Origin of the sequence: Aphanizomenon sp. UHCC 0183 (assembly GCF_009712065.1) — a bacterium.
In the GTDB taxonomy this organism is placed as follows: Bacteria; Cyanobacteriota; Cyanobacteriia; order Cyanobacteriales; family Nostocaceae; genus Dolichospermum; species Dolichospermum heterosporum.
In genome coordinates, this window is the sequence record NZ_VILC01000032.1 from 1 (window position 1) to 42,855 (window position 42,855).

Below are 42,855 nucleotides of genomic sequence, written 5' to 3' on the forward strand. Positions count from 1 at the left end.
ACTCAAAACGGCTAGAACTTGGACTTTTTTATAATACAACGAATAGGCTTAAAGCCTCTCCCCGTTGCGGGGAGAGGTTTACAAGAGGGGTTTCATATTTGGTTAAACTATAAACCGTTTGCAGTATATTTGAATATTATTTGATTGTGACAGAATTAAGGATTATAAGGATTATGATGATGAGTGAAAAAGAATATTTTGTAAATGCCTAAAATAAACAACATTCTCTAAACACTATAATACCGAAAATTCATAGATTAATTCAACAATAACATCCTGTGCATCCTTTAATCGGTGGACATTATCTCGACTTCGCTCGATAACCACCTGATTCTGACAAAATTTATTTCTGATTAAATTTACATTTAACGGTAATTTTGATATTACTGCTGGTTTCTCCTGTAACAATATAAGGGATTCCTGTCATTCCTCCGACATTAACACCAAATTCTAAAGTAACTTCAGCAACTTCGGCTAGAGCTAAATCTTTGAAGGATTGAATAATATGTTTTGAATAGGATTGAATAGTTTTTTGGAGTTTGTCTCCCTGTTCTTTAATATTCAGTTTTTCGTTCAGTTTTTCTAAGCCAAAACTGCGGTCTGCTTGTTCAGGGGTGGGAATTAGAAAATCTAGGTTCTCATTTTCTGGAGGTTGGGGAATAGATACAGCAATATTTTCTGATGCTTCAATATAAATAATTGTTCCGTCTTCTAGTTGAATCGGCGTTAGTTGTGACATAAAGGTAAATTATTTTTTACAATGTAACCGTCATCTGATGCCACGACCAAAGCGCGACTCAATACCAGCATACAGTTATCATATTACCACTCGTTGCAACAACCGTGAATTTTAATTAACTCGTCACGAATGCCGTCAGGTGTTTCTCTATACTCAGATATATTTACGCTAACCCAAAAGCGGCGGAAATGCAAAAAGGCTTTTTGAATAACGAATAGTCACCTATTCAAGCAGTAGCAAATTCTGTTAAACTGCGTTTACTGGGATGCTGGAAACCTAAAATAATATCGCTTTGAGGTATTCCTGTTGATAGCAAATCATCAACAACACATAAATTAGTTGCATCTTCTTCTACCCAAACTTTACCGTTTTTGATGCAAAGATAGATGATAATATGCTGTATTTGTTTTTTGTCATCCCAGCCAAATCGAAACCAAATATATTGATCTCTTTTTTCATCAAAGGCTAAACGTTCACTAGCCTCCATTCTGCCATTTTCAACATTTTGAGGATTACTCATTTCGTAATATTCTGTCAATATCTTTTTGATAGCATGACGATATTGTTCTAGTTTATCCATTGTTCAATTTCCTCCTTTTCTGTATTCACAACTATTAATAAAAGTTGATTTTCTTGGATGACTGCTTGTACAGACTTACGTTGAAAAAACTTTTCATACACAACATCATCAATAGCTAAATAAAGTTTATATTCTGGTGCAGTAAGTTGAATAAGTTTCCGATAAACTATGTATTGTCCCAAGGCATTATGAAAATCATACATCTGCGACTTACCCACAAAACTCTTGATTTCTACCACAATTTTCTGTCCCTGACGTTCTGCTGCTATAGGTTTTTCTGCTGCTAGGTCTGCGTAAAGTTCAGCATCTTCATATTTAATAAAGTAAGGGTCATCTGTGATAGTCCAACCGTCTTTTATTAAAGCCGTTTTGACTTCATATCTAATGCCACGACAAAAGCGCGACTTAGAGGATGTTTGAAAAGTATCAGAATTAATCGAGATCCCCCCAACCCCCCTTACAAAGGGGGGCTAAATTCCTCAAAGTCCCCCTTGAAAAGGGGGATTTAGGGGGATCTGCGGGTGTCAGATCCCACACGAAAAAGTTTTCAAACAACCTCTTAATACCAGGATACAGTTATCATATTACCACTCGCTGCAATAACCGTGAATTTTAATTAACTCGTCAGACGGTTGTGCCAGGTATTTCTCTATACTCTCAAAAAGGCATTGGCTAAATTCCAATTTAAGCTTTATGCCGTCTGTGGGTATTAAATACGCTTATATATATTTACTCTAACTCAAAAGCGGCGGGAATGCAAGAAGGCTTTTTGAATAACGGGAAGCTTTCGACTGGGAGATTGTGCTATAATTTGCCAATGATTAAATTGTCAGAGATTTTATGATAACGTTGCAAGAAATTATTAATTCACTGGCCAGTTTATCAAAAGAAGATCAAGATTTTCTATTTGAAATACTCCGCAAAAGAAGAGAAGAGGAAACTAAGCAAGTTATAATTCATTCATTACGAGGGAAGTATTCTAATCTGGCGACAAGTAGCGATGATTTTGCAAGTAAGAAACAGATAGAGATTGCTTTGGAAAATTAGCAAGATGAATATTAATTTTAGATGCTTGTGCTTTAATTGCTTTTTTCAGAAATGAGTTAAGGGCAGAAATTGTAGAAAACTACTTGTCTGATAATCAATATATTTGCATGATTCATGGCTTATATATTACAATCTACAAGTCTCTGCCAGGAAGAAGGGTAGTTCACGCCAAAACTCCACCTTGGTAACGTACCCCTCCTCACACTATCTAAATTATTATTATTTTCTATAATACCCCAAACGGGTAGTTCTTCCCATGCTATCCAATTTCCCCCTTCCTCTTTGCCCTTCTTCCATCCCACCTTTTCGCCAAAACTATTATACCCATCTTCGCTCCATTTTGTAAATGTTCCCCTTTTCGAGTCAAAATCTAAAGTGCCTGTTTTTATAAATATTTTTTTCTGAACGCTAAAACCGAATTTTCCGTTTGAGTTTGTAACCCATAAATTATCTACTTTTTTTAAATCCTGACATTGAAGGTTTTTAAAACTTAATTCACCTTTAGCGAAAAATGAAACAAACTCCGAATTTTTTAAATCTGCATCTTTCCATCTATTTTGCTTCATTAAATAGTCTAATTCATCTAATAAATGTGCTTTTAAAGATTCATAATAAACTGTATTTGAGCTATCTAAATCATTAAGCTGACGATAAAGATTAGCGACAATATCAGCATTACCATTGTAGAGAATATTCAGGTCTAACTCTAACTTAAATAAATTATTATTATAAGATTTTAATTGAGATTTGAGAATATCATATTTAGCTAATGCTATTTTGTAATTATCTAATGATTTTCCTAATTTACCTTTTACATAATAAATATAAACTAAAGTTTCTAAATAACTAGAATCATTTTTATCAATATTATTTTCTTTTGGTAATTTTTCAAAACTTTTATTGAAATCTTCTTTAGCTTTGTTATATTTTGGATCTAATTGTGGATTTTTATCCTTTTCTGTTTTTAAAGATTCATATCCTAAAACTAAAGAACTATCTAATAAAGCTTCTTTAAGTTCTGGATTTTTGATTTCTTCTTGTAAAACTAAACCGGCAATACTTAAAAGCTGATTACCTTCATTTACTTGGTTATTTTTTAGTTGTCGAGAAGCTACTTCTGATAGTTTTCGGATTTTATAAATATTTTGTTCCATTTTCGTAGTATTTTGTTTTGCTATAAATGCGGTTATGCCAAAAAATACAGCAAAAACTACACTAATAGATAAAACTAATCCTCCTGTTTTCTTAGCTTTCTCTAATTGTTTTTCTGCTTTTTTTCTAGCTTCTTCTTCAATAATTCTCGCTCTTTCTGCCGCTTCTTTCTCCTTTCTTTCCCTTTCTAATTCAGCTTCCTTTTCCCTTTCAATAATTTCTTCTTCAATTTCCTGCTGACGAGAAGCCGCTAAAAATTGTTTATCCTGAAAACTTACATTCTTAGATTCTGCCCATGCTTCTGCTGTTTTTAAAGCATTTCCTCGTAATAACCAAGAATTATCTTTACGACCTGAACCATACCACGCCCTAAACGCTTCAGAATAGGGACGTAATGCAGCTAATTGATTATCAATCCATTGTTGATTAAAAACTTCTCGATAAATGGGATTGTAAATCTGTAAGTGATTATTTCTTTTCACCACTAAACCCGATAACTGTAACTTTCCTTCCTCTCCAGTATTCTGACTAACTACTTCTCCCTGTTGATAAATATTTTGATAAATATCTAATAATTCACCTGCCATTTGTTCATCAATTAAAATCCGTCTTTCAATGGTGCGTAAATGTTCCGGGTCATCTTTTGCTTGCCAATTTTCAATAATATTAGTTCTAATTAAATTCTCTAACCATTCTGCATACTCCCCACTTTCCAAGGGGGGTTGGTGGGGATCATTTAAAACTAAATTACAGACCTTTTGAGTTAAAAAAGGTTGTCCTCCAGTCCAATTTAAAATTAATTCTAATAACTTTTCCGGTTGATTGGTTTTAACACTTAATCCCTTTGCTAATGCTTGAGATTCTGGAAATGTAAAACCTGTTAATTCCACCCCATAACCAATATTAAAAGGAGTCCGCGTTTTATCTTGAATTAAATCACTGGGAGTAGCTACACCTAATAGTACAAAACTGAGACGATTATATTCAGTATTATCAACTCGACGATTATAAAAAGAGCGAATTAAAGCGAAAAAATCATCAACATTAAACTGTAAACTGATGATACTATCAATTTCATCTATAAAAATAACGATATTTGAATCAACATATTTTAAAAGAATATCTCGGAGAAAATTACCAAAGAAATTCACCGCAGACAAAGATTCTTGATCATATTTATCCCACCAACTATCTATATCACATTTTTCATTTAATTCAAAGGTATTAATTAATTCATTAATAATTCCTGCATACCATTGTAAAGGAGTAATATTGGCTGAACCAATATCAGTTAAATCAATAGCAGCACAAGCAAATCCATCTACTTCTTTAAGCCGTTTCATTGTTTGAACTCTTAAAGAAGATTTACCCATTTGTCGGGAGTTTAAAACATAACAAAATTCTCCCTTTTTTATCGCTTGATATAGTTCATTATCGGCTTTTCTGGTAACATAAGTAGGCGCAGAAGCTGGGAGCGAACCACCTACTTGATATTCATAATTAACTGAGTTTAAATTTTCCATTTCACTTGTTGAATACTAATAAATTAGCGTAGCTCCTATGCTATAGCGGTTCTCGGTTGAGTGAGATATAAGAACCCCACCCCCAACCCCCTCCCCGCAAGCGAGGAGGGGGCTTATGATGTATCTCATTCAAGTGCATATCGTTATATTATAATCTTCAGTAATTGGACAAAAATATTGACAGTCATTGCGAGGGAAGGCAAGCAGTCACAACCCTTGGAATTGCTTCATTTCACTTCGTTCCATATGGCTATACTGCAAACGGTTCATAGTTTAACCAAATATGAAACCCCTCTGGTAAACCTCTCCTTTGCACCCCTCCCTGACCCTCCCCTACAAGGGAGGGAAAAGGAGCAGCTTTTATAATTGGAGAGGCTTTGAAGCTTGTTCTTTGTATGATAAAAAAGTCCAGTTTCTAGCCGTTTTGAGTATAACGCAACGCTTACGCAATGACATTGTGTAATTAATTCTGTCTCACTACTTATTATTGAAGAATTTCGGTAACAATATCTTCTGGAGGTATTCCTGCTTGAATTAAAGCATTTGTTAATCCTTGCTCAAAATTATCATCTTCAATAACAATTTTATCATTTAGTAATCTAGCATGGAATAAAATAGTATCAGTCCAAGTTTGTTTTTCCCAACCTGTCATAATAATCAAAAATTGTCCTGATTCTTGATCACAAACTGAACTAAGTTTAAGTTTTTGTAATCGAGGTTGAATAGCAGATTCTTTTCTTAAAACTTGGGTTAAAATCTGAGTATACTTTAGTGATTTATCCATTGTAAAATTACCTCATTTTCAGGATCAAAAACAATTAGATTAATTTTATTACGTTTAATAACCAATTGAAAAATAGGTTTTTGAAAGTGTTTTGAATAAATAGCTTGACTAATTCCTAAAAAAAGTTTTCGTTCTGGTTCTTGTTCTTCTAAAGCCCATTGATAAAGTTGAAGTTGTCCTATGGTTTTTTCTAGTTCACTGATTACAGAAGGAGCATCAAAATCTTTAATTTCGATGGCAATTTTTTGGTCTTCTTTATCAGCACTGAAAAATTTTTCTGCCCCTAGATCGGCTTTGAGTAATGTTTTTTTTAGTGCTAAAATTAAGGGATCATCGGTAATTTGCCAACCATCCTTTTCTAAGGTATGACGTAATGATAAGTGTAAATTATCTCTCCTAGACATTTTTTTTGTTAACTGTTGGTTATTTAGATTCCATATCTACTTTCATCGCACTTTGATAAGTAAGATAATACGGCTCTTGCGTCTCTTTTATGGTGATTGAGGATCGATGATAACAAAACCCTTACGGGACAAGAGTTATAAACAATTATTTCCATATTTTCAATGAAATGCCTACACAATAGCGCTTTCAATGATTTTGAACCAGGCTTTCCATAAAAATAACCAAAGAACCGATAATACTTGCATTATATACCATGACAGGACTTTGACAACTATTCTATCAAACATCATGTAACAAAACTTTACTATTACCTAAATTTTGCTTTTTAAATGACATCAATTAATCTTGCAAGCGATCGCCAAAATAAAGCCGATATAAATTACATAGTGGAATCACCTTATTACCTTTTGATTCTGCTAATCCCATGCTTTTTAATTTAAAAGCATAAATTGGTTCTAAGGTAACGGCATCATCACTATTAACCAATTTTAACATAGCTGATTTTAGTTCTTGATTTTCTTCCAAAATCAAAAGATGACGATACAAATGATCTTCATATAGTCCTTCTTCAGTGGGAGCAATTTCTAAAAATTGCTTTAAAGTTAAGTCGTTAGTGGCAATATGATATAATGCCGTTCTCACCAAATAAGGATGACCGTCAATCATCCCCATTAATTGATTAATTTCTGTATCTGACCATTGTAATCCATGTCGTTTAACTAAATCCTGAACCTGTGCTAAACTAAACTTATTTAAATCAATTGGTAAACCCACATTAAAAGGAGATTTATTCACATCCAAAGAAATATAAACTTCCTGAGAATGGGAAAGAACTAATCTCAGTTTTTGCCAAGTTTCATTATTTTTGCCTTTTTCATGCCATGAACGTAACATAGTGAAAAATTCATCAGCAATTTCACTATATTGAAAGATTCTATCTACCTCATCTAATCCTAGAATTACAGGCTGTTTCAATTCTTTTAAAAGATAGGATTGGAAGTAATTTGTACAATTAGTTTGACTGCTATAACGTTGAGGTTTCCAATATTGATCTATCTTTTCTTCAATCCCTAATTCTAAACTGACATTTGCACAAAAAGACTCTAAAAAACTATCCAGATTTTTAAATAATTCTCGACTCCATAAATTAATAAATCCTGTTTGATAACCTTGCTTTTCTCCTTGACCTAAAATCCTACTCATTAATGAAGTTTTCCCCATTTGTCGAGGTGCTTTAATCCTAATTAATGCCCCAGGTTTTACAATAGCAGTGTAACAGGTAGCTTCAATGGGAGGACGTTCAACATAGAAAGGAGAATTTAGGGGGACTTGACCATCTAAATTTTCAAAAGGAATATTAATATCTCTTGGTTGAATAGGTTCAGATTTCGACTCAGGTACACCCTGAATAATAGCTTTTTTAGTCGTTGCATCTTTTGTCCTCAAAATCGGAGTTAAATGCTCTGGAATATGTTCCATTTCAATCGCATTACATCCTAAATCAAAAGCACTTTTAATTGATTGTCCTGCAAATAAAGTATCGTAGAAACCAATAGCAAATTGTTTAGCGGCTTGATCACCAATTTTTTGATTCATCCCGACGACATAATTAACATAAGGATAAATACTTTCTGCTTGTACATCTGAATAACAAGCATTGAGAAAAACACAATCAATAAAAAAGATTTCTTGTAATGCTTTAAACAATTTGGCTAAAGGAGCAACTTTGACTAAAAAGGCTTCTCCATTATCTGTCATTAAAGCTAAACCCTGTTCTCCTCCACCATGTCCTGAAAAATGCACAATATCTGGCTTATGACCTAATAGGGTACGACGAAGTTCTTGAGGACGGACTGCCTCTTCTACAATAATTGTAAATTGTTCACGGTTGAGCGATCGCTCCCAAGCACTTTTGATTTCCCTCACTTCCTCACTTACACGCAACGGTTTTGTGTTAGTAGGGTTAGCGGTCAAAATAAGAATTCTTTTCATCACCGTCGTTTTGTGAAGATATTACCAATACTGTGTATATGAAGTATTGTATCCTTTATAGTTACCAAAACCGTAACGGTGATCCAATCTCAGGTTACTGAGGACTTTTCTGGTAGATACTCTCAACAACAAGATCCCCGACTTCTCAAAGAAGTCGGGGATCTGAGTGGCTCTTGTTATACATATAAGCCTTTAAACACTGGGATAAAAGATACTTATTCCAAAAACTGTAAATATTGTTATGATTTCAGAAATTAGTAACTGATGTATCTCATCAGTGAAAACATTCTTTCAGGAGGAAATTCCTTTGTCTCGACGCTATTTATTTACTTCCGAGTCAGTTACAGAAGGTCATCCCGATAAAATTTGTGATCAAATTTCGGATACCATTATTGACGCGCTATTAGCAGAAGACCCTAATAGCCGTGTGGCAGCAGAAGTTGTAGTTAATACTGGTTTGGTGCTAATTACTGGAGAAATTACCACTAAAGCTCATGTTAATTACGTCAATCTTGCCCGTAAAAAGATTGCGGAAATTGGCTATACTGACGCTGATAATGGCTTTTCTGCGGATAGTGCCAGTGTTCTAATTGCCTTGGATGAACAATCAGCGGATATTGCTCAAGGTGTGAATATTGCCAAAGAAGCCAGAACTGAGGATAGTGAAGAGCTATTCGATAAAATTGGTGCTGGTGATCAAGGTATCATGTTTGGTTTCGCTTGTAACGAAACACCAGAACTTATGCCTTTACCTATCAGTTTAGCGCACCGCATTGCGCGAAGATTGGCAGGAGTTCGTAAGGCTGGTATTCTTCCTTATTTGCGTCCTGACGGTAAAACCCAAGTTACTGTGGTTTATGAAGATGGCAAACCTGTGGGTATTGACACCATCTTAATTTCCACCCAACATACAGCTACCATTGGGGATATTAGCGATGATGCTGGGGTACAGGCTAAGATTAAGGCTGACCTGTGGGCAGAAGTAGTAGAACCTATATTTGGTGATATTACTGTTAAACCCAGTCAGGAAACAAAGTTTCTGGTCAACCCCACCGGTAAGTTTGTGATTGGTGGACCACAAGGAGATTCCGGTTTAACAGGTCGGAAAATTATTGTTGATACCTACGGTGGTTATTCTCGACATGGTGGCGGGGCTTTTTCTGGAAAAGACCCCACTAAGGTAGACCGCTCTGCGGCTTATGCGGCTCGTTATGCAGCAAAAAATATTGTTGCGGCTGGGTTAGCAGAAAAATGTGAAGTGCAGCTAAGTTACGCCATTGGTGTAGCGCGTCCTGTGAGTATCTTTGTTGATACTTTTGGTACAGGTAAGGTTGATGATGAAATTCTGTTGAACTTGGTCAAGGATAACTTTGAACTCCGGCCAGCGGGAATTATCCATGTGTTCAATTTACGTAACTTACCAAGTGAAAGAGGCGGACGTTTTTATCAGGACGTTGCAGCTTACGGTCATTTGGGAAGAACGGATTTGGATTTACCCTGGGAACACACTGATAAGGTAGACGTTTTAAAGAAAGCGGCGTTTGCTTAATCAGTTAGTTTAATACCCAGACTTAATTTGAGGTTATAGACAGTTTAAATATCTATAGCCTCTTTTTTTTGGAGTTTCCTAAGTTAATAGGACTTACGCATTGACAACTTTTACTAAAGATGGATTGCGGTTTTTCGTCTCTTGTAGGGTGCGTCAGACCCGATAATTTAACCACATTAGCCATATTTTTCCATCTGACGCACCCTACGCATAAAACATATCATGTCTAATTTGTATAGTGCGTAAGTCCTAGTTAATCTACTTAATCCCAGTCAGGAAAGTTAGCTCCATCTTCGCCACCAATACCGATTCCTGTGTTATATATACCAGCATCAGTAATGTTAAGATTGTCCATTGATGCTTGATAGACGTTGGAATCATTGACTGTGGCGCGGGTAAGATTTGCGCCGTTTAAGTTAGCTTTTTTCAAATTGACGTTGGTAACAAAGGCTGATGTTAAATTAGCACCTGCTAAGTTTGCCCCAGTTAAGTCAGCACCTTCTAAGTTAGCATTTGTTAGGTTAGCACCCTGAAGATCTGCGCCTCGTAAGTCTGCACCAATTAAATGAGTACCACTGAGGTTGAGTCCTGATAGGTTACATTGGACACATTCTCTAGTTGACAAAAGTTTCTGTAAATCTTTTTGGCTGCCAGCTTGAACTGAATTAGCTAGAAACAGGGGAGTTATCAAGGCCATAACGGCTAATAGTTGAAGTTTCATAAAATTTCCCCCTCTCACAATATAGTTATGTCCGTTCTTTGCCTCACGAATTCATTATCTCACTAATTAGCTAAAAAATGTTGATTTAAACTACAAGCTTGATATTTATTTTTATAAATCAGTAATTGGGAATAAGTAGGTGAACACAATAAAACCAAACTGTGTAAAGAAATGTAAAATCGCCCAAACCCTCTTCACTCTTGCCTCTTGCATGAGTGCCTTTTGCCTTGCCATAACGACAATTTTCAACACCAACCTACTTAGACCATTGGTAAACTGCGTCAATTCCTAAGTCCTAGTTTTTTATAGTGGTTTTTGTTAAGATTGATGAAATTTTCCTGGTGAAATACCACTATGGCTTTATACGCAGAATTACATCGGCATTTAGGTGGTTCAGTTGTACCTCGTGTACTATGGCGGTATTTCCAGCGTCATAATGCTGAGTTAATTTCTCGCTTTGGTGAATATGCAGAGTTTGAAGATTTTTATACTCGTCCTCGTAATACTTTGGATGAATATCTAGAATTGCATACCCTTGTGGAAAGTGTGCAAACGGTGGAAACTTTACCTTACTTCATTTACCGTTTATTACGTGGTGCTTATATTTTTGAGAATTTGGCTTATTTGGAATTACGCTATACTCCCTATTTGCGAACTCCTGAACATTTGAGTCAAGGTGAAAGAATTGATAAAATGGCGGAAATTGTGGATATTGTGGGTAAATCTAGTTATGTACCCGACTATCCGATTGTTACTAGTCAAATTCTTTGTATGCACTCCCGTTTATCTTTTGAGGTAAATAAGGCAATTATTGATTTGGCAGCGCAAAATAGAAAGTATGTTTGTGCGATAGATGTGGCTGGTGGCGATCGCTATTATGATGAACGCATGGAAGAATGGATTAGTTTATATAATTATGCCCATTCACTGGGTATTAACACCACAGGGCATCTTTATGAAACTAAGGATGGTTGTTATCCAGAATTGTTACCCTATTTAATGCGAATTGGTCACGGAATCCAAGTTCCGCTTTTGTATCCTGAGTTACTGCCAGAAATTGCCAGAAGAGGACAATGTTTAGAGGTTTGTCCAACAACTTATTTAAAAACAGGGACTTTACAGGATATTCGGCAACTCAAGTTGGTTTTTGACCGATGTTTTGAAGCTGGGGTGGATATCGCTATTTGTACGGATAATGCGGGTTTACATAATGTGCGTCTTCCCTTTGAATATGAAAATCTTTTGACTTACGACATTATCAATTTTCAACAGTTACAAGCTTGTCAAGAGGCAGCTTTCCGTCATGCTTTCGCTTGGCCTCATAGTCAACGTCCAGCATCTTTGTTAACTGGGTTGTTGAGGTAGGTGACAGGGGAGTTGGGGGAGTTGGGGGAGTTGGGGGAGTCGGGGGAGTTGGGGGAGTCGGGGGAGTTGGGGAGTTGGGGAGTCGGGGGAGTCGGGGGAGTTGGGGGAGTTGGGGGAGACAAGATTCTTTTATCCCCTACCGCCCCTACCGCCCCTACCGCCCCTACCTCCCCTACCGCCCCTACCGCCCCTACCGCCCCTACCGCCCCTACCTCCCCAACCTCCCCAACCTCCCCAACCTCCCCAACCTCCCCTACCTCCCCTACCTCCCCAACCTCCCCAACCTCCCCTACCTCCCCTACCTCCCCAACCTCCCCTACCTCCCTAACCTCCCATACCTCCCCAACTCCCCCTACTCCTTTCAACCCTCTACCCCTTCTGTCGCACCGTTGATGGATTTCCAGGCTGGTAAGCCACCGCCCAGTTCAGCTACGGCTGTAAAACCGAGGAATTGTAGGGTTCTTACAGCTTGGGCTGATTGGCTGTCATTTTCGCCGTAAATGTAGATTTGGCGTTCTCTGTATAGGGAGGTTTGAGCGCGAGATTCCAAGTCATTGAGGGGGATGGAAATTGCTCCGGTGATGCGGCTATAATTGTACTTTGAGCGATCGCGCACATCAATAATTGTAAAAGCAGGTTGACCCCATAGAAGACTGTTCTTTAAGTCGTTAACATCAGCAACTAAATTAATACTCATAAGCTTTTCTCTGCTTCTAATCTAATCAGAAATTTACCAAATATCCCTTATTAATTCGTATTTCTTTAGAATGACAGCAGATTTGAGAAATTAATATTTTGCAGTCATAATATTGTAAGCTAATTATCTAACCGTAAAGACAATTTTTAATTTTTAATTAGTAATTTTTAATGATAATGGCATCTACAATTCAAGCTTTACCAACAGAGGTTGTATATCTAATTACGGCAGGAGAAGTAATTGACTCTTGGGTAGCTGTTGTCAGGGAGTTGGTGGAAAATTCCCTAGATGCTGGAGCAACACGCATTGTCGTTTCTTTATGGCCGCAAATGTGGCGAGTTCGTGTGGCTGATAATGGTTGTGGCATGAATTTGGATGATTTACAACAAGCCGCAACTGCCCACAGTACCAGTAAGATTCATTCTAGTGCAGATTTATGGAAAATTAGCAGTTTGGGGTTTCGTGGTGAGGCGCTACATAGTTTAACGACTTTGGCAGATTTAGAAGTTTTAAGTCGTCCTTTGGGGGGAAGTGAAGGTTGGCGAGTTGCTTATAATAATGAAGGAGAAGTATCACAAGTAGAAGTGGTAGCGATCGCACCGGGTACAGTAGTAACAGTTAATAATTTATTTGCTAATTATGAAGCTCGTCGTCAGGGTTTACCGGCGACAAATCAGCAATTAAAGGCTGTACAAAATGTCATTCAACAGATAGCTTTGTGTCATCCTCATGTTAATTATCAAATTTGGCAAAATGACAAAGAATGGTTTACGATTTGTCCCGCACCAACTGTGGGAAAACTGATTCCCCAAATTCTCCCCCAGGTGCGACAAGGTGATTTACATGAGGTGAATTTACAAATACCAAATCTGGAAAATTCGTCTTTGCATTTGGTGATAGGATTACCCGATAGATGCCATCGTCATCGTCCTGATTGGGTAAAAGTGGCAATTAATGGCAGAATGATTAAAACGCCAGAACTAGAACAGACAATATTTTCAGCCTTTCATAAGATATTACCACGCGATCGCTATCCCGTTTGTTTTCTACACTTAACTATTTCCCCAGAACAAATTAACTGGAATCGTAACCCAGCCAAAACAGAAATTTATCTCAATGAACTAACTTTTTGGCAAGAACAAATTACTGAAGCTATTCACAAATCTCTGCGGATTTCGGAAACCAATATAAAAGAATCCATTCACACAACCAGAGTTAGTAATTTATTGAAAGTCGCAGAATCAAAAGGTGAATATAACTTCAACTCTCAAAAATCCCAAAGTAGTGAAAATCAAACCTATTTAAAAGCCATTGCCCAACTGAGTAATACTTATATTGTTGCTGAACATTCTGGAGGAATGTGGTTAGTAGAACAACATATAGCCCATGAACGAGTATTATATGAACAATTATGTGATAGTTGGCAATTAGTAGCTGTAGAAACCCCAATTATTATTTATCAATTATCACAAGCCCAGGTTTCCCAATTACAATGCATTGGTTTAGATATAGAACCATTTGGTGATAACCTTTGGGCAGTGCGTAACATTCCTATGATGTTAAAACAACGAGAAGATTGTGCAGAAGCAATTTTAGAATTAAGTTGGGGAGGGGACTTACAAACTGCTCAAGTTGCTGTTGCTTGTCGGAGTGCAATTCGCAATGGCACAAAAATGAGTTTACCAGAAATGCAGACCTTATTAGATAATTGGCAACGTACCCGCAACCCGCGCACCTGTCCTCATGGTAGACCGATTTATTTATCTTTGGAAGAATCAGCACTAGCACGGTTTTTCCGACGTAATTGGGTAATTGGCAAAAGTCATGGAATTTGAAATATTTGGCGTTGCTGAATTGAGGTATGAAATTGAAAAATCAAAAAAATGAAACTCTTACTCTCTGCGACTGGAGCGCCTCTGCGTGTTCGCGCAGCGTGCCGTAGGCATAATAAAATCATACTCTTAATCAGCAACGCCAGATATTTTATTGAACTATACTCAAAACGGCTTGATTGTTTGATTCTAAACGTAGGGGTAAGTAGGTGAACACAATAAAACCAATCTGTGTAAAGAAAAGTAAAATCGCCCAAACCCTCTTCACTCTTGCCTCTTGCCTTTTGCCTCTTGCCTTGCCATAACGACGATTTTCAAGGCTAACCTACTTAAAGCAAAAGCTTCATAGGTGTCAACTTAACGAGTGGCGGATGAATAACTGGGTTTAAGACCCCCACCAAATCGTAGATTTGGTGGTCTTTAATCAGTCGCAGGTTTGAATCCTCGACTGATTGATTCTGACTCCTGGCTACTGACTCCTGACTCCTTCTTCAACATACTAACCCTGGTATTGTTTTATGCTAATTTATAAGTTTCACCCCTACTAACTAAGACTTCTGCTGTTAATAAATCCTTCACAGTTACTAATAGAGTCCGTCGAGAATCAACCTCGAACAACACCGATATTCTATCCATTCCTGCTTCACCTGGAGGGTTAAGTTTTGCCACACAAACCTGTTGATTTTGATTATCTAAGGAACGGTAACTTTCTTGATGTTGAAGAGTGCTAGAAGTCATTCTTCCCGAAGCATCAAAAGCAATTTCAGTTAGTGACATATCAGCTAATTCACCAATATCTAAACGAATTTCTTTTTGTCCATTACTAGCAACTTGCAGATTTAACCATTCTTGACGTTGACAAGGATATTTTTCACCTTTGGTAAATAAGCGATGATAAATATAACTTTTGCTATAACTTTCCCATAATCTAATTGCGTAACTATGACGCAAAAAATCATCTATTTCGGTAATTTGTGTAATTGCTAATGCACCATGACAGACAGCATCAAAAGGTTTATTTAGTTTTACCTTAGCTTTACCAAAGTAGGAAATAATTAATTGTTGAACTGCGGGAATTAAACAACTTCCTCCCACTAATAAAACTTGTTCAATATCATTTTTACTAATACCCTTTCGCAAAGCAGAAGCTAAAACTTCATCTAAGGTATCTCGTAACTGTTGTAAAAACTGTCTATATTCTAAAATCTCCTCTAATTTTTCACGATTAATTTTTAATTCATAAGACATAAAAGATTCATCATCAAACCAACTTTCAGCTACAGATTGATTTTTTGATAATTGAATTTTTAACCTTTCGGCAATTTCTAATAAATTCTGATAACCAATCTTTCCAACTTGTTCTGGTGTTAAATTTTGAGAATGTAAATAATCATCAACTATCCAAACATCAATATCTTCACCACCTACGTAGGCTTCCGATTTAGCTAAAACCTCAGCGCGTAAACTGTTATTTTCATCAGAATTAGTCACAGTTTTAACTAAACTTAAATCGAGAGTTCCCCCACCAAAATCTACTACCAAAATCAATTTACCGGGACTTTTAACAGCATAACCTAAAGCCGCTGCTGTAGATTCATCAACAATGGAAACTTGAGGAACATTTAATTTTTGACCTAAATCTCGAAACCAATCTAAATAACGTTCAAATGCACCCACAGGAACAGTAAAAATTAAATGACTAGGTTGGATATTTTGCTTTTGTATTTCTGTCCAAATAGTTTGGATAAATAACTCACAAACAGAGACAGAATTATAATTTATGCCATCAATTTGGATTGCTGGTGGTTGATAATCTCCAGCTAAATCACGTTTAAACTTTTTAAATAACCGTTCAGGAGGATAACTTTGAGAAAGTCCTAATCTTTGACTACGAACACCTTCACCTAATATAATATTATTACCTAATTTAATAAACATTAAACTAGGAATAACCGGATATTCTACTCTTTCACCTTGAGAAGTGACACCCACAAATACACGGGATAAATTAGGAAAACGTAAACTTTTAGGTAGTTGAGTATCAGCCTCTAAAATACTAATTACAGTATTACTTGTACCAAAATCAATTGCGATAGTTGTCATAATTTAAGTAGTAGGTTGGGTTAAGCGAAGCGCAACCCAACAAAAATGATAGATAATTGATATCTTGATGTTGGGTTAAGACAGAATAAATATATTATCTAAAAAATTGTAAGCAGTAAATGTTGGGTTTCGTTCCTCAACCCAACCTACAAATTCATGAGTTTAAGTATTATTGAATCCTGGTGGAAGAGTGCGACTAACTTTTGCAGGATAGAGAACTTTATCACCATCTTTATAACCAATAAAACGAATATATACTAATTCTCCTTCTTGAATATCATCACTATCAGCTTGATGTAATTGGGGATTATAATTAACCTGTTCCCAAGTTTCACCAATAGCATTATAACCCCAATTAGTAATTAAATTATCTAAAGATGTAAATAGAGAAACTAAGTTTTTAGCAGGTAAGTCAGGTTTAGCTAAAGCCATTTTTTTGACTGTGGGATAATTGCTGAGTAAAGTTTGTAATTGGGTAAAAGTTTCATGTTGAAAATCACTTTGTAATTGTTGAGATTGTTGTTTTAATTCTTCTCGTAGTCGTTGACATTGAATTTCTAACTCTTTAATCTTATGTTCTGTGTCTAGAGAAGTTACGGGTTGATTATTAATAGGTATATCTTGATTATTTGCTGGGAATAAAAACCGGAGAATAATATAAACAATGATTACGAGAATTACAGCAAAAGCAATATCATTAATTTGTTCTAGCATATTATTTGTTTATGTAGTTGGTGTTCAGATCCCCGACTTCTTTAAGAAGTCGGGGATCTAGTTTATTCTAGTTTATTGTTGTTGTAAAGATTGATTTTCGGAAGTGGTAATTAACTCATCATCTTGATAATATTCCGGTAACAATTCCTGAGATTCTATTTCTCCCAAGGACTTTTCTAACCCTTTTGTTGTTTCCACACAACTAGAACCGATTGCATTTAAAACCCGTTCCACAATTTTACCATCTTTACCAATGCGATATTCAACTTTTTGATATTCAGCCATAATGATTTTTCCTTTTGTCCTCAGATCCCCGACTTCTTACCTTATTTAATCATTTATTGATAAAATCTTAAAAAGAAGTCGGGGATCTTATTTAAACCCATCTACCAACTAAAACCCGCACAGTACCATCTGCTAAAACTTCCTCTTCCTCCACATTAAAACCCTTAGTTTGTATGGTTTCCATCAAAGTTTTATGGGCGTACTTTTGACTAATATTATTAATAAACTCCTGCTGATTAATTTTCGCACCCCAAAAATCAGCAACTAATTCATAACCTTCTCCATTTTTACGAAAACCCAAATCATAACCATTAGATTGCTTAATCACATATTCAGCATTAGTTTTATCACCCATATAACCCCGAACCTGAGTATTTTGTTCAACTTGATAACCTAACTCTTGCAAAACGTCAAGCAAAACTTCACCCTGTTTAATTTGCACCTTAATAGTTGTAAAATGAGACATAAAAAATCAACTCCTATAAAAATCTCTCCAAAACCTCTTCCCTCCGCGTCCTCCGCGCCTCTGCGGTTCGTTTTCTTTTATTATTTAATCCACCTCCAAAGGACCCAAACCCTGCTGCTGAGAATAAACCTTCAACTCCTCAATTAACAGCGTATCAATAAAAGCCGTTCTTGCGCCAGCTTCCGCAGCCCAGCGTTTTAAACTAGTAATTTGTTCCTTAGCAATAGCCGCCAAAGGAACAGTTTCCGATACCGCCGCTAAAATATCTTCAGTGTTAAAATCCCTCCTATTACCATCAATTAAACTACCAAAAGCGCGGTGCATACCATCAATAATTACCTGTTGAATTTCCGCACCGCTAAAATTTTCGCTATGACTTGCAAGTTTCTGTAAATCAAAATCTCGCAGTCGGGAAGGACGGATTTTTTGCAAGTGGACTTTAAAAATATCATGGCGTTCTTTTTCCGTAGGTAAATTTAAAAAGAAAATTTCATCAAATCGCCCTTTCCTTAATAACTCCGCTGGTAATATTTGCACATTATTAGCAGTAGCCACCATAAACACCGGACTAGTTTTTTCTTGCATCCAGGTAATGAGTGTACCAAATACCCGGCGCGATGTTCCAGAGTCACCATCTGTACCACTATTAATATTACCAAAAGCCTTATCTACTTCATCCATCCATAATACACAGGGTGATATTGCTTCTGCTAATTGTATCATTTGCCGAATGCGACTTTCACTTTCTCCCACTATACCCCCAAATAATCTCCCCACGTCCAAACGTAACAATGGTAAACGCCATTCATGGGCGATAGTTTTGGCTGATAATGATTTACCTGTTCCTTGGATTCCTACTAATAAAATGCCTTTGGGGTTGGGGATTCCATAACGTCGTGCTTCTTCGGTAAAAGCATCTTGACGCATTCGCACCCACTGTTTAAGATTTTCCAATCCACCGACGTTTTTTAATGATTCATTGGCGGTGTAAAATTCTAAGATTCCGGTTTGGCGAACTGCTTGTTTTTTCTCTTCTAAAACTCTATCAATATCTGTTTCGTTGACTTGTCCTTTTGCTGCTAAAGCGGCAGCTAAAACTCTTCTAATTCTGGCGCGACTTAATCCTTGACAGGCTTTGATTAATTGTTCTTTTCCTAGTCCATTTAAGTTAAGTTTTTCGGGGACTATTAATTGCTGAATTAAATAATCTATTTCTTGGATGTTGGGTAAGGGAAAATCAATAACTGTAATTTCTTCTTGTAGTTCTGGGGGAATGGTTAATATATGACTGGTGAGGATGAGGGTTTGGCGTGTGCGTTTGAGTTGACGGGTGAGGTTTTTGATAGCCCGAATTACGGGAGCATTTTTTTCTGTTTCGGGGTTTTTGAGGATAAAATGGATGTCTCGCAATACAAAAATTATGGTTGTATTTTCTGGGGTTTTGGTAATTCTTGATAATGCACCCATGACAGAACCTTTATCAGTTCCGTTGTCATCCCAACCGGTGACGATATCCCATAATAATAGTTGTCGTGGTGTCTGGGATAGTTGGGTGAGTTGTTGGAGGACTTGTTCTATTGGTTCTTCTTCGACTCCGACTATATATAGTAGGGGATAGCGGGCGCGAAGCATGAGGTCTATTTGTTGGAGTAATTGTTGATGGGGGTTATTCATTATGTATGAATAGGGGGATAGTTGGATAGTTGTTAGTTTATTAGGTTTTTGATTTCGCGCAAAGTCGCAAAGAATAAGATAAATGTCTGAATCAGGATTTCCAGGATTTAAGGATTTTCAGGATTATTAATTGTGAGAGTCAGGATTTTGTTAAAAGTTAATTTATGTTAAAACTAATATTTTGTCTGAATCAGGATTTTCAGGATTATTAATTATGAGAGTCAGGATTTTATTCAAAGTTCCTTTATGTTAAAACTAATATTTTGTCTGAATCAGGATTTCCAGGATTTAAGGATTTTCAGGATTATTAATTGTGAGAGTCTGGAATTTATTCAAAAGGGAATAAATTCCCAGTCTAATAGCAAAAGTTGTCTTTTGATGACTAAACATTAGGAAAATTTATTAGTCCATTCTAACAGACTTGAGCTATGAGACAGGGAATTTATTCCCTGGCGGGTGTGGAAGCCAAACAAATAAGCCATCTGTAGCCTAAGTTGACACCTACTCCCTTCCCACTAAAAAATAGGCATATAAAACCAAGAAATAGGGCTTCGCCCCGCACTGCTATTTCTTGGCTGGGAGTATCATTGAGATATCGAAATTTTTGTTTTGCCATCTATAATTGCTCGGATCTTTGTACCAACAGGAATGACTGCATTATGACCTTTAATAAAAAAACCAAGTGGACTGACAAGGGCGAATACAGCGATACTGACTCCTACGTTTCCACCACCTTCGCTATTTCGCCCTGCCAGCAATGATATCTTCGTGCCGTCTACTGCTGAGGTTGACAAAATTTTGAGAGAAAGTTTTCCTTTTCGACCAAATAATCCTGATTTTTGTGCTTCAGCAATTTCAGCACGAGCTCGCGTTCCTGCTGTTATTACTGCTTTACCTTCTACAATTACATCTTCATCAACCCGCAAGTTAACTAAATCTCCTGTTCTTGCTGTTTTGCTAGAAAGCTCATCAAGTGTGGAAAGGATAATCTCGGTTCCGTCAGGAATAGTAACTTCAACGGGATTTGGTGTTACTGATGGGGAAGGATTGTACGTTGGTACTGGACTAGGCACAGGTTTCACAGTCTGAGCTTGCACCCAAGGTTGATATGGAGTGATAATATTTGAGGTCAAAGCCACAGCAGTTAAAGTTGCAAAAAATGTAGTCCTCATTTTCAAAGTCATGTTTTCTCTCCTATTGTGGTATTCATGGTTTTGATTAATTATTAGTGTTAAAGTGATGTATGTCATATCTATGACGACATCATTAAGTAACACGAATATAATTGTTACACAAATGCCTACAAGTGTCAACATTAGTGCGATCGCCGATCTTGTAGGTTGGGTTGACAATAGAAAACCCAACATTTGTAGGGATATAATAATATTCATTGGTGTCAACTTGAGTTAGAAATGGCTTATCTGTTTGCTTCCACACTCTACTTTTGCTAAATGCTCACTATCCTATTTCTTTGACTTGCCACTGGTTAGCATCTAATAGTTCTAAGATGAGATGGTGATATTTAAAAAGGGTAGGACGATGGCCAACACTGATAAAGGTTGTCTGTGTACCTAACAAATGCTGATAGAGGTTTTCTTCATTTTTGATATCTAAAGCACTGGTGGCTTCATCTAGGATGACATACTTGGGTTTATAGATTAAGAGTCTAGCAAAGGCAACACGCTGTTGTTCTCCTAAAGAGAGGACATCACCCCAATCTTTTTCCTATAAAGTGAGATGGAAGAATAAATATATGAATCTCATCTATCAATCATCAAATTACAATCCTGTAAATCCTATAATCCTGGTTATCCTGATTCAGACAAAAAATTTTCTCGTTTCATGTATGCTGTATTGAAAATAGGATGTGATTGTTTGATTATTCGTTAGTTGTTGATGATTGGTATAGAGAAAAGTGAATATCTATGAAGTGAGATGGAAGAATAAACATATGAATCTCATCTATCAATCATCAAATTACAATCCTGTAAATCCTATAATCGGTGGATATCCTGATTCAGACAAAAAATTTTCTCGTTTCATGTATGCTGTATTGAAAATAGGATGTGATTGTTTGATTATTCGTTAGTTGTTGATAATTGGTATAGAGAAAAGTGAGTATCTATGAAGTGAGATGGAAGAATAAATATATGAATCTCATCTATCAATCATCAAATTACAATCCTGTCAATCCTTTAATCCTGGATATCCTGATTCAGACAATAAAAATTTTCTCGCTATGCGAGAGAGATAAGACAAGAAAAGAGCAAGAGAGCAAAAGTGCATAGTGCTACTAAGTCCTCGCCGCACCACTACATACAACCCGAAAACTGACACGGCTGAAGTTGGTGCCGGACTCCCAGCCGCGATAAGCAGAACGGCAATAATGAGGACGGTCGCGCCAGAAGCCACCGCGCACCGATTTACCACTATTTGGTGCATTATCTAGCCATGCGCTCCCATCTGTAGGCGCACCTTCATAGTTCCTATGCCAATTATCTTGACACCATTCCCATACATTGCCGTGCATATCATATAACCCAAAATTGTTAGCTACTCCAAAGCTACCTAATTTTGTTTTTGCATTTCTGTAAATTCCTTTAACCCCATTACCATAAGTGAAGTTACCATTATAGTTAGCTAAATCCGTTGTAATCGTCTCTCCAAAGTGAAATGGTGTGGTAGTTCCCGCTCTACAAGCATATTCCCATTCGGCTTCACTTGGTAATCTATAGTTTTTTCCTGTCCTTCGACTTAACTTTTCACAGAATGCCACTGTATTATTCCAATTCAATGTTTCAACAGAGCGATTATTACTTTTGAAACTAGGATGCCGAATTCCTCCTATAATAGCTTGATATTGTGCCATTGTTACCGGATATTTTGCCATAAAAAAACTAGGAACAGTAACTTGGTGTTGGGGACTTTCAGAATAACTTCTTTCTAATTCATTTTCTGGTGAACCCATCATAAAACTACCACCAGGAATTGCAGCCATTTCCAATGTCACACCATCACCCAAATCTTCTATAAAATATCTGGCTATACGTTGCTGACGTTGAATAATTTCTCCAAATTTATTGACTGTTACTACCTCAATTTTTTCTAGTTTTAAACCTTCTTTATGAGGTTTTTGTAATATTTGCTTAATTCTTGTTTCTGATCTAGAATTTAATATTAAATAAGCCAGATTTTGAATATCCCAAGATTTATCTTTTAAACCTGCAATTACTAAATCTAAACCCTGTTCTCCATAATTCACAGCTTGCTCAAGTGCAGCAATTCTCACCTTTGAATCTGGATTTTTCAACCGTAATTTTACCCCTTCAATACCACCTAAAACGGCAGCACCTTCTAGTGATGGACTATTACCACCAAGCACAGCATCGTATTCTCGCGGTTGTTGTGGATTATTCATGATTGGTTAATGGTTGGTTTCATGTATGCTGTATATAAAATAGCATATTATTGTCTGATAGCGTAGCGTGGCGTTAGCCATATCAGGATGTCCAGGATTTAAGGATGTACAGGATGTGATTGGATGATTTTTTGTTGTGTGGTGAATGTTGTGGTTGTCTGAATCAGGATGTCCAGGATTTAAGGATGTACAGGATGTGATTGTTTAATTATTGGTTATGTGTTGATGATTAGTATGGAAAAAGGTTAATTTTTATGAAATTACTGTAATAATTAATACATCATTCACGTCTAGTAGTCATCAAATAATCATCCTGTAAATCCTCTAATCCTGGTTATCCTGATTCAGACAAAGATTCATATTACTAAACCATCTTTTCTAATATTACGAAAAAAACCACTATCATGATGTTCTAATTGTTCAGAATTAGCAAAAGCACAACTAATTAAAACATTATATTCTAGGCACAAATCAGCGATTAATTGACTAATTTTTTCACTTTCTTGAGAATAGTTAAAAACATCTTTTAACACAATTAAAATATCAATATCTGAATCTGGTTGTGCTGTTCCTCTAGCTTGTGAACCATATAAAATTAGTTTTTCTAACTGTTCTCCATAAAGTTGTTTTAAGTTTTGCTGTACTTGGGTTAAAACAGTGGAAATAGGTTGATTTAGCATAATTTTTAATCAACAATTACTCTGAGTTAATAGTTAGTTTAATGTATCCTATATTAAAAATAGCATATTATTGTCTGAATCAGGACACCCTTCGGGAAGTCAAAAGTCAAAAGTCAAAAGTCAAAATTTTACATTTGTCAGAATCAGGACACCCTTCGGGAAGTCAAAAGTCAAAAGTCAAAAGTCAAAATTTTACATTTGTCAGAATCAGGTGGTTATCGAGCGACTTGTACTGAGCTTGTCGAAGTAAGTCGAGATAATGTCTAGGATTTAAGGATGTACAGGATGTGATTGTTTGATTATTGGTTGGTTGTTGATGATTAGTATGGAGAAAGGTTAATTTTTATGAAATTACCGTAATAATCAATACATCATTCACGTCTAGTAATCATCAAATAACAATCCTGTAAATCCTATAATCCTGGTTATCCTGATTCAGACAAAATATTATAAACTGAGTCATTAACCATCGAATAACAATCCTGTAAATCCTATAATCCTGGTTATCCTGATTCAGATAAATGTAAAATTTTGACTTTTGACTTTTGACTTCCCGAAGGGTGTCCTGATTCAGACAAATAGAAACTTGACGAAGTTGAAAATATAGCCTAATATAAAAATATAGGATGCAGCAGACATGATTTAGGCGTTGAAAGATAGTCTAAACATGATATCCCGTTACCTGCATGGTCGAGGAATTCCGGTAAAGACGTTCTGAATACCAAAAATTGATTTTTGGCGAAGACTCCTCAAAGAGTCTTTGTTATTTAAGGGCTGGGTAATTTTTTATTATTTAATAAGGTTTTAGCTATCACAAAAAAGCGAACTTTTTTGATTTTACCTATACCATCATATTTAGGGTAGGCGCTTTCTACGTGCAACCTCAGCTTTTTACTTTCCCGAAATACTGTAAAAACAACAAAATAATCAACTTCAATACCATTAGAATATACAATTTTAACGGTTGCAAAGTTTCCATATCCAGCATGACATACTAATGTGTATAAAAATCACAATGTCAAGTATTTAAAGTTTACAGGATGTGATTGTTTGATTATTGGTTGGTTGTTGATGATTAGTATGGAGAAAGTAAATATTTATGAAGAGAGATGTAAAAATAAATACATAAATAACAGCCATTAACCATCAAATAACCATCCTGAAAATCCTTTCATCCTGGGTATCCTGATTCTGATAAATTCATCATAATAGGTTCTTTATTAGGAAGTTTGATAATAATTTCCATAGTTCCTCCTAAAGCATTAACAACATGACGCAATGTATTTAATTCTAAACTTTGTCCACTTTCTAAATCAGATATTTCGCTTTGCGATAACTCGAAACTAGCAGCTAATTCTGATTGTGATAAACCCAACTTTTTACCTAATTGTTGAAGCGTAATTTCTTCTAACCTTATTTCAGAAGTTCTTACAGCAATAATTTCTTTTCTTTCTTGAGAAAGTTGATTTAATTCTTCAGATAAAGTTGTATATTTTTTCATGATTTTTCTTCCTTGATTGTCTCCAAATATCCTCTATATCGTTTATCTGCTATGGGAATATTTTCTTTATACCATTTTTTATTACCAGCTTTATTACCTCCAACTAATAAAATCGCTTGTCTTTTAGGATCAAATGCAAATAAAATCCGCCAAGGTTATCCTTGATGTTGAATACGCAGTTCTTTCATATTGCTGAAATCAGAACCTTCTAAAGTATCAACTCTTGGTCTTCCTAAACCGGGTCTAAATTCTGCTAAAATACCTAATACAGCAAATACTTCATTTTGAAATCCCTGTTCTTGTTGATAAAACCAAATTCTAAAATCTGGATCAAATATTATATTCCATTCCATAAATTCATTTAACTTATTCTATTTTATCTCAATCAGTAGTACATTGTGCTGAATCAATTTTTGTTTGATATATCCTCTATTAAATATACCATATTTGGGTAATTTTGCTAGGTTTTTAGATAAATTTAATATTGTCAGAATCAGGATGTCCAGGATTTAAGGATGTACAGGATCTGATTGGATGATTTTTTGTTGTGTGGTGAATGTTGTGGTTGTCAGAATCAGGATGTCCAGGATTTAAGGATGTACAGGATGTTCTTGTTTAATTATTGGTTGGTTGTTGATGATTAGTATGGAGAAAGGTTTATTTTTATGAAATTACTTTAATAATCAATACATCATTCACGTCTAGTAATCATCAAATAATCATCCTGTAAATCCTATAATCCTGGTTATCCTGATTCAGACAAAAGGTTAATTTTTATGAAATTACTTTAATAATCAATACATCATTCACGTTTAGTAATCATCAAATAATCATCCCGTAAATCCTATAATCCTGGATATCCTGATTCAGACAAAAGGTTAATTTTTATGAAATTACTTTAATAATCAATACATCATTCACGTCTAGTAATCATCAAATAATCATCCTGTGAATCCTCTAATCCTGGTTATCCTGATTCAGACAAAATTTTAAATAAATATTCATAAAGTCAGATGGAAGAATAAATACATAAACAACAGCCATTAACCATCAAATAACAATCCTGTAAATCCTATAGTCCTGAATATCCTGATTCTGACAGTTGACAGATTATAATTAAAATACAGTACAATATTGCCTATAACCTAGTAAATGACATAAATAATTATGAATGTACAACTTGTTGACTCCCTTGTAGAAATTGTTTTAAAATTAACTCCTGAAGAAAAACAACTTTTCCAAGAAAGGCTGAGTTATCAGGATTTCAACGTACAAAGTAACAAGCCTTTAACACCAGAAGAAAGATTAAAACTTTGGCAAGAGTGGATAGAAAAAGCTCCTCAAAGTTCTGTTAATCTTCCTGATGAAGCACTGCGTCGAGAAAACATTTATGATGATAGAGGAACATGAGTAATTACTTATTAGATACCAATATTCTGTTACGTTCAAGAGATATCACATCTCCTGATTTTCATCTAGTTGATAAAACAATTAAATATTTAATATCTAATAATCATCAATGTTTTATTACCTCTCAAGTAATTATTGAATTTTGGGTTGTTGCTACTCGTCCTGTTAATGTTAATGGCTTAGGATGGACTGTAGAACAAACAACTCAAGCAGTACAAATGCTAATAAATCAATTTGATTTACTAGAAGAAACACCAGATGTATTTTCTATTTGGTTGAACTTAGTAACAACATATAATATTTCTGGTAAACGAACTCATGATATACACATATTAGCAGTGATGCTTGCTCATAATATCAGCCATATTTTAACTTTAAACCCCAAAGATTTTATAGCTGTTCCAGAAATTACGATTATTCATCCTCAAAGTATTAATAGCTAAGACCATATTTGGGTAATTTTACTAAGTTTTTAGATAGATTTAATGTTGTCAGAATCAAGATGTCCAGGATTTAAGGATGTACAGGATGTGATTGTTTAATTATTGGTTAGGTGTTGATGATTAGTATGGAGAAAGGTTAATTTTCATGAAATTACTTTAATAATCAATACATGATTCACGTCTAGTAATCATCAAATAATCATCCTGAAAATCCTATAATCCTGGGTATCCTGATATGGCTAACGCCACGCTTCGCTATCAGACAATATGTTACAATCGGAATAGAGGTAAAATCAGAAATTCCGTAATTAAATTGATCAGAAAAGACAATGCAACAAATTAATTTTGATGCTCGTGTAGATGAAAATGGTTGTTTATATCTAAAACTTCCCCCAAATTTTGCCGGGATGGAAATAACAGGAAAACTTTTATATCAAGCTCATTCTATTTCCTTACCAAATCGCAAAGAGAACAAAATTGATATTAATCTTGTTCGGAGTATTTGTCATCAGATTAGAAATTTACCAGTTCTTGATAGCAGAACTCCTGATGAAATTATTGGTTATAACGAGTTTGGAATCCCAGAATAATGGTTATTGATACTTCTGCTATTATGGCAATTATTTATGCTGAACCTGAAGAATTGATATTTATTGAACTTATTAACGAAAGTGCAGATTGTTTACTTTCTTCTCCAGGTTATGTAGAAGCATCCATTGTTTTAGGTACTAAACATGGTCAGCAAGGTGTAGAAAATTTGAATTTATTAATTGCAGCATTGTCTATAACTGTTGTACATTTTACTATAGAACAGGCACAATTAGCAAGTGCAGCATTTTTAAGATTTGGTAAAGGCCGTCATCCCGCAAAACTGAATATGGGAGATTGCTTTTCTTATGCTTTAGCAAAATCTACAAATCAACCTTTATTATTCAAAGGTAATGATTTTATTCACACCGATATTGATCAAGTTAATTATTAATTGATGCTATATTTGATGTAGACAATAACCATCCTGAAAATCCTATAATTCTGGGTATCCTGATTCTGACAATTTTATAATATCTGACATTATGTTACAATCTGAATTGAGAGAAACAGGAGCATAAAACTATGCCATTAATCAAAATACCAAGACATTATCTTGTATCTCAAGATGAAGATTCAATTACAGTAGATGTACCAGAATCAATGCTATCACATTGGAAAAAAAACTATGAAAAAATTATTCAAGCCAAAGGAATTTTAAAGCATAAAAAAGCAGCAATGTTAGCTCATTTAGATACTCTGCGTCAGGAATGGGAAGAATAAAATATCTTTATGATACCAATATTTTTATTTACTTTCTAGCCGATGATATAACAGTTAATTCATGGTTTACAGAAGAGTTTTTGAATTTGCACGAAATTCTAGTTTCACCGATTATCCGCATTGAATTACTGAGTTTTGTCGGCTTATCAAAAGAGGAGGAACAGTCTATTGAAGATTTACTATCCCAGTTTAACACAGTTCAATTGTTACGAGAAATTGAAAATCAGACAATCCAAATCAAACGACAATATAAAATTAAACTTCCTGATGCAATTATCGCCGCTACAGCAGTAAATCAAGACGCATTTTTAGTAACAAGAAATATCGGTGATTTTAAAGGAATTACTGGACTAAAGATTGAGAATCCTTTTGTTAATTGATAATGGAGGAAGGTATGACTTTTATTAAGTTCTGCTGCTTGTAATCTCCTCTCAGCTTTTTCTAACAATCTTTGTTGTTCAGGATTCATATTACTAAACCATCTTTTCTAAGATTACGAAAAAAACCACTATCATGATTTTCTAGTTGTTCAGAATTAGCAAAAGCAAAACTGATTAAAAATAGCATATTATTGTCAGAATCAGGACACTCTTAGGGAAGTCAAAAATTTACATTTGTCTGAATCAGGATGTCCAGGATTTGAGGATGTACAGGATGTGATTGTTTAGAGACTTCCAAGAAATAAATTATCCTAAGAAACGAACCACAGAGGCACAGAGTACACAGAGAGAGAATTTCTGCATCAGTTTTGGGACATTTTTTTATTTGGAAGTCTCTTAATTATTGGTTGGTTGTTGATGATTAGTATGAAGAAAGGTTCATTTTTATCAAATTATTGTAATAATCAATACATCATTCACGTCTAGTAATTATCAAATAATCATCCTGTTAATCCTATAATCCTGGTTATCCTGATTCTGACAAAATATTATAAACTGAGTCATTAAGGAACGCAAATTTAATAACCTGCAATTCTGACTTAACCTGAAATGGTGCGTTACGCTGTCGCTAACACACCCTACTTTTGCACTTTATTTAATTCATATTCCTAACCATCAAATTACAATCCTGTAAATCCTCTAATCCTAATCAGTGTTATGGAGGGTATTAAAAATATATATTAAAAACGATACATTAATTAAGTATATTCAACACTTGCGTTAATCTCAATCTATGCTATATCATTCGAGGTTTATTTGAACTGGAGGTAAAAACACAAAGAACGAAAATAAGCGTTAGACTGAATAAATCATCTTAATATGGTTCTATATGACCTGTAATAGTGCCAGGTATGGCTTTAAAGAACTTGACTACGAAGGAATTTAAGCTAGGCTAATAAGGTCTAAATTTTATTAGGTACAGTTCCGACAGAGCAATAAAGCCAAAATGTAAATTTTAGTAATTGAGCCTGCTATAACTACCTGATGAATTGAATAGCCTGATACTTATTCAAGAATCGTTATCTACTAACCTAGACAAGTTAACTAATTAACGCACTCATGCAACACTAAAAATTGTAAAATCTATTTTACAACACCGATTCATGAGAAAATCTAAAGAAAATATAAAATAAACTCAAATGACTGTGGTGTCTGGAGGGACAAGTGTTTTTAAGACTAGCAAACGAGCATAGACAATTTGTTCAAGATTTAGTAATGAATTTGCAAGCTCTAGCAGTTGTACTAGAGAGGTATGGTTATCCGGCTTCTTGTTATACTTGCGGCGACCAAATGAACAGTGCATCTTTTATGGTAAGCTTAGGCGATAATCACTTAATTCGCTTTTTAGTATCCGATTATGGGATTACTTGGACAGAAATGCGTGATGATAGAGAGTTAATGAAGTTAGAGGGTGCAGAAGCAATTAATCAGTTAGAAGAATTAGCAACTCTTGTTAAAGAGGCGATGCAAACCTCTAGAGATATTGAGTATTCATCCCCGAAGAGTAAACGGATGTTACAGAATACAGCGGGAAGTGTGAAAACTCACCGATAATCTCCTGATAATATATTGGTATTTCAGGTTGCTAATAATCTCTCTGGAGAATTGCACATTGTAGGGGCAAGACCCTTTCGGACGCAAGCTAGATAAATTGCCCCTATACCCCATATACTAATACAACCGGGCTTCACACGGACTTGGTGAAAACCTGAGTTCGACATAAGATAATTTGTGGAAAACTGCCCCAAGTATGAGTCTCAAACCCTTAGGAATGTGAATTAAATAAGGTGCAAAAGTAGGGTGTGTTAGCGACAGCGTAACGCACCATTCCAGGTTACATCAGAATTGCAGGTTATTAAATTTGCGTTCCTTATGATCTCGTTGAAGAAATCATAACTCCGTTCGCGTAGCGTCTCCGAAGGAGAAACTCCGAACTCCGAACTCAGGTGGTGAAAACAGGACTGTCCGTTGATTTAGTAATTTTTGGTATATTAATATTAACTTCTAAAAAATCATTATCTTTGAGAATTTGATAGAGATTCACATCCTTCTCTAATAAACAGGCATGACCGCTATATGGTAGGATAAATGTTTGGGTATTTGGTAAAATACCTGCCAATCGAGTAATTTCACTTACAGAGGGTAATAAGCGATCGCTACCACTGCCAATGAGTAAAATTGGTTGTGTTAGCTGTTGTAGCTCTTTGCTATCAACCTGGAAATCTCGCAGTAAGGATAAGCGCCAATTTACAGTTTCTGATGGTAGGGAACGCATAGCTGTAAGTAGTGTATGGCGATCGCTTGGAGAAATCCGTTCTAATGATGCTAAAAACGGCAACAAACCCAATGCACCAATATCAAATAGGAATGATGGTACAAATTGAGTAGCCTGAGATATCCAATTAAACCAAGATTGCTGCTGCAAAGCCGAAGCAGGATTAATTAAGATAATACGCTTAAATAACTGCGGCGACTGGATAGCTACTTGTATTGCTAAACAACCACCAAAAGATTCACCACATAGATATATTGTCCGTTGACAGCTTTTTTCTAACTCAGCGTGAACCAAGTCCAAAACATTCTTCGCTAAAACATCCCAAGTGGCCAGACAGTTTTTGGGTATGGACAAGCAACGAATATCTAAACCAGAGGCTAATTCTGGGATTTGAGATTGCAATAACTCACCAGTCCCATCCATACCTGGTAAATAGATAAATAAAGGAGAATCTGATTCTACTGGATTTGGCGTTAAAAAACAAGGTTTAGGATCAACTGCTGGCATTTTACTTATTTTTATTCGTCTACTCTATCTTTAACTTTACCCTCTTCTGTATCCAGATAGGGATTGTGATGAAATTTTTATCTTTTCTCATCTGTCTAAAATCAACCTTTCCAGATAAAAAATCATCCACTCTGAAACCATAATTACAGAATTTATAGCAATTTGTATTCATGATATATAAGTATGTGAGTCAGCATTCAGCCGCTAGACATTAGCTAAATGCTGCGAGTAAATTTTTAATAGTTAGTTCAATGATTAATGAATTAAAAATTCCCAAACAAGGCTCGCTAAATTAGGAATTTCTAGAACAACAACCTAGTACATTACTCAAAATTACAACTAACAGTTTAGTCAATTATTACTGGGAACATCTAATATGCAAAATCATATCCACACAATTAGTTATATCGCTAGATTTTCAGTTAGTGTATTCTCTGTAACTACTAAGGACAGAAACAGGTTTTACCATGATTATTAGTAAATACTTTCTCTGATTTAGTTAAAAATCAGGTGGATTTATAGAAGTAATTAAACAATTCTTCAGTCCATAAACTTGTTATCCATCGCCAGGAGTTTGAAAAAAAAGTAGCAATGTTATATAATTACGTAGTTTTGTCTAAATCATCTAGATTATTAATAGAGAAAACTGATTAATAATTTGCTTTTATATTCCATGAATCTTGTGAATAAAACAGAAAAGACTTTTGCACTGACCACACCACTATACTATGTCAACGATGTTCCGCATATTGGCAGTGCTTATACAACTATAGCAGCGGATGTAGTAGCCAGATTTAATCGCTTACAGGGACATCAAGTGCTACTAATTACAGGTACAGATGAACACGGGCAAAAAATTCAGCGTTCAGCAGCAAATTTAGGAAAACCACCACAAGATTTTTGTGATGAAATCGTTCCTAGTTTTCTTAACTTGTGGGATTTACTCGACATTCAATATGATCGCTTTAGTCGGACTACAGCACCCCGTCACCAAGCGATAGTGAAAGAGTTTTTTCAGCGAGTTTGGGAAAATGGCGACATTTACCAAGGAGAACAAAAAGGTTGGTACTGCGTTTCCTGTGAAGAATTCAAGGAAGAACGGGATTTACTTGCAGACAAACACTGTCCCACCCATACTAACAAACAAGTAGAGTGGCGAGACGAGCAGAACTATTTTTTTCGCTTGTCTAAATATCAAACCCAGTTAGAGGAGTTTTACCAGTCCCACCCAGATTTTATCCAACCTGTCAGCAGACGGAATGAAGTTTTCAATTTTGTCGCTCAAGGTTTACAGGACTTTTCAATTTCCCGGGTAAATCTGGATTGGGGTTTTCCTGTACCTGTGAATTCTCAACATACATTATATGTGTGGTTTGATGCTTTGCTGGGTTATGTTACGGCATTGTTAGAACCAGATGCAGAACCAACTTTAGCTAATGCTTTACAAACATGGTGGCCGATTAACCTGCACCTGATTGGTAAAGATATTTTACGCTTTCATGCTGTGTACTGGCCAGCAATGTTGATGTCAGCAGGTTTACCTTTACCAGACAGGGTATTTGGACATGGTTTTTTAACTAAAGATGGTCAAAAAATGGGGAAGACTTTAGGTAATACCCTTGATCCTATTACTTTAGTGGAAAATTATGGTAGTGATGCCGTTCGTTATTACTTCCTTAAGGAAATCGAATTTGGTAAAGATGGCGATTTTAATGAAATAAGGTTCATTAATGTTTTGAATGCAGATTTGGCGAATGATTTAGGTAATTTGTTAAATCGGACTTTAAACATGGTGAAGAAATACTGTGCTAGTCAAGTACCGTCCATTAGCCAATCAGCTATTCCCATTGACAATCCTTTGAAAACAATGGGTTTGCAGTTAGGAGAAAAGGTGAAACAAGCATACACAGCATTAGCTTTCAATGAAGCCTGTCACTATGTTTTATCTCTGGTACAAGCCAGTAATAAGTTTATTGATGATCAAGCTCCTTGGTCATTATATAAACAAGGTAAGCAGGGGGAAGTGGAAGTGGTGCTATATGCGGTGCTGGAATCTGTAAGACTAGCAGCTTATCTTCTCTCCCCAATTATTCCTAATATCAGCAGTGATATTTATCAGCAATTAGGCTGGGGAATAAATTTTAATGAACAAAAAGAAAGTGCAATTTTAGCTCCTTTTTGTACCCACTCAACATGGGGAATATTATCCGATAAACAAATATTGGGAACACCAAAACCAGTTTTTAAACGGATAGAAACATCAAAATAAAAGATTAATTTTGGGAACTGCGAATTTCTTAAAAAACCAAAGAATTCGGGGAACAGGGAACAGGGAACAGGGAACAGGGAACAGGGAACAGGGAATAAAGAACAATATTGATCTTTACTCTTGCCTCTTGCCTCTTGCCTCTTGCCTTCTGAACTCCTGAATTCTTATCATAAGCAACTCTAACAAGTAGATAGTTAGAAATTTCTATCATAACAGGGATAACAACACAAGGTATGACAACAATGTTGAACAATTTTGAAAACGACTCAATATTTACCCCAGAACAGGTTTTGGAAAATCGGGGTCGGGTGGCTATCTTTATTGATGGCTCAAACTTATTTTATGCGGCACTACAACTAGGAATCGAAATTGATTACACTAAGTTATTGTGCCGATTGACTGGCGGATCAAGGCTATTACGGGCTTTTTTCTATACAGGAGTGGATCGGACAAATGAGAAACAACAAGGCTTTTTGTTGTGGATGCGTCGTAACGGTTATCGGGTGATTGCTAAGGATTTGGTGCAATTACCAGATGGCTCTAAAAAAGCTAACTTAGATGTGGAAATAGCTGTTGATATGATGGCATTGTGCGATTCCTATGATACCGCAGTTTTAGTCAGCGGTGACGGCGATTTGGCTTATGCTGTCAATTCTGTCAGCTATCGTGGGGTGAGGGTAGAGGTGGTGAGTTTGCGTTCTATGACTAGTGATAGTTTAATTAATGTGAGCGATCGCTATATTGATTTAGAAGCCATCAAAGAAGATATCCAAAAAACTCCCCGCCAAAGTTATCCATATCGGCCATTGTCTAGTATGGGCTTTTTAGACGATCCTAGAGATAGTAATAGACATCTAGAAGTTCCAGAATAATGCAAGATTCACAAGCGAGGGAGAATGGAAAACATCAGAGGGGAATTAAAAATCATTCTCCCCACTTCTGTTCATTTTTGGGGTTAACATCACTAACTAATTGGTTTTACCTGCCTTTGATATTATGTTTAGGCTTATGCTTATCGAGTTGCGGTAATCTATTACCTACCCAATCAAAAACTGATCCTTCATCTCCAAAAGATGATGATACTAAGGTAACTTTTTTTAGGATTGTTTTTGAACAATTTGATGAGGTAGGTAGACCAATTTGGAAAGTTAAAGCTAAAGAGGCAAAGTACACTACAGATAAACAAGTAGGTCAGGCGGAAAATCCTGAAGGGGAACTTTACCAAGATGGAAAAGTTGTCTACCAAATTAAAGCAGAAAAAGCTGACATTAAGCAAGATGGTAAGCAACTATTTCTTCAAGGTAAAATTGTCGCTACTGATACCCGTAATGGGATTGTTTTCAAGGGTAATGAGCTAGAATGGCGGCCTCAAGAAGATTTATTAATTGTTCGCAATCAGTTAAATGGTAGTCATAAACAATTACAGGCTGTAGCTCAAGAGGCAAAGATTAAAACTCGTGAACAACGGGTAGAATTTTCACAAGGAGTAGTTGCTAAATCCACAGATCCACAGTTGCAAATGCAGACTGAGCATTTAATATGGCATATTAAGGAGGAGAAATTATTTAGCGATCGCCCAATTCAAATAGAAAGATATAAAGATAACAAAATTACTGCACGTGGTCAGGGTAACGCCGCAGAAATTAATTTAAAAACTCAAATTGCGACTCTCAAACCACAGGCAAAATTAGAGTTAATAGATCCACCAATGCAAATTACTAGTAACTCTATAACCTGGAATATTAACAAAGAAAATATTACCACAAATTCTCCTATTCGCATATTTCAAGCTGCTGAGAATGTCACTGTCACCGCTAATCAGGGAAAAATGAAAATACCAGAAAACACGGTGTATCTCACTGGTAATGTTAATGCGGTTGGAAAACGTAGTCAGTCTTTAAAATCAAATCAACTGACTTGGTATTTAGATAAAAAATTGTTAGAAGCTCAAGGAAATATAATTTATCGTCAAATTGAACCAAAATTAACTTTTCAAGGGGAAACAGCCGTCGGTAATTTAGAAACAGAAAATATTGTTGTTAAAGGTGGTAATTCGTCCAAAAGCAGAGTAGTCACAGAAATTATCCCCCAGGAAGGTAGGTAGGGGGTAGGGGAGTTGGGGGAGTTGGGGGAGTGGGGGGAGTAGGGGGAGTGGGGGGAGTGGGGGGAGTAGGGGGAGTGGGGGGAGTAGGGGGAGTAGGGGGAGTAGGGGAGAAATTTCATTCTTCATTCTTCATTCTTCATTCTTCATTCTTCATTCTTCATTCTTCATTCTTCTGACTCCTTCCCCCCTATGATTGGTTGTATAAAACTTTATTGCGATTATCTGCACCAAGATTTGGTAAAGAATTATCTAATCGAGGTGTGACAGTATCGGGAATGTCAGTAGATACTTCTAATTCTTTTTCTAAAGTCTGGAGAAGTTTATCTTGTTGAACCCGAAAAGCTGATACATTGCCACCACGGTTAATGATTGTAAACCAGACCAAACCGCGATCGCGTGTGGGGACAACTCCAGCTAAAGCACTAACATCATTGAGAGTACCAGTTTTGATTACCGTTGCTTTGGGCATATGTCGAGAATGGATCGTGCCTCTATGATCTAGTCCAGAGGTAGGAAATAAATCAGCTAAATTTAACTGATAAAAACTAGCTTCCCGTTGTAATGCCATAAACATAGCACAAACCCCCCTGGGAGAAATTCGATTTTCCTTCCCTAAACCAGAACCATTAATCAAGAGAATTTCTGACTTTGGGAATCTAGCCAGTTGGGATGCTGTGGTGCTAACTACATCCGCACCTCCCACAGAATTGGCTAACATTTCCGCAATATCGTTATTACTAAAAACATTCATTTCCTTAATGATTTTTTGCAAAGGCAAGGAAAAATGACGGATTAGTAAAGTCTGGCCAACTCTCGGTTGAGGATCTGCTTGAATATTACCAGCAATAATCACTTGGGGTTTGGGTGTTCCCTTGGGCATAACTGAGTGTTGGAAAACCACAGAACGAGACCAAGTTTGATGATTTAGCGCTTGTTTGAGTAATTGACCGGCGAGTAAGGGATGACGTTGGAAATTCATCGCAAAAGCCCCAGTAATTACCAAATTGCCCTTAACTTGCTTAATACCCATTTTATTCAGAGTATTTCCCAGGGCGATCGCTTCCTCCCCCACAAACATAGGATCACCACTACCAGTAATCACTAAATCACCCTGCACCACCCCATTTACTAAAGGTCCAGTGCTACTAACTAAAGTCTCAAATTGGTGATTCGGTCCCCAAGCTTTCAAAGCCACCAATGAAGTAGCAACCTTAGTTAAAGAAGCAGCGGGTAAAGGTATAGTACCTTGATGATTAGCCATCAGCATTGGTCCCGACTGTAACCAAATCCCCTGAGAGGACATGAGATTTTGGTCAATTAATTTTGACGTAATTAACCCATTAAGATATTCGTGAACCGTAATAGCGCCTGCTGGGCTTGGATCAGGGACAAGAATCAAATTAGAACCACCTTGCCAAGCCAACACACTCAAAGCTTCTAACGGTTGAATCTGCGCCTTAGCCACTTCTAGCCAGATAGAAAACAAACCTGATCCTAATAATTCCAGCATATTCAAATTCCTTTATTCGTTAATTGGTAAGAGTTTTCTTTAATTTCGTAAGCGTAAACTATATTCAATACCTTGTCTATTTTCTGTAGTTTGGGTTAAGCGACAGCGCAACCCAGCGCATTTGTTGGGTTTCATATTTTTTAGGGACTTCCAAATAAAAAAATACTCAACCACCTAACGCAAAAATCTCTCAAACCCTTATTCCTCTGTGTCCTCTGCGCCTCTGTGGTTCGTTAATCAGGATAATTTATTTCTTGGAAGTCCCTTAGAGGGTGTTTGAAAAGTTATGGTTGATGTATCAAATATTTTTTACCCCACCCTAACCCTCCCCTTAGTAAGGGGAGGGAACTGGATTTTTCTTGTTTCCCCCCTTTATAAGGGGGGACTAAGGGGGGTAACAATGTGATAAAAATTACGGGATACGACTTTTCAAACATCCTCTTAAGCTGATATCCAACCTACAAATCAAGGCTTTTTCCAATTTGGACAAGGTATTGATACAGCGGTTTTCGCTCTTATGAGGTACATCTTAGCCCCCTCATCGCACCCCCCTCAATCCCCCCGCAGCGGAGGGAAGAAAAGGATAAGCTTTTGATACTGGAGGGGGTGGGGGGTGGGGTTCTTGTACCTGATAACATCGGGAAGTGCTGTATTCTGAAACTATTTTTAACTTTTAATTCCCTCTTTTCCTAGCAACTTATACTAATATACGAGCCTGATTATATTTATCAGTATTGTTGACACTGACTCCCCTGGCTAAAGACGATTATAAAAAAGATTAAATCTGGGAAAGTGATAGCGTCAGTGCTGACTTGTCAGTTTGGTAAATGAACAATTTCAACGCTTATTCCTTGCACCTAATTCACCTTCTATCCCCATCAAATCATTGACTTGTAACAGTTTTATGTTTATATGGTTAACACCACGCTACGCTATCAGCAAGCCCTACATAATATTTCCCATAGTGCAAGTCTGTGGAATGGTGCGTTACGCTGTCGCTAACACACCCTACTTTTTGGCTTTTGCAGTTTATTTAATTCACATTCCTAATTAATAAATTGGATAGGTTAAGTAGGTGAACACAATAAAACCAAACTGTGTAAAGAAACGTAAAATCGCCCAAACCCTCTTCACTCTTGCCTCTTGCCTTTTGCCTTGCCATAACGACAATTTTCAACGCCAACCTACTTACTTCCTTTCTGGATGTGCCAATTCCTCTGGAGTGGGAACACCCACCTGATTAATTACTCCAATCATTTGATATAAACGCCCTAAATCTCGTTGATTAAAATTTAAAACTAACCGGGGTAAACTAGATGTTTCATCTTGTTCCTCCTGCGGTAATGCTTGGCTTTTAACAATTTTACCTGTCAGCAAAATATCACAAAAATGAGTATTAAGTAATTCCACTTGAGCATCGGATAAATCTTCTTTTAACCGGATCACCAACTGATCACCAACATAACGACTAGAGTGATAAATTCGGTAAAATCCAGTAATGGCATTACAAGCAACTTCAAGATTATCTGTAACAGTGTACAAACTCGGATCATCTGCACTAACAAGCCCTGTTTTTACCAATTTCTCATCAATATATTGACTCCAAGAACGCCAATAATCGCCTCCTGGTTGATCAATTAACACCAAAGGAACTGGACCAAATTTACCTGTTTGGCTCAATGTCATACATTCAAAAGCCTCATCTTGAGTGCCAAAACCACCAGGAAACAAAGCCACAGCATCACTTTCTTTCAGAAGAAATAACTTGCGAGTGAAAAAGTATTTAAAATTAATTAGTTTAGCATCACCTTCAATAACTGGGTTAGCTTGTTGCTCAAAAGGTAACTGAATATTTAAACCAAAAGAATTTTCCCTACCAGCACCTTCTTGACCAGCTTGCATAATCCCACCACCACCACCTGTCATAATCATAAATCCTAGTGCAGAAACAGCGCGACTAAATGCAACTGCCATTTGATATGCTGGTGTATCTGGTGCTAGACGGGCAGAACCAAAAATAGTAATTTTCCGAACATGGCGGTAGTTATAAAATAACTGGAAACCACACTCCATATCTGCTAAAGCGGCAGATAATATTTTCCAATCAAGACGTTCAATATCACTATCAGCAAGACGCAAAATTGTAGTGAGTGATTGCTGAATAAATTGCCTATGTTTTAGTGTCGGTAAACGGTCTATGAGTTCAGCAATATCTGCTTGGAGAGAATCTAATGAAGAAAAGGACGCTTCAGAAGTCATACTTACTGCCGCAATAATGGCATTATATTTTAACGAAAGTTCCTAATACAGTAAAGCGTCAATCAACTAACAATAATTAAAAATCTCGAAAAGACTTAATATCATTTGCTTTTTGACTTTCGCCTTCCTGTACTAGTAACTGACGTTATTTTACATGATATTTCCCATATTGATGGTAATTATTACAATATAGGCTTCTCAGTAACTAATTTTTAGTTGACTAACAATTAGAACAAAGATGTCTGAAATTGGTACTGACACTAGGCTTTTTCTGGGATTAAAAAAAGATAGGGGAAGCACCATTTTCGTTCTGTAATTGATCTTGTAAATGAATAACTCAATCGAAGTTTATTGTTTATTCAGCTTAAAGATACTTTTCCAAAGTAGTAGATAAAGTGGTTTTAGGTACAGCACCAACAACCATATCTACTTTTTCTCCATCTTTGAAAATCATTAAGGTGGGAATACTGCGAATACCATACTTACTAGCAATATTCGGATTTACATCCGTATTAACTTTAACAACTTTTAATTGATCTCCATACTGAACAGCGATTTCTTCAACAACAGGAGCGACCATCCGGCACGGACCACACCAGGGGGCCCAAAAATCAACTAATACGGGTACTTCGCTCTCAAGGACTTCTGCTGTAAAAGTCGAATCCGTAACTTCTGTGGCTGCTGACATACCTAAAAACCTTTATCTATGATATTTCTGAGGTTGGTGAAAATTCTACCATAGCAAAAACATACTCTTAAGTCCTAATGATATACATTTGCTAGGAAACTAGAAAACTAATCCTCACCATAAGGAACCGCCCGAACATTAGTCCGGGCGGAGTGTGGTGTGAGGAGTGAACGGAAACTTTTGTCTCCGCCATCTCTATTGTAGGCTAGATATGTGATTTTTCCAGTCATTCTCAAAGTTGTTGTCAATTGTCAGTTGTCAATGGTTAGTTGTCAGTTGTCAGTTGTCAATGGTCAGTTGTCAGCAGAAAACCCTTAACGCTGCCCAATCCCCAATCCCCAGTCCCCAATCCCCAGTCCCCAATCCCCAGTCCCCAGTCCCCAGTCCCCAGTCCCCAATCCCCAGTCCCCAGTCCCCAGTCCCCAGTCCCCAGTCCCTTATTTACCCATACCTAACTGTTGGGCTTTTTGGTAAACCTTACCTTCGGTGAGCAAAGAAGGAGCAATGACAACTTCAACCTGCTGCATTTCTTTGATGTTTTTCGCGCCTAAAGTTCCCATACTGGTCTTTAAAGCTCCTAAAAGATTATGAGTACCGTCATCCAAACCGGCTGGTCCTCTGAGTATTTGTTCTAGAGTTCCAGTTGTACCCACGCGAATGCGAGTCCCGCGAGGTAAGACTGGGCTAGGAGTTGCCATACCCCAGTGATAACCACGCCCAGGGGCTTGGGCGGCTCTGGCAAATGGAGAACCAATCATAACAGCGTCAGCACCGCAGGCAATACATTTACAGATGTCTCCTCCGGTGATTAAACCACCGTCAGCGATGATGGGGATATATTTACCGGTTTCCCGATAATAATCGTCTCTAGCGGCTGTACAATCGGCGATCGCAGTGGCTTGAGGTACGCCCACGCCCAACACTCCACGAGAAGTACAAGCAGCACCGGGTCCAATACCTACCAATACCGCTGCTGCACCAGCTTTCATCAACTCTAAGGTGACTTGATATGTAACGCAATTTCCCAAAGCCACAGGGATGGGCATAGAACTGCAAAACTCCGCTAAATCAAGGGGAGTAATAGCTTCTGGAGATATATGATCAGTAGAGACTACTGTAGCTTGGATAAAAAATAGATCTGCTCCAGCTTTAGTTACGACTTCGCCATATTTGCTTGCACCTGCTGGAGTTGCGCTAACTGCCGCAATACCGCCTTGTTGTTTAATTTCCTGAATACGTTTTTCAATTAATTCCGGCTTTATTGGTTCAGCATATAGTTCTTGCATCAGGCTGACAAATTCATCTTTGCCGACGGAGGCAATCCGATCTAAAATCGGTTCGGGGTCGGCATAGCGAGTTTGGACACCCTCTAAATTAATTACGCCCAATGCCCCCAACTGGGACAAGCGAACAGCCATTTGTACATCAACCACACCATCCATTGCACTGGCAATAATGGGGATTTCTCGCTCAATATTGCCGATTTGCCACTTGGTATCAGCTAAACTCGGATCGAGAGTTCTGTTACCAGGGACTAAAGCAATTTCGTCAATTCCATAGGCTCGACGCGCCACTTTTCCCCGCCCAAGTTGAATTTCCACGCTTTAACTTTTCTCAAAACTGTTTAAGCTAGGGTATCAAATTGTGGTGATATTGGGAATTGGGAACAATTGAAAATTTTTGATTTTTAATTCGGTTCTGATGTTCTAGGGTTTATTTTTATTGGCATAATTAGCACCTGTATAACCTGTGGCTACCCAAATAACGGCCCTAGCACCATCCCGAAGAGATTTTTCAATCGGTTCTGGTGAATTTTCTGAAGGAACTGATAGGGGTTTAAAATTCATGCCTCGACTACCTAAAACAATTTCACCAACGATGCAAGCACGACGCATATGAAAGTCAGATGTAATTAAATAAACACTTTTGATGCCACGAGATTGCAATTCATCCACTGTAGTAGTAAAATTAGTAACTGTGTCTACAGCTTCATAGTCTAAATTTAAACGTTGGGGATCAACTCCAGCATTAGCAAATATTTTTTTAGTATGCTGCGGCGGACTGCCTCCAGAAATCCAAATAGGTATATTGGGATACTGACGAGCTAATTTGGCTGTAAACTTTTCTCTTTCTAGTAAGCGAGTAGAACCGCCTAAAACTAATATTGCTTGTGGTTGTACAAATTGGTTTTGTACTGCCTTGCACCCCCACCAGATGAATAAGGGGAGAAGACAAGCCATAACCCTCACAGATTTCCCTGTCAAAAGTAGCTTATTCAAGGCTCTATAGGTATGTCTATTCGGACTAGAGTTTTCTTTAAAAATCAGCACAATAACGCACAGGGATGATGGTTAGTATAAGTTTTTGCGAACTATGTCTAGAAAAAAGTTGTAACGTTGCGATCATAGTAAG

General features: G+C 36.6%; 41 protein-coding genes and 1 pseudogene. 15 read left to right on the top strand and 27 right to left on the bottom strand.

What is annotated here, in order from left to right; genetic code table 11:
• Positions 1–343: 343 nt before the first annotated feature.
• From FJR37_RS12900 to FJR37_RS12910, 3 genes are all read right to left on the bottom strand, one after another.
• The gene (locus FJR37_RS12900) at positions 344–739 is read right to left on the bottom strand and encodes a CU044_2847 family protein (RefSeq protein WP_168466198.1); all 396 of its coding nucleotides are present in this window, start codon (positions 737–739) and stop codon (positions 344–346) included.
• A 226-nt stretch (positions 740–965) separates the two neighbouring features.
• Positions 966–1,319: a XisI protein gene (locus FJR37_RS12905; protein WP_168466199.1), complete on the bottom strand. Its 354-nt coding sequence runs from the start codon at positions 1,317–1,319 to the stop codon at positions 966–968.
• Positions 1,307–1,705 carry a XisH family protein gene (locus FJR37_RS12910; RefSeq protein WP_168466220.1) on the bottom strand — a complete coding sequence of 133 codons (399 nt, stop codon included), beginning with the start codon at positions 1,703–1,705 and terminating at the stop codon, positions 1,307–1,309. The genes FJR37_RS12905 and FJR37_RS12910 overlap by 13 nt, the downstream gene beginning before the upstream one ends.
• A gap of 463 nt (positions 1,706–2,168) precedes the next feature.
• Here FJR37_RS12910 and FJR37_RS12915 point away from each other — a divergent pair, with 463 nt between their 5' ends.
• Complete coding sequence (locus tag FJR37_RS12915; RefSeq protein WP_217355268.1) at positions 2,169–2,366, top strand: hypothetical protein; 198 nt, start codon at positions 2,169–2,171, stop codon at positions 2,364–2,366.
• A 119-nt stretch (positions 2,367–2,485) separates the two neighbouring features.
• On the opposite strand, the gene FJR37_RS12920 is transcribed toward FJR37_RS12915, so the two are convergent.
• The 4 genes from FJR37_RS12920 to FJR37_RS12935 form a co-directional block, all read right to left on the bottom strand.
• Entirely contained in the window at positions 2,486–5,041 is a 2,556-nt protein-coding gene (locus FJR37_RS12920) for an AAA-like domain-containing protein (RefSeq protein WP_168466201.1), read from the bottom strand.
• Positions 5,042–5,525: 484 nt separating this feature from the next.
• Positions 5,526–5,825: an element excision factor XisI family protein gene (locus tag FJR37_RS12925; protein ID WP_015080193.1), complete on the bottom strand. Its 300-nt coding sequence runs from the start codon at positions 5,823–5,825 to the stop codon at positions 5,526–5,528.
• A complete protein-coding gene (locus FJR37_RS12930) occupies positions 5,810–6,229 on the bottom strand; it encodes a XisH family protein (RefSeq protein WP_015080192.1) in 420 nt (139 codons plus the stop codon). Before FJR37_RS12930 ends, FJR37_RS12925 begins: the two co-directional genes overlap by 16 nt.
• Before the next feature lie 340 nt (positions 6,230–6,569).
• Entirely contained in the window at positions 6,570–8,222 is a 1,653-nt protein-coding gene (locus FJR37_RS12935; RefSeq protein WP_168466202.1) for an AAA-like domain-containing protein, read from the bottom strand.
• 307 nt (positions 8,223–8,529) lie between these two features.
• Here FJR37_RS12935 and metK point away from each other — a divergent pair, with 307 nt between their 5' ends.
• The gene (gene metK, locus FJR37_RS12940) at positions 8,530–9,771 is read left to right on the top strand and encodes a methionine adenosyltransferase (protein WP_027403292.1); all 1,242 of its coding nucleotides are present in this window, start codon (positions 8,530–8,532) and stop codon (positions 9,769–9,771) included.
• A gap of 262 nt (positions 9,772–10,033) precedes the next feature.
• Here the strand turns inward: metK and FJR37_RS12945 are convergent, their stop codons facing one another.
• Complete coding sequence (locus tag FJR37_RS12945) at positions 10,034–10,492, bottom strand: pentapeptide repeat-containing protein (protein ID WP_027403293.1); 459 nt, start codon at positions 10,490–10,492, stop codon at positions 10,034–10,036.
• 354 nt (positions 10,493–10,846) lie between these two features.
• Here FJR37_RS12945 and FJR37_RS12950 point away from each other — a divergent pair, with 354 nt between their 5' ends.
• The gene (locus FJR37_RS12950) at positions 10,847–11,857 is read left to right on the top strand and encodes an adenosine deaminase (protein ID WP_027403294.1); all 1,011 of its coding nucleotides are present in this window, start codon (positions 10,847–10,849) and stop codon (positions 11,855–11,857) included.
• A 361-nt stretch (positions 11,858–12,218) separates the two neighbouring features.
• Here the strand turns inward: FJR37_RS12950 and FJR37_RS12960 are convergent, their stop codons facing one another.
• Positions 12,219–12,554, bottom strand: a complete 336-nt coding sequence (locus tag FJR37_RS12960; RefSeq protein WP_027403295.1) for a rhodanese-like domain-containing protein — start codon at positions 12,552–12,554, stop codon at positions 12,219–12,221.
• 176 nt (positions 12,555–12,730) lie between these two features.
• On the opposite strand from FJR37_RS12960, the gene mutL reads away from it, so the two are divergent.
• On the top strand, positions 12,731–14,389 hold the full coding sequence (mutL, locus tag FJR37_RS12965; protein ID WP_168466203.1) for a DNA mismatch repair endonuclease MutL: 1,659 nt from the start codon (positions 12,731–12,733) through the stop codon (positions 14,387–14,389).
• Positions 14,390–14,902: 513 nt separating this feature from the next.
• Here mutL and FJR37_RS12970 read toward each other — a convergent pair.
• From FJR37_RS12970 to FJR37_RS27745, 12 genes and pseudogenes are all read right to left on the bottom strand, one after another.
• Positions 14,903–16,489 (bottom strand): Hsp70 family protein, encoded by a 1,587-nt coding sequence (locus tag FJR37_RS12970; RefSeq protein WP_168466204.1) that lies wholly within the window; start codon positions 16,487–16,489, stop codon positions 14,903–14,905.
• A 162-nt stretch (positions 16,490–16,651) separates the two neighbouring features.
• The gene (locus FJR37_RS12975; protein WP_168466205.1) at positions 16,652–17,203 is read right to left on the bottom strand and encodes a nucleotide exchange factor GrpE; all 552 of its coding nucleotides are present in this window, start codon (positions 17,201–17,203) and stop codon (positions 16,652–16,654) included.
• Positions 17,204–17,275: 72 nt separating this feature from the next.
• Complete coding sequence (locus FJR37_RS12980) at positions 17,276–17,488, bottom strand: DUF2997 domain-containing protein (protein WP_015079055.1); 213 nt, start codon at positions 17,486–17,488, stop codon at positions 17,276–17,278.
• A gap of 91 nt (positions 17,489–17,579) precedes the next feature.
• On the bottom strand, positions 17,580–17,954 hold the full coding sequence (locus FJR37_RS12985) for a DUF1257 domain-containing protein (protein ID WP_168466206.1): 375 nt from the start codon (positions 17,952–17,954) through the stop codon (positions 17,580–17,582).
• Between the two features lie 84 nt (positions 17,955–18,038).
• Positions 18,039–19,628: an AAA family ATPase gene (locus FJR37_RS12990; RefSeq protein WP_168466207.1), complete on the bottom strand. Its 1,590-nt coding sequence runs from the start codon at positions 19,626–19,628 to the stop codon at positions 18,039–18,041.
• 584 nt (positions 19,629–20,212) lie between these two features.
• Positions 20,213–21,019, bottom strand: a complete 807-nt coding sequence (locus tag FJR37_RS12995) for a hypothetical protein (protein WP_168466208.1) — start codon at positions 21,017–21,019, stop codon at positions 20,213–20,215.
• Positions 21,020–21,086: 67 nt separating this feature from the next.
• A pseudogene (locus tag FJR37_RS13000) lies at positions 21,087–21,353 on the bottom strand (ATP-binding cassette domain-containing protein); the annotation flags it as partial.
• A 568-nt stretch (positions 21,354–21,921) separates the two neighbouring features.
• Entirely contained in the window at positions 21,922–23,046 is a 1,125-nt protein-coding gene (locus FJR37_RS13005) for an SUMF1/EgtB/PvdO family nonheme iron enzyme (RefSeq protein ID WP_168466209.1), read from the bottom strand.
• A 356-nt stretch (positions 23,047–23,402) separates the two neighbouring features.
• A complete protein-coding gene (locus FJR37_RS13010) occupies positions 23,403–23,726 on the bottom strand; it encodes a nucleotidyltransferase domain-containing protein (protein WP_168466210.1) in 324 nt (107 codons plus the stop codon).
• Between the two features lie 1,171 nt (positions 23,727–24,897).
• Entirely contained in the window at positions 24,898–25,227 is a 330-nt protein-coding gene (locus FJR37_RS13015) for a helix-turn-helix domain-containing protein (protein WP_168466211.1), read from the bottom strand.
• Positions 25,224–25,373 carry a type II toxin-antitoxin system RelE/ParE family toxin gene (locus FJR37_RS27740; RefSeq protein WP_371416124.1) on the bottom strand — a complete coding sequence of 50 codons (150 nt, stop codon included), beginning with the start codon at positions 25,371–25,373 and terminating at the stop codon, positions 25,224–25,226. The genes FJR37_RS13015 and FJR37_RS27740 overlap by 4 nt, the downstream gene beginning before the upstream one ends.
• 9 nt (positions 25,374–25,382) lie before the next feature.
• Entirely contained in the window at positions 25,383–25,580 is a 198-nt protein-coding gene (locus FJR37_RS27745; RefSeq protein ID WP_371416123.1) for a hypothetical protein, read from the bottom strand.
• An 814-nt stretch (positions 25,581–26,394) separates the two neighbouring features.
• Here FJR37_RS27745 and FJR37_RS13025 point away from each other — a divergent pair.
• The 7 genes from FJR37_RS13025 (at position 26,395) to FJR37_RS13055 (ending at position 30,385) form a co-directional block, all read left to right on the top strand.
• Positions 26,395–26,637 (top strand): hypothetical protein, encoded by a 243-nt coding sequence (locus FJR37_RS13025; protein ID WP_168466212.1) that lies wholly within the window; start codon positions 26,395–26,397, stop codon positions 26,635–26,637.
• Positions 26,634–27,080, top strand: coding sequence for a type II toxin-antitoxin system VapC family toxin (locus FJR37_RS13030; protein ID WP_168466213.1), 447 nt, complete (start codon positions 26,634–26,636; stop codon positions 27,078–27,080). Before FJR37_RS13025 ends, FJR37_RS13030 begins: the two co-directional genes overlap by 4 nt.
• 329 nt (positions 27,081–27,409) lie before the next feature.
• A complete protein-coding gene (locus tag FJR37_RS13035) occupies positions 27,410–27,670 on the top strand; it encodes a hypothetical protein (protein WP_039200947.1) in 261 nt (86 codons plus the stop codon).
• Positions 27,670–28,062, top strand: a complete 393-nt coding sequence (locus FJR37_RS13040; protein WP_168466214.1) for a type II toxin-antitoxin system VapC family toxin — start codon at positions 27,670–27,672, stop codon at positions 28,060–28,062. The genes FJR37_RS13035 and FJR37_RS13040 overlap by 1 nt, the downstream gene beginning before the upstream one ends.
• Before the next feature lie 131 nt (positions 28,063–28,193).
• Complete coding sequence (locus FJR37_RS13045; protein ID WP_027403308.1) at positions 28,194–28,391, top strand: hypothetical protein; 198 nt, start codon at positions 28,194–28,196, stop codon at positions 28,389–28,391.
• Positions 28,379–28,771 carry a type II toxin-antitoxin system VapC family toxin gene (locus tag FJR37_RS13050; protein WP_217355269.1) on the top strand — a complete coding sequence of 131 codons (393 nt, stop codon included), beginning with the start codon at positions 28,379–28,381 and terminating at the stop codon, positions 28,769–28,771. The genes FJR37_RS13045 and FJR37_RS13050 overlap by 13 nt, the downstream gene beginning before the upstream one ends.
• 1,224 nt (positions 28,772–29,995) lie before the next feature.
• The gene (locus FJR37_RS13055; protein ID WP_039200949.1) at positions 29,996–30,385 is read left to right on the top strand and encodes a DUF1815 family protein; all 390 of its coding nucleotides are present in this window, start codon (positions 29,996–29,998) and stop codon (positions 30,383–30,385) included.
• A 388-nt stretch (positions 30,386–30,773) separates the two neighbouring features.
• Here FJR37_RS13055 and FJR37_RS13060 read toward each other — a convergent pair whose 3' ends face one another.
• Positions 30,774–31,613 carry an alpha/beta fold hydrolase gene (locus FJR37_RS13060; protein WP_168466215.1) on the bottom strand — a complete coding sequence of 280 codons (840 nt, stop codon included), beginning with the start codon at positions 31,611–31,613 and terminating at the stop codon, positions 30,774–30,776.
• A 673-nt stretch (positions 31,614–32,286) separates the two neighbouring features.
• Here FJR37_RS13060 and metG point away from each other — a divergent pair.
• From metG to lptC, 3 genes are all read left to right on the top strand, one after another.
• Positions 32,287–33,882, top strand: a complete 1,596-nt coding sequence (gene metG / locus FJR37_RS13065) for a methionine--tRNA ligase (RefSeq protein ID WP_168466216.1) — start codon at positions 32,287–32,289, stop codon at positions 33,880–33,882.
• Positions 33,883–34,124: 242 nt separating this feature from the next.
• Positions 34,125–34,754, top strand: a complete 630-nt coding sequence (locus FJR37_RS13070; protein WP_027403313.1) for an NYN domain-containing protein — start codon at positions 34,125–34,127, stop codon at positions 34,752–34,754.
• The gene (gene lptC, locus FJR37_RS13075) at positions 34,754–35,986 is read left to right on the top strand and encodes an LPS export ABC transporter periplasmic protein LptC (RefSeq protein ID WP_081981377.1); all 1,233 of its coding nucleotides are present in this window, start codon (positions 34,754–34,756) and stop codon (positions 35,984–35,986) included. The genes FJR37_RS13070 and lptC overlap by 1 nt, the downstream gene beginning before the upstream one ends.
• A 187-nt stretch (positions 35,987–36,173) precedes the next feature.
• Here the strand turns inward: lptC and FJR37_RS13080 are convergent, their stop codons facing one another.
• The gene (locus tag FJR37_RS13080; RefSeq protein ID WP_039205147.1) at positions 36,174–37,496 is read right to left on the bottom strand and encodes a D-alanyl-D-alanine carboxypeptidase; all 1,323 of its coding nucleotides are present in this window, start codon (positions 37,494–37,496) and stop codon (positions 36,174–36,176) included.
• 904 nt (positions 37,497–38,400) lie between these two features.
• Here FJR37_RS13080 and FJR37_RS13085 point away from each other — a divergent pair.
• On the top strand, positions 38,401–38,550 hold the full coding sequence (locus tag FJR37_RS13085; protein WP_168466217.1) for a hypothetical protein: 150 nt from the start codon (positions 38,401–38,403) through the stop codon (positions 38,548–38,550).
• Between the two features lie 134 nt (positions 38,551–38,684).
• Here the strand turns inward: FJR37_RS13085 and FJR37_RS13090 are convergent, their stop codons facing one another.
• The 4 genes from FJR37_RS13090 to FJR37_RS13105 all read right to left on the bottom strand — a co-directional run bounded on the left by FJR37_RS13090 (position 38,685) and on the right by FJR37_RS13105 (position 42,683).
• Positions 38,685–39,755 carry an LOG family protein gene (locus FJR37_RS13090; RefSeq protein WP_168466218.1) on the bottom strand — a complete coding sequence of 357 codons (1,071 nt, stop codon included), beginning with the start codon at positions 39,753–39,755 and terminating at the stop codon, positions 38,685–38,687.
• 364 nt (positions 39,756–40,119) lie between these two features.
• Positions 40,120–40,443: a thioredoxin gene (gene trxA, locus FJR37_RS13095; protein WP_168466219.1), complete on the bottom strand. Its 324-nt coding sequence runs from the start codon at positions 40,441–40,443 to the stop codon at positions 40,120–40,122.
• A gap of 437 nt (positions 40,444–40,880) precedes the next feature.
• The gene (locus FJR37_RS13100) at positions 40,881–42,044 is read right to left on the bottom strand and encodes a GuaB3 family IMP dehydrogenase-related protein (protein ID WP_039205152.1); all 1,164 of its coding nucleotides are present in this window, start codon (positions 42,042–42,044) and stop codon (positions 40,881–40,883) included.
• Between the two features lie 105 nt (positions 42,045–42,149).
• On the bottom strand, positions 42,150–42,683 hold the full coding sequence (locus tag FJR37_RS13105) for a YdcF family protein (protein ID WP_039205153.1): 534 nt from the start codon (positions 42,681–42,683) through the stop codon (positions 42,150–42,152).
• Positions 42,684–42,855 lie beyond the last annotated feature (172 nt).

Bases quoted from the DNA above. Each gene is read 5' to 3' on its own strand.
- FJR37_RS12900 (WP_168466198.1), bottom strand. From the start codon at position 739: ATGTCACAACTAACGCCGATTCAACTAGAAGACGGAACAATTATTTAT.
- FJR37_RS12905 (WP_168466199.1), bottom strand. From the start codon at position 1,319: ATGGATAAACTAGAACAATATCGTCATGCTATCAAAAAGATATTGACA.
- FJR37_RS12920 (WP_168466201.1), bottom strand. From the start codon at position 5,041: ATGGAAAATTTAAACTCAGTTAATTATGAATATCAAGTAGGTGGTTCG.
- FJR37_RS12925 (WP_015080193.1), bottom strand. From the start codon at position 5,825: ATGGATAAATCACTAAAGTATACTCAGATTTTAACCCAAGTTTTAAGA.
- FJR37_RS12930 (WP_015080192.1), bottom strand. From the start codon at position 6,229: ATGTCTAGGAGAGATAATTTACACTTATCATTACGTCATACCTTAGAA.
- FJR37_RS12935 (WP_168466202.1), bottom strand. From the start codon at position 8,222: ATGAAAAGAATTCTTATTTTGACCGCTAACCCTACTAACACAAAACCG.
- FJR37_RS12945 (WP_027403293.1), bottom strand. From the start codon at position 10,492: ATGAAACTTCAACTATTAGCCGTTATGGCCTTGATAACTCCCCTGTTT.
- FJR37_RS12950 (WP_027403294.1), top strand. From the start codon at position 10,847: ATGGCTTTATACGCAGAATTACATCGGCATTTAGGTGGTTCAGTTGTA.
- FJR37_RS12960 (WP_027403295.1), bottom strand. From the start codon at position 12,554: ATGAGTATTAATTTAGTTGCTGATGTTAACGACTTAAAGAACAGTCTT.
- mutL (WP_168466203.1), top strand. From the start codon at position 12,731: ATGGCATCTACAATTCAAGCTTTACCAACAGAGGTTGTATATCTAATT.
- FJR37_RS12970 (WP_168466204.1), bottom strand. From the start codon at position 16,489: ATGACAACTATCGCAATTGATTTTGGTACAAGTAATACTGTAATTAGT.
- FJR37_RS12975 (WP_168466205.1), bottom strand. From the start codon at position 17,203: ATGCTAGAACAAATTAATGATATTGCTTTTGCTGTAATTCTCGTAATC.
- FJR37_RS12980 (WP_015079055.1), bottom strand. From the start codon at position 17,488: ATGGCTGAATATCAAAAAGTTGAATATCGCATTGGTAAAGATGGTAAA.
- FJR37_RS12985 (WP_168466206.1), bottom strand. From the start codon at position 17,954: ATGTCTCATTTTACAACTATTAAGGTGCAAATTAAACAGGGTGAAGTT.
- FJR37_RS12990 (WP_168466207.1), bottom strand. From the start codon at position 19,628: ATGAATAACCCCCATCAACAATTACTCCAACAAATAGACCTCATGCTT.
- FJR37_RS12995 (WP_168466208.1), bottom strand. From the start codon at position 21,019: ATGAATATTATTATATCCCTACAAATGTTGGGTTTTCTATTGTCAACC.
- FJR37_RS13005 (WP_168466209.1), bottom strand. From the start codon at position 23,046: ATGAATAATCCACAACAACCGCGAGAATACGATGCTGTGCTTGGTGGT.
- FJR37_RS13010 (WP_168466210.1), bottom strand. From the start codon at position 23,726: ATGCTAAATCAACCTATTTCCACTGTTTTAACCCAAGTACAGCAAAAC.
- FJR37_RS13015 (WP_168466211.1), bottom strand. From the start codon at position 25,227: ATGAAAAAATATACAACTTTATCTGAAGAATTAAATCAACTTTCTCAA.
- FJR37_RS27745 (WP_371416123.1), bottom strand. From the start codon at position 25,580: ATGGAATGGAATATAATATTTGATCCAGATTTTAGAATTTGGTTTTAT.
- FJR37_RS13025 (WP_168466212.1), top strand. From the start codon at position 26,395: ATGAATGTACAACTTGTTGACTCCCTTGTAGAAATTGTTTTAAAATTA.
- FJR37_RS13030 (WP_168466213.1), top strand. From the start codon at position 26,634: ATGAGTAATTACTTATTAGATACCAATATTCTGTTACGTTCAAGAGAT.
- FJR37_RS13035 (WP_039200947.1), top strand. From the start codon at position 27,410: ATGCAACAAATTAATTTTGATGCTCGTGTAGATGAAAATGGTTGTTTA.
- FJR37_RS13040 (WP_168466214.1), top strand. From the start codon at position 27,670: ATGGTTATTGATACTTCTGCTATTATGGCAATTATTTATGCTGAACCT.
- FJR37_RS13045 (WP_027403308.1), top strand. From the start codon at position 28,194: ATGCCATTAATCAAAATACCAAGACATTATCTTGTATCTCAAGATGAA.
- FJR37_RS13050 (WP_217355269.1), top strand. From the start codon at position 28,379: ATGGGAAGAATAAAATATCTTTATGATACCAATATTTTTATTTACTTT.
- FJR37_RS13060 (WP_168466215.1), bottom strand. From the start codon at position 31,613: ATGCCAGCAGTTGATCCTAAACCTTGTTTTTTAACGCCAAATCCAGTA.
- metG (WP_168466216.1), top strand. From the start codon at position 32,287: ATGAATCTTGTGAATAAAACAGAAAAGACTTTTGCACTGACCACACCA.
- FJR37_RS13070 (WP_027403313.1), top strand. From the start codon at position 34,125: ATGTTGAACAATTTTGAAAACGACTCAATATTTACCCCAGAACAGGTT.
- lptC (WP_081981377.1), top strand. From the start codon at position 34,754: ATGCAAGATTCACAAGCGAGGGAGAATGGAAAACATCAGAGGGGAATT.
- FJR37_RS13080 (WP_039205147.1), bottom strand. From the start codon at position 37,496: ATGCTGGAATTATTAGGATCAGGTTTGTTTTCTATCTGGCTAGAAGTG.
- FJR37_RS13085 (WP_168466217.1), top strand. From the start codon at position 38,401: ATGTTTATATGGTTAACACCACGCTACGCTATCAGCAAGCCCTACATA.
- FJR37_RS13090 (WP_168466218.1), bottom strand. From the start codon at position 39,755: ATGACTTCTGAAGCGTCCTTTTCTTCATTAGATTCTCTCCAAGCAGAT.
- trxA (WP_168466219.1), bottom strand. From the start codon at position 40,443: ATGTCAGCAGCCACAGAAGTTACGGATTCGACTTTTACAGCAGAAGTC.
- FJR37_RS13105 (WP_039205153.1), bottom strand. From the start codon at position 42,683: ATGGCTTGTCTTCTCCCCTTATTCATCTGGTGGGGGTGCAAGGCAGTA.